Origin of the sequence: Rhodococcus sp. 14C212, from assembly GCF_011058195.1 — a bacterium.
Classification (GTDB): domain Bacteria; phylum Actinomycetota; class Actinomycetes; order Mycobacteriales; family Mycobacteriaceae; genus Rhodococcus; species Rhodococcus aetherivorans.
In genome coordinates this window covers 1-57,671 of sequence record NZ_JAALEH010000015.1, presented here as the reverse complement: position 1 = coordinate 57,671, position 57,671 = coordinate 1, and the positions used below count along the sequence as shown (strand labels likewise).

The 57,671-nt window shown below is 65.4% G+C and carries 46 protein-coding genes and 5 pseudogenes (1 of these 51 running past the window's edge); 19 read left to right on the top strand and 32 right to left on the bottom strand.

Going from position 1 to position 57,671, the window contains the following annotated elements:
* The 4 genes from G6038_RS09845 to G6038_RS09830 form a co-directional block, all read left to right on the top strand.
* Positions 1-803, top strand: the 3' end of a protein-coding gene (locus G6038_RS09845) for an AAA family ATPase (RefSeq protein WP_165037489.1). Its footprint begins 1,009 nt before the window's first position; 803 of the gene's 1,812 nt are visible here — the last part of the coding sequence; its start codon lies off the left edge, out of view; it ends in the stop codon at positions 801-803.
* Between the two features lie 263 nt (positions 804-1,066).
* Positions 1,067-1,690 carry a GHKL domain-containing protein gene (locus G6038_RS09840; RefSeq protein WP_165037488.1) on the top strand — a complete coding sequence of 208 codons (624 nt, stop codon included), beginning with the start codon at positions 1,067-1,069 and terminating at the stop codon, positions 1,688-1,690.
* Positions 1,683-3,092, top strand: coding sequence for a response regulator (locus G6038_RS09835; RefSeq protein WP_165037487.1), 1,410 nt, complete (start codon positions 1,683-1,685; stop codon positions 3,090-3,092). Before G6038_RS09840 ends, G6038_RS09835 begins: the two co-directional genes overlap by 8 nt.
* A 158-nt stretch (positions 3,093-3,250) precedes the next feature.
* Positions 3,251-6,148: a class I SAM-dependent DNA methyltransferase gene (locus G6038_RS09830; RefSeq protein WP_165037486.1), complete on the top strand. Its 2,898-nt coding sequence runs from the start codon at positions 3,251-3,253 to the stop codon at positions 6,146-6,148.
* A 427-nt stretch (positions 6,149-6,575) separates the two neighbouring features.
* Here the strand turns inward: G6038_RS09830 and G6038_RS09825 are convergent, their stop codons facing one another.
* Complete coding sequence (locus G6038_RS09825) at positions 6,576-7,676, bottom strand: ISAs1 family transposase (protein WP_206024519.1); 1,101 nt, start codon at positions 7,674-7,676, stop codon at positions 6,576-6,578.
* 344 nt (positions 7,677-8,020) lie between these two features.
* Here G6038_RS09825 and G6038_RS09820 point away from each other — a divergent pair.
* Positions 8,021-8,233: pseudogene (locus tag G6038_RS09820) on the top strand (IS1634 family transposase); the annotation flags it as partial.
* A 441-nt stretch (positions 8,234-8,674) separates the two neighbouring features.
* Here the strand turns inward: G6038_RS09820 and G6038_RS09815 are convergent.
* Entirely contained in the window at positions 8,675-9,304 is a 630-nt protein-coding gene (locus G6038_RS09815) for a hypothetical protein (protein WP_165037485.1), read from the bottom strand.
* A 564-nt stretch (positions 9,305-9,868) separates the two neighbouring features.
* Here G6038_RS09815 and G6038_RS09810 point away from each other — a divergent pair.
* On the top strand, positions 9,869-10,651 hold the full coding sequence (locus G6038_RS09810; RefSeq protein ID WP_346772788.1) for a transposase family protein: 783 nt from the start codon (positions 9,869-9,871) through the stop codon (positions 10,649-10,651).
* Positions 10,652-12,047: 1,396 nt separating this feature from the next.
* Here G6038_RS09810 and G6038_RS09805 read toward each other — a convergent pair.
* Positions 12,048-12,632: a hypothetical protein gene (locus G6038_RS09805; RefSeq protein WP_165037484.1), complete on the bottom strand. Its 585-nt coding sequence runs from the start codon at positions 12,630-12,632 to the stop codon at positions 12,048-12,050.
* Between the two features lie 427 nt (positions 12,633-13,059).
* Between G6038_RS09805 and G6038_RS09800 the strand changes: the two genes are divergently transcribed.
* Together G6038_RS09800 and G6038_RS09795 are read left to right on the top strand one after the other, a co-directional pair.
* Positions 13,060-13,815, top strand: a complete 756-nt coding sequence (locus tag G6038_RS09800) for a DUF6345 domain-containing protein (protein WP_165037483.1) — start codon at positions 13,060-13,062, stop codon at positions 13,813-13,815.
* 14 nt (positions 13,816-13,829) lie between these two features.
* Positions 13,830-14,699: a hypothetical protein gene (locus tag G6038_RS09795; protein WP_165037482.1), complete on the top strand. Its 870-nt coding sequence runs from the start codon at positions 13,830-13,832 to the stop codon at positions 14,697-14,699.
* Between the two features lie 260 nt (positions 14,700-14,959).
* On the opposite strand, the pseudogene G6038_RS09790 reads toward G6038_RS09795, so the two are convergent.
* From G6038_RS09790 to G6038_RS09765, 6 genes and pseudogenes are all read right to left on the bottom strand, one after another.
* Positions 14,960-15,343: pseudogene (locus G6038_RS09790) on the bottom strand (transposase); the annotation flags it as partial.
* Positions 15,344-15,537: 194 nt separating this feature from the next.
* Positions 15,538-15,663, bottom strand: a pseudogene (locus G6038_RS31250) (transposase); the annotation flags it as partial.
* 284 nt (positions 15,664-15,947) lie between these two features.
* Positions 15,948-16,592 (bottom strand): GntR family transcriptional regulator, encoded by a 645-nt coding sequence (locus G6038_RS09780; RefSeq protein WP_165037481.1) that lies wholly within the window; start codon positions 16,590-16,592, stop codon positions 15,948-15,950.
* A gap of 71 nt (positions 16,593-16,663) precedes the next feature.
* Positions 16,664-17,845 carry a CaiB/BaiF CoA-transferase family protein gene (locus tag G6038_RS09775; RefSeq protein WP_165037480.1) on the bottom strand — a complete coding sequence of 394 codons (1,182 nt, stop codon included), beginning with the start codon at positions 17,843-17,845 and terminating at the stop codon, positions 16,664-16,666.
* Positions 17,842-18,975, bottom strand: coding sequence for an acyl-CoA dehydrogenase family protein (locus G6038_RS09770; protein WP_165037479.1), 1,134 nt, complete (start codon positions 18,973-18,975; stop codon positions 17,842-17,844). The genes G6038_RS09775 and G6038_RS09770 overlap by 4 nt, the downstream gene beginning before the upstream one ends.
* Positions 18,976-19,035: 60 nt before the next feature.
* On the bottom strand, positions 19,036-20,172 hold the full coding sequence (locus tag G6038_RS09765; RefSeq protein ID WP_346772787.1) for a CaiB/BaiF CoA-transferase family protein: 1,137 nt from the start codon (positions 20,170-20,172) through the stop codon (positions 19,036-19,038).
* A gap of 341 nt (positions 20,173-20,513) precedes the next feature.
* Here G6038_RS09765 and G6038_RS09760 point away from each other — a divergent pair, with 341 nt between their 5' ends.
* From G6038_RS09760 to G6038_RS09750, 3 genes are all read left to right on the top strand, one after another.
* Positions 20,514-21,839 carry an MFS transporter gene (locus tag G6038_RS09760; protein WP_165037478.1) on the top strand — a complete coding sequence of 442 codons (1,326 nt, stop codon included), beginning with the start codon at positions 20,514-20,516 and terminating at the stop codon, positions 21,837-21,839.
* Positions 21,840-21,897: 58 nt separating this feature from the next.
* On the top strand, positions 21,898-23,529 hold the full coding sequence (locus G6038_RS09755; RefSeq protein ID WP_165037477.1) for an AMP-binding protein: 1,632 nt from the start codon (positions 21,898-21,900) through the stop codon (positions 23,527-23,529).
* A gap of 71 nt (positions 23,530-23,600) precedes the next feature.
* The gene (locus G6038_RS09750; RefSeq protein WP_165037476.1) at positions 23,601-24,974 is read left to right on the top strand and encodes an FAD-dependent oxidoreductase; all 1,374 of its coding nucleotides are present in this window, start codon (positions 23,601-23,603) and stop codon (positions 24,972-24,974) included.
* 3 nt (positions 24,975-24,977) lie between these two features.
* Here the strand turns inward: G6038_RS09750 and G6038_RS09745 are convergent.
* Both G6038_RS09745 and G6038_RS09740 read right to left on the bottom strand, forming a co-directional pair.
* Positions 24,978-25,316, bottom strand: a pseudogene (locus G6038_RS09745) (hypothetical protein); the annotation flags it as partial.
* Between the two features lie 13 nt (positions 25,317-25,329).
* On the bottom strand, positions 25,330-25,896 hold the full coding sequence (locus G6038_RS09740) for a hypothetical protein (RefSeq protein WP_165037475.1): 567 nt from the start codon (positions 25,894-25,896) through the stop codon (positions 25,330-25,332).
* Positions 25,897-26,144: 248 nt separating this feature from the next.
* Here G6038_RS09740 and mobF point away from each other — a divergent pair, with 248 nt between their 5' ends.
* From mobF to G6038_RS09720, 4 genes are all read left to right on the top strand, one after another.
* Positions 26,145-30,431 carry a MobF family relaxase gene (gene mobF / locus G6038_RS09735; protein ID WP_165037474.1) on the top strand — a complete coding sequence of 1,429 codons (4,287 nt, stop codon included), beginning with the start codon at positions 26,145-26,147 and terminating at the stop codon, positions 30,429-30,431.
* Positions 30,432-30,641: 210 nt separating this feature from the next.
* Positions 30,642-31,496: a hypothetical protein gene (locus G6038_RS09730; protein ID WP_346772786.1), complete on the top strand. Its 855-nt coding sequence runs from the start codon at positions 30,642-30,644 to the stop codon at positions 31,494-31,496.
* A 212-nt stretch (positions 31,497-31,708) separates the two neighbouring features.
* A complete protein-coding gene (locus G6038_RS09725; protein ID WP_346772785.1) occupies positions 31,709-32,155 on the top strand; it encodes a hypothetical protein in 447 nt (148 codons plus the stop codon).
* Positions 32,155-33,036: a zeta toxin family protein gene (locus G6038_RS09720; protein WP_346772784.1), complete on the top strand. Its 882-nt coding sequence runs from the start codon at positions 32,155-32,157 to the stop codon at positions 33,034-33,036. The genes G6038_RS09725 and G6038_RS09720 overlap by 1 nt, the downstream gene beginning before the upstream one ends.
* Positions 33,037-33,198: 162 nt before the next feature.
* Here the strand turns inward: G6038_RS09720 and G6038_RS09715 are convergent, their stop codons facing one another.
* From G6038_RS09715 to G6038_RS09630, 18 genes are all read right to left on the bottom strand, one after another.
* Complete coding sequence (locus G6038_RS09715; protein ID WP_165037472.1) at positions 33,199-34,131, bottom strand: hypothetical protein; 933 nt, start codon at positions 34,129-34,131, stop codon at positions 33,199-33,201.
* A gap of 129 nt (positions 34,132-34,260) precedes the next feature.
* Positions 34,261-34,761, bottom strand: coding sequence for a DUF4913 domain-containing protein (locus G6038_RS09710; RefSeq protein ID WP_165037471.1), 501 nt, complete (start codon positions 34,759-34,761; stop codon positions 34,261-34,263).
* Between the two features lie 2 nt (positions 34,762-34,763).
* Entirely contained in the window at positions 34,764-36,758 is a 1,995-nt protein-coding gene (locus G6038_RS09705) for a TraM recognition domain-containing protein (RefSeq protein ID WP_165037470.1), read from the bottom strand.
* A gap of 15 nt (positions 36,759-36,773) precedes the next feature.
* Complete coding sequence (locus G6038_RS09700; protein WP_165037469.1) at positions 36,774-37,322, bottom strand: hypothetical protein; 549 nt, start codon at positions 37,320-37,322, stop codon at positions 36,774-36,776.
* Between the two features lie 14 nt (positions 37,323-37,336).
* Entirely contained in the window at positions 37,337-38,968 is a 1,632-nt protein-coding gene (locus G6038_RS09695; RefSeq protein WP_165037468.1) for a M23 family metallopeptidase, read from the bottom strand.
* The gene (locus tag G6038_RS09690; RefSeq protein WP_165037467.1) at positions 38,965-39,279 is read right to left on the bottom strand and encodes a hypothetical protein; all 315 of its coding nucleotides are present in this window, start codon (positions 39,277-39,279) and stop codon (positions 38,965-38,967) included. Before G6038_RS09690 ends, G6038_RS09695 begins: the two co-directional genes overlap by 4 nt.
* Positions 39,276-41,030, bottom strand: a complete 1,755-nt coding sequence (locus G6038_RS09685) for an ATP-binding protein (protein WP_165037466.1) — start codon at positions 41,028-41,030, stop codon at positions 39,276-39,278. The genes G6038_RS09690 and G6038_RS09685 overlap by 4 nt, the downstream gene beginning before the upstream one ends.
* 19 nt (positions 41,031-41,049) lie before the next feature.
* Positions 41,050-42,555, bottom strand: coding sequence for an SCO6880 family protein (locus G6038_RS09680; protein WP_165037465.1), 1,506 nt, complete (start codon positions 42,553-42,555; stop codon positions 41,050-41,052).
* Positions 42,552-44,144: a hypothetical protein gene (locus G6038_RS09675; RefSeq protein ID WP_165037464.1), complete on the bottom strand. Its 1,593-nt coding sequence runs from the start codon at positions 44,142-44,144 to the stop codon at positions 42,552-42,554. The genes G6038_RS09680 and G6038_RS09675 overlap by 4 nt, the downstream gene beginning before the upstream one ends.
* Positions 44,135-44,977, bottom strand: coding sequence for a hypothetical protein (locus G6038_RS09670; protein ID WP_165037463.1), 843 nt, complete (start codon positions 44,975-44,977; stop codon positions 44,135-44,137). The genes G6038_RS09675 and G6038_RS09670 overlap by 10 nt, the downstream gene beginning before the upstream one ends.
* Positions 44,974-45,579, bottom strand: a complete 606-nt coding sequence (locus G6038_RS09665; RefSeq protein WP_165037462.1) for a hypothetical protein — start codon at positions 45,577-45,579, stop codon at positions 44,974-44,976. The genes G6038_RS09670 and G6038_RS09665 overlap by 4 nt, the downstream gene beginning before the upstream one ends.
* Positions 45,576-45,959: a hypothetical protein gene (locus tag G6038_RS09660; RefSeq protein ID WP_165037461.1), complete on the bottom strand. Its 384-nt coding sequence runs from the start codon at positions 45,957-45,959 to the stop codon at positions 45,576-45,578. The genes G6038_RS09665 and G6038_RS09660 overlap by 4 nt, the downstream gene beginning before the upstream one ends.
* A gap of 13 nt (positions 45,960-45,972) precedes the next feature.
* Positions 45,973-46,266, bottom strand: a complete 294-nt coding sequence (locus G6038_RS09655; protein ID WP_059175100.1) for a hypothetical protein — start codon at positions 46,264-46,266, stop codon at positions 45,973-45,975.
* 28 nt (positions 46,267-46,294) lie between these two features.
* Positions 46,295-46,867 (bottom strand): DUF6668 family protein, encoded by a 573-nt coding sequence (locus G6038_RS09650; RefSeq protein ID WP_165037460.1) that lies wholly within the window; start codon positions 46,865-46,867, stop codon positions 46,295-46,297.
* Positions 46,864-47,637, bottom strand: coding sequence for a hypothetical protein (locus G6038_RS09645; RefSeq protein WP_165037459.1), 774 nt, complete (start codon positions 47,635-47,637; stop codon positions 46,864-46,866). The genes G6038_RS09650 and G6038_RS09645 overlap by 4 nt, the downstream gene beginning before the upstream one ends.
* Entirely contained in the window at positions 47,634-48,737 is a 1,104-nt protein-coding gene (locus tag G6038_RS09640) for a hypothetical protein (RefSeq protein WP_165037458.1), read from the bottom strand. Before G6038_RS09640 ends, G6038_RS09645 begins: the two co-directional genes overlap by 4 nt.
* Positions 48,738-48,840: 103 nt before the next feature.
* The gene (locus tag G6038_RS09635) at positions 48,841-49,965 is read right to left on the bottom strand and encodes an insoluble domain protein (RefSeq protein ID WP_206024516.1); all 1,125 of its coding nucleotides are present in this window, start codon (positions 49,963-49,965) and stop codon (positions 48,841-48,843) included.
* A gap of 39 nt (positions 49,966-50,004) precedes the next feature.
* Complete coding sequence (locus G6038_RS09630) at positions 50,005-51,669, bottom strand: cutinase family protein (protein WP_165037457.1); 1,665 nt, start codon at positions 51,667-51,669, stop codon at positions 50,005-50,007.
* A gap of 290 nt (positions 51,670-51,959) precedes the next feature.
* On the opposite strand from G6038_RS09630, the gene G6038_RS09625 reads away from it, so the two are divergent.
* Together G6038_RS09625 and G6038_RS09620 are read left to right on the top strand one after the other, a co-directional pair.
* Positions 51,960-52,739, top strand: a complete 780-nt coding sequence (locus tag G6038_RS09625; protein ID WP_165037456.1) for a helix-turn-helix domain-containing protein — start codon at positions 51,960-51,962, stop codon at positions 52,737-52,739.
* Positions 52,736-53,155 (top strand): hypothetical protein, encoded by a 420-nt coding sequence (locus G6038_RS09620; protein ID WP_165037455.1) that lies wholly within the window; start codon positions 52,736-52,738, stop codon positions 53,153-53,155. Before G6038_RS09625 ends, G6038_RS09620 begins: the two co-directional genes overlap by 4 nt.
* Here the strand turns inward: G6038_RS09620 and G6038_RS09615 are convergent.
* From G6038_RS09615 to G6038_RS09605, 3 genes are read right to left on the bottom strand one after another with little or no spacing between them, the layout of a single operon-like run.
* Positions 53,142-54,488, bottom strand: coding sequence for a cytochrome P450 (locus G6038_RS09615; RefSeq protein WP_165037454.1), 1,347 nt, complete (start codon positions 54,486-54,488; stop codon positions 53,142-53,144). The two genes, G6038_RS09620 and G6038_RS09615, sit on opposite strands and share 14 nt — an antisense overlap.
* 19 nt (positions 54,489-54,507) lie before the next feature.
* Positions 54,508-55,635 carry a DUF6545 domain-containing protein gene (locus tag G6038_RS09610; protein ID WP_165037453.1) on the bottom strand — a complete coding sequence of 376 codons (1,128 nt, stop codon included), beginning with the start codon at positions 55,633-55,635 and terminating at the stop codon, positions 54,508-54,510.
* A complete protein-coding gene (locus G6038_RS09605) occupies positions 55,632-56,084 on the bottom strand; it encodes a hypothetical protein (protein ID WP_346772783.1) in 453 nt (150 codons plus the stop codon). Before G6038_RS09605 ends, G6038_RS09610 begins: the two co-directional genes overlap by 4 nt.
* A gap of 316 nt (positions 56,085-56,400) precedes the next feature.
* Between G6038_RS09605 and G6038_RS09600 the strand changes: the two genes are divergently transcribed.
* Entirely contained in the window at positions 56,401-56,607 is a 207-nt protein-coding gene (locus G6038_RS09600; protein WP_165037451.1) for a hypothetical protein, read from the top strand.
* A gap of 286 nt (positions 56,608-56,893) precedes the next feature.
* Positions 56,894-57,671 (top strand): annotated as a pseudogene (locus G6038_RS09595) (hypothetical protein); the annotation flags it as partial.

The window sequence follows — 57,671 nt, the reverse complement described above, 5'->3', positions numbered from 1 at the left end:
CCCAGCGTCGGCGTTTACAGCTTGACCAGGCGGAACAAGCTGAAGAAGACCTCTACAAGATTAGAGCCGAGGTTGCACGCACCACCACCTCACAGATTGCGAATAATGTGGTGGTGGTGGTAGACCACCTCGCCGACGCAAGTGAGTTCCGAAGCTACCTCCGGGAAGCACTCCAAGGAACTGCCACCCGCTCAGCGCTGGTAGAGGCAGTCGCGGATCGCGTGCTGCCGCGGCAGCTGTTGGAAATGGTCGAGGATCGCGATGTCAGTGGTCTCGCGGCGGTCGCAAGCGTCGCCGCGGACCGAGCGCAGAAGTTGGTCGAAAACCTCGACAAAAAGAAGACCCTTGAAGGACTCGCCGAGATCCAGTTGAGCGACAGTGTCGATTTCAGACTCCGAGACGGGTCAGTCGACAAGAGCGTGGACGCACTCTCAACGGGACAAAAGTGTGCCGTCACGCTTCCCATCGTCCTTTCGGAGCGCGAACGGACCCTGATCCTTGACCAACCAGAAGATCATCTGGACAACGCGTTTCTGGTCACGAACGTAGTAAGCGGACTCACCGCGCGACGGCTCTATGGAGCGCAGACGATCGTCGCGACCCACAATGCCAACATTCCGGTTCTGGGCTCCGCTGACAACGTTATCGTCCTAACGAGCGATGGCCGAGTCGGAAGTGTTGACGTTCACGGTCCATTCGACGCGGAAGAAGTCGTTGACAGGATTACCCGCCTCATGGAAGGTGGGCGCGACGCCTTCGCTCGTCGCTCGGCCTTCTACGCGGAGCATGGCGGTCTCCATTGACCGATGAAGCGCCCCACCCACTGGAGGGCTTGAGGTCCTCCTCGCCAAGCGACCGCGCCAGGGCTGCGGTATGGCTTGTCCAGCACCCGCACAACATCACGACACGAGACCTAATGCAATCGCTACAAACAGAGAACGTCCCCCAGTTGCGCAGGATGTTGCTCCAAGTGCTGGAGGCGAGACAGAGGGCATCCACTTCCTCTCGCGACGGGTCGTCAAATCTCAGTCAGGTCAATGTTCGGCCGGCATCCGAAGCTACACCGGTGACTGATCAGGTCGACATCGCAACGCTCATACGTCATGAACTCTCTCCAGCCGTAGGCTGGATCAGACTTGCTGCAGACGGCGAGATCTCGTCGTTCTCAAGCAGTAAGACCAACGAGGCGGTTCGAAAACTACAGCGGCGAATCGACGGACTCGTAGCGATGATCAAGTCCGGTGAAGAATTGAATCTCCGCCGACTCCGCCTACCGCACGTCTTAATCGAAAGCTGGCCCGATGCCCACACCTTCCCGCTCGTCCGACCAACTGCGGATGAACAAACCATCGACATCGAGACGGACGAGGGCCTGTTCCTCATCCTTATGTCCAACATCTACCAAAACGCGATTGACGCTTCTGTTGAAGCAACCGGCGCAGCATCGGCACAAGTCACGTGGGGTTTCACGGCTCGCAACTATTGGGTAAGGATCGCCAACCCGTTCAGAGGCGACCGACTCTCGTTAACAGATGTGGTTAACGTCGGCAACTCATCGAAGACGGCACACCAGGGGCAGGGGCTCGCCCTTATCCAGACCGTTGCTGCACGCCTCGGCATCGCGATCACTCTCGAAGGACATAGTGGCACCGCATCATTCATTCTTAGCGGGAAGCGGCCCAATGATTAATCCAATTGCGGTCCTTGTCGAAGATGATCTTCAACAATCAGAGGTCTCGAAGGGCGTTCTTGAGTCAGCGCGCTTCGATGTCCGAGTCTTTGATTCCATCGCTCCGGCATTGGAGTACCTACGTGCGTCGGACGAGCTGATCGATCTCTTCGTCCTTGACCGACGCCTGCCCGTGAACGCCGGTGAACCGGCTACCGACGAGTTGGGGGACGAACTCCTGAAGGAGATTCGAGCAAGCCACAAAGACGCCAGACTCATCGTCTTCACCGGATACGCAGATGTGAGACACGTACAGGCCGCACTTCAGGGCGGCGGACAGCTGCCGATGCAGAGTGGGCAGCCGATCGACCGAATAACAGTGCTGGAGAAGGATCAATCCATTGAATTCAGACTCATAGTCTCAGAGTTTCGTCAGCTATTGCAGACGCTCGAAGACATAGAAATTTCAACCTCTGAGGGCAGCCATTCGCTGAGCTACCTAGACAAGCGTGTGCTCCGGAGGCTGGCGTTCGAATACCACGCGGTATCGATTTCGGTTGTGTCGCTAGGTGGTGGACTCACTGGAGCTAGTGTATGGAAGTGTGAGCTAGCCCGGCAGGAGGGTCATATCGCCACGATCGTCGCGAAGCGTGTTAAGGAGTTCAACCCCATGGGTGGGCTCCCCGACCTTATGCCCCGAGCCAACACGACCTCCACGATGGCGACGCTCTCGGGGCTCATGGGGGGCAACTACATCAGCGTGCTTCAGATCGCCGGCGACAGCCCCCGTGCGCTCATGACGCTGCTCGTCGAAGATCCGGTCAAGGCCGTCGAACTCGCTTGTCCTGTCTGGACTGCGCTGCACACAGTGGCAAGCCAACGGCAGTCCCTATCAATCGCTGAGATCTGCAAATCCCTGATCAACTGGGACGAAATTGCTGCGCGGCTCGACCCCTATGGCATTGAAGTACCCGCTGGAACCCTTAACGCGACGACTAGGATCGGTATCCGACACGGAGATCTCCATCCCGGCAACCTACTTGTCGACAACGATCAAGCAGTACTGATCGATTTCGACAGCAGCACATTCGCGGCAGGACTCTTAGACCCGGTAACGATGTTGATCTCGACGCTCGTTCATCCTGACTCACCGATAAGAGGATCCTGCTGGCCAGACACTGCCGAGGTCACGGAACGTTTCGGTACGGCTGACTTCGGATTGGGCCACGGCTGTGAGGCATGGTTCCAAGGCGTCTATAAGTGGATTCGAGAGAGCCGAACCAGCGACCGCGAGTTTTGGGCCCTGGTTCTTGCATACTCCGCGCGTCAACTCGGCTACCAGGACGTACTGGCTGATCCGGCGGTGGTCGACCGTGTCGTCGCGATTGCCCGACGTGCGGCGGATGTACTGGCCGCAACATAAGGGACTGCTGCACGATCAGGTGACAGGATCACGCAGCCTTTGCGGCCGGCGTGGTCATATTGGTCTCGAATGCGACGAGCGTCAATCGACTGCCGTGCGAGAGTGTGCGGAGCAGATGAAAAGATGAGCCGTCACGTTATGCACTGAAGCGAGGTCCGATGTCGAAGCCTGCCATGATCACCCGGGGAGAGATCCGGCACAATCTTGATGCCTTCGTCGTGCGTTGGCATGAGAAGATCGCTGGCTGGGACCAGAAGCAACGTGGGCGGTCGGAGATCTCCAACGCGCAGATGTTCTGGGCAGACCTGCTCCGGCAGTTCGGGATCATTCCGGAACGAATCAACCTGTTCGAGCGGGACGCACAACGAGCATCGACGGGCAGAAACGGCTCCATCGACGTCTTCTGGTCTGGCACCTTTCTAGGCGAAGCCAAGTCCATCGTCGACGAGGACTTAGACGGCGCCTACGAGCAAGCACTCGATTACCTCCGTGGCGGCTCAGTTCAGCAACACGAGTGGCCTCGCTACGTGATGGTGACAAACTTCGGAACCTTTCGGATCGTCAAGCAGGGCGAAGATGTATGGACTGCAGAGTTCCCGCTTGAGAAACTTCCGAATCACGTCGACCAGCTTATGTTCCTCGCGGGGCAGGAGACGATCACCAAGCGCGAAGAGGCTGTCGCGTCACGCACTGCTGTCGAGCTGATAGGCCGCCTGTACACCGCAATGGTGGGCGAGGAGTCTGATGAGGCAATCGGGGAAGAGGCCCCGCGTTCACCAGAGGAAGAAGACACTCAGGTTCTGCACGCATCAATGTTTCTGACGCGTGTGCTGTTCCTGCTGTATGGCGATGACGCAGGATTATGGGAGCAAGACTTATTCTATCGGCTTGTGTTATCCGACACGACGGCAGATACCCTCGGACCGCAGCTCTCCGCACTCTTCCGGGTACTGGACACACCAGAAAAGAAACGGCGACGTGTACCGGAGTCGATGGCGAAGTTCCCGTACGTTAACGGCTCCCTCTTCGCCGACCCACTTGACCCCGGGTTCTTTACCCCCCCAATGCGAGATGCGTTGCTCGCGGCGTGCCGCTTCAACTGGAGCACCATCTCGCCAGCCATCTTCGGTTCGATGTTCCAGACTGTGAAGTCTAAGGAAGCTCGACGCGCAGCTGGGGAGCATTACACAACCGAAACGAACATCCATAAAGTACTAGGGCCCCTCTTTCTCGATAGACTCCGCTCTGAGGCAGACCGGCTGATCCGCAACAAAGGGACGACGCAGAAGGAGTTGCGCGCATTCCGCGACAGTCTCGCAACAATTCAAATGTTGGACCCTGCGTGCGGATCAGGCAACTTCCTGACCCTGGCTTATCAGGGGCTGCGGGACATCGAAACTGACATCATTACGCACCTACGTCGCCTCGAAGGCACCGAGGGTGAAGCGTCGCTGGATGTGACGCTCGAATCGAAGGTCACTATCGACCAGGTACACGGGTTTGAAATCGGATGGTGGCCGGCGAAGATCGCGGAGACAGCAATGTTCCTTGCTGATCACCAGGCTAATCGGAAACTTGCGCTGGCGGTGGGCGATGCCCCACGACGCCTGCCGCTGACGGTCACGGCCCACATCCATCACGGCGACTCTTTGTGGATGGACTGGTCCGACCTGGTTAGACCTCGGTATTCCTCTGGATTCCTCACCTCGCCGAACCCCGGCAAGGGATCGCCAGGGCCGACGTACGTCTTCGGGAATCCCCCATTCGTGGGACACAAGAAGAAGAAGGAGGTAGCTGACGACCTGCGGCATGCATGGGGTAATCGGCCGAGTAGCGCGCTTGACTACGTCACCGGTTGGCACGCCAAGACACTTAACTTCTTTGAAGACCGCCCCGGTGGTGGGGAGTGGGGTTTTGTGACGACAAGCTCAATCGTTGCGGGCCAGCAGACCGCCGCGCTATTTGAGGCGGTTTTCGACGCCGGATGGAAGATCAAGTTTGCGCATCAGCAGTTCCTATGGAAGTCCGAAGCTCCCAAGGCGGCCGTGGTGCATTGTGTGATTGTCGGATTTACCCGCGACCAGGCTGCCCGACAAAGGTTGTGGGCCTACCCGAAGGTGAAGGGCGATCCCATCCCGGTCGAGCTTCGGCGAGGTATTAACGCGTACCTAATCGACGGCCCAGACGTGCTTGTTCGGCCTCGGTCCAATCCGCTGTCTCCTCAGCTGCCACCCGTACACTACGGCTCAATGCCCGTCGACAACGGCAACCTCTTGCTCTCGAAAGATGCCTACAAAGTCGCGATGGCCGATCCGATTGCAGCAAAATACGTCCGCCCGTTCATCGGGGCGGACGAGCTTCTCAACGGCACCTCCCGTTGGTGCTTGTGGCTCGTGAACGCTCCTGCTTCGGACATTACTGGCTCACCATTCATCAAGGCGCGGGTCGAGGCGTGCAGGACATGGCGTTCTGAACAGTCGAGGACTGGTGACGCGTACAAGTATCGAGACCTACCGCATTTGTTCCGGCCCAACAAGACCGTCCCCACAGCGCCCTACCTCGCAATCCCCTGTCACGTCTCCGAAAATCGTCGCTACTTCACCGTTGCGCGGTATGACGCAGACGTGATCTGTGGAAACGCGAACTTCCAAGCTCCTGACGCCGACGGACTAATGTTCGCACTTCTATCTTCCTCAATGTTCATGTGTTGGCAGCGCTCTATTGGAGGCAAGATCAAGTCCGATCTGAGGTTTGGTAAGAGCACGTCCTGGAACACTTTCCCATTGCCAAACCTGGACGAAAAGACACGCGCAGCCATTATTGACGGCGGACGAAAGGTGCTGGCAGCTCGGGAAGCTATCCGCGCAGAACGGGGGCCGCAGTCCCTGTCCGACCTGTACGAACCGCTGGCGATGGACCCGCGACTCTTGAAGGCACACGACGCTCTCGACCGCATCGTAGACCGGGTATTCGGCGAGCCGCGAAAGTTGAGTAGCGACTCGAAGCGTCTGGAAATCCTGATCGATGCCTACGTCGAACGTGGCGCTGAACAGTAGATACGCGCAGAGGCGCGGTCCGGGAATCGCGTGAGGGCTGTGGGGTTGACGGGGAGGTGCGCATGCTGCACGCTTCGCGCACGTATGCGCCTGCTTGTCCGGAGGGTGAAGCAGCCATCGACCCGAGTGGGCTCACGTTTTCGGGATGAATGACGGCTCACGTCTGTGACCTGATGGTTGTCGTCCCGACCGGCCTCATTTCACGCACTATCTGTGGCGGGTGATGACGTTGTAGACACCGGGCAAGGCGGGGGTTGAGGGCTTGTATCTCTTGTAGTACCCCTTCTACGGGGAGGTAGGTCACGTACGGTGGCCTCGGGAGGGTCGGAGGACGCGCCGCTTTTCGGCTGAGCGTTCGGGCTCGTGAAAGAGATCGTCTCCTCCGTCCCGTCTCCACAGGGCCCCGGCAAAGTCATGTAATTGCATGTCAGATGGTGTGAAGTAGGTCGATAGGCCTGTCCTGGTTGCGGCTGTGGTGGCGTAGGGCGGCGGCGATGCTGGTCTGGCCGGCCAAGCGGAGGACACTGACGACGGTGTTCCGGATCGTGGCCATGACGTGTGGTCCGGTGCCGGTGCGGATGGTGGAGCGGTCTTCGTCGAAGGTAACGTCACGCACCCAGTGGAGGCGGTTCTCGATGCCCCAGTGCCCGCGGATCCAGTCCGCGACCTGCGACGGAGCAGCACCGGTCATGGGCATGGAGGTGATCAGGTAGACGACCTCGACGGTCTTGCGACCATTTTTCCTGGTGACGGTGCGGCGGACCTGCAGGACCTGGGTGGCGTGCGGGAAGCCGAGACCGGCGGCGACGTCGGTGGCCTTGATCGTGCGCCGCTCACGCCGCCCGTGCCCACGCCCGAGAGTCGAGGTGGAGGCGGGGATCTTGTTCCACGGCAACACTGTCAACCTGTCCTTCAGGAGGGGCTGGTTGTTCTTGACGGTGAACACGTAGTGCCCGCCGCGGCCCACGATGTAGTCGGCGGTGGCCCGCTGACAGTGCAGGGCGTCCGCGGTGACCACGACATCGGTGAGGTCGAGAGGGTCGAGCAAGTCGGTGATCAGCGGGATCTCGTTCGTCTTCGCGCCGACCTCGACCTGCCCGAGCACCACCCCGCTGCCCTGGTCGAGAGCGGCGAGCAGATGTGTCAGATGCCCGGCCGTGTCCTTCGCTCCCCGCAACGTCTTTCCGTCCACCGCGATCACCCGTCGTCCGTCGATCACCCGGGTCCGCAGCCACGCCCAGGCACCGATGACCTGGTCCAACACGGCGACGTCGAGGCGGGCGAGGGTGCGGCGGATCGTCGATTCCGACGGCGGCCGGCCCTCGATCCCCAGCCGGCCCAGTGCTTCAGCCGGCGCATCGTGAACCCATTCGGCGATCGCGGTGAACGAGCGCGCCCCCGCGCACACCGCGGACAGTGCCACCGCCAGAATCGCCGCGAGTCGGTGTCGGACCCCGCGCCGTGCCCGGGGATCGGGCACCTGGTCGAGGACTTCGAGGATCCCGGTGTCCGGCACCGGAACGGGCATGGGAGAAGATGGGGCTGCGGGCACGACTCGTTCCTGGTTGTGGTGCTGGTGTAGGAACTTGAATCATCACCGAGACGGTCGTGCCCGCTCCAATCCACGCTCGCCGTCCAGCATCATCTCACCCTGAAACCGCAGATCAGCGGGCATCACACACGACTTTGCCGGGGCCCTGCGGGTTTGGTGCCGCCGGTCGAGCGGTCGCCCACCGCAGTGCGGCAACTTCTACCCTGACACTGAGATCGAGTGTTTCGGTCATGATCGTGCCTTCTCGCCAAGCAAGCTCGGCGTGTCGGCCAAAACCAGATCAACCTTTATTCCGACAGTCCCCACTAATCTGGTGCAACTCGGGCCTGACCGTGGTGTTCGCGGCGTTGGCCGTGTCGCGGGTGGTGCAGGAACGTAGTGGGTTTGCGATCGGCAAGGTCGTCAAGCTGTTGCGGCCGCTGCGATCGGCGACGATCGCGATCAACGGCACCCGGCACACCTTCCCACCCCAGGTCGACGCCGACATGCAGGCTCTGCTCGACTGGCTTTCAGACCCGGAACTCACGCACTAACGAAATGAGCCAACTCGGGTTCGAGGGTGTCGGTGAGCCGGTGGTTGTCGGCGTCGGCGAGTCAGCCAGCCACCCGGTGACCTGCCGGACGGACGGTGCCGGCGGTGGCGCCGGCCGCGTTCGGTGTGCGGCTCGCCTGACTTGCACAGGCTGAGGGGAATTTCCGGCATCAGCTGACGTTTGCACTGGTAGTGGCGTCGATGGTCGGCGATATGGGGCATTAATCGGCCGGTAGGATCGCAGGTTGTGGCCGCGTATATCCGTAAAGTTCGGACCGCTTCGGGAGCGACAGCGGTGCAGATCGCGGCAAAAGTATTTTACGGCAACCGAACGTTGTGAGACCCCCTCCCATCGCATTCGCTCTGCAGGGTGGAGTCTTGTGCCAGCAGAGATGGGCGTGAGAGTGCTGCATGACGGAGGCAGCATGGAACTCGTTCTTTGTCAGCTCATTTCGAGAGCCGTTTCATGTACCAATACACCGATGGCGTCTACATCGGGCGAGGTTACGGTCAGATTGATGGCGACTTCGAATGATTCGTCGTGTACGTGTATCTCAGGTCGAACCTTGAAGAGCAGGAAAGAAACCACTGCCTTCTTGGCGGAGTCAACTCCGGTGTTTACCTGCAACAAGTCCGACTCGGGCACGTTAAAGAACGCACAGAATTCATCCCCTCTGATGCTTCCGTTTGCCACCACGTGGGCATCGCGTGGGGCAGATGTCCCAGCGTCCCATCTAACTACAAGCGAGTTTTCACTGTCACTGAACTTCCACTCGCAACTCTCCCAGCCACCGGACGGAGCTGGAGAATCTCCGTTATGCTCAAAGGCAAGCACATCTGCGTTCTTGAAAGCGTCGAGGTCTACCTTGTCGCCAGCAAATGCCGAGCCCAACAGACCGGCCAAGCCCTTATAGCTGCACCCGAAGTCCTTCACCGTGATTGACGGAGTCGCATCATGAATTGCGTAGGTGTATGCGTTCGGTTCGCCAAGCACGTTAGTGGGAGGTGACCCATTGAGGTCCTCCCCGGCCGGTGCGGCAAGGGTGCGTGCCCAGCGGATTTCGGTAGTCATTGCGCCCCTCATGCGTCACGATGGGAAGTCACGGATCCTCGTATAGGAAGTAACGAAATACATTGTATCCAATACGTCTCGCGGATATCCGACAAAGGTACGAACGCATTGTCCACGCTCCCCAAATAAGGATTCCCCACCACGCAGGGGAAGTCAATAGTCCACGTTGACTCATCCCGCCGCCGGCTTCGAAACGGGACACTAAACGAAATGTCCTAACTCAGGCCGAACACGCACCGCCGCTACCTGCACAAATGTCCGCGACTACCCCGCAAATCAGCTCAGCTGGTGCAAGTCAGCCACCTATCCCTCCCGGGGACGCCTCGCAGGCGTGAAAATGGGGTCGGGTCGCCTGCCGACGCCGACTTTCCCTTGGGTCTGAGCCAGGGCCCCGGCAAAGTCGTGTGCCCGCTGATCTGCGGTTTCAGGGCTCTTCCGGAAATGGAGTGCAGGAGAGGGCGTGAAGATCCGAGGTTGACGCTGGTGTCGTTGCCGTGAGAAGGGCCCCGGGCGGTCGAAGATGAAGGTTCCTACGCCACACATCGCGACCACACCGGGAGCCCAGTGTCCGAGCCTACTTCCCTGCCCGCGTCGATCGTCGCCGACACGATCATGCGCACCATCGAACTCGGGGTCACGATCACCGACGCCGCCGTCGACGGCGAGGTCACCGTCGTGTTCTGCGATCTGTTGGTCGACGGACCCGACCGGTGCCCGAGCTGCAGCCAGGCAGGGGCGTACCGGGACACGGTCGTGCGCACGGTGACGGATCTGCCGGTGGCCGGCCACCCGCTGCAGCTACGGGTGCGGGTGCCCCGCTACCGGTGCGAGAGCGCATCGTGTGAGCGGGAGGTGTTCCGACACAACACCGATCGTCTGGCGCGTCCCGGCTGGTCGACCACCCGACGCTGCGCCCGGCACATCCTGCGCCAGTTGATGATCGACCGCACCTCGATCGCGGCGATCGCCCGGGAGCTCGGTCCGTCGTGGGACACGGTCAACGCGATCGCGACCTGGGCCACCACGACGCTGATCACCACCGACACCTCCCGCCTGGAGTCGGTGCGGGTGATCGGGGTCGACGAGCATCGCTGGGCTCACACCCGTGGTGCGGCCGGCGACGGGTATGTCACCGTGATCGTGGACCTGACGCCGGTGTTCGACGGCACCGTTGCCCGCTCCATCCTCGTCGTGGTCTGGCATCTGCTGATCGATGCAAACGCCCGGTTCTGCGACCTCGGCGCCGACTACCACACCCGCCACATCGACACCGAACGCAAGCTTCGCAGCCACATCGCCCAGCTCGCCGCCCTCGGCTACCGGGTCACCGTCGCGCCCGCTGCCTAACACCACCGCACACCTTCACACGCTGATCCGGCTCCGCAAGCTACGCCGGATGCTATCGCCTGCCACTCACCTTCGGCATTTTCCGGTCAGGTGAAGGGGCACTTACCCCAGGTCAGTACTCTGTTCCCTCAGAGTCAGTACTGTGTTCCTTCAGACTTGACGCAAAGCGCTGACGTCGCGGAACGTGAGTTTGGCGACCACAGCGTCCTAATCGGTTCGGGGAAGTCCCGGTGCGCGAGCCCTGTCGAGCCTTGGCTCAGTCATGCAGTTGTAGCTCAGCTGCTGGACCAGGGGTCTTCGCGAGGCAATCCTCTATGAGCGAGACCGATCAATCGGTTCAGACCAGTAGCTCGTCGTTGACACCCTCCACAGGGCGGAACACCAACAGCAGAGGCGCCCTTCTTGATCAGGTCACCGAGCCCCATGGGGGACTTCACGAACCGACGGGGTAAGCGAAGAATAATCTTCGGCTGCGGCTGTCGTAAAATCCAATTCATAACCACAGCGCCTTTCCGTGTGAGCCCATCCCTTTAACTAGTTGATAAACAGTCTCAGGTGCGCTGATATAGATATCAGGCGCACATATATTAAAATGGTCTTGGATTTCCAATTACATAACCGGGTGAATTTACGAACCGGCTAGAAAGGGCCGCATTGCCTCGAATCCGCGCACTCTGTGTCACAATCCCGGGAACCCATAGATTTGACATTTCCGCTAGATCTGCGGAGAATTCTACGCCCAACTGATAGGGCGAGTGAAACAACAGACGGGCCGGATCGGTATCATAGCGATCCAGCTGCCCGAACTCAAATGCTCCGACTCGGTGAAAGTAGTAAAAATCACAATCTCGGGATGGCGATCCACACTTGGGATGCTTCGAAACGAAATTGTGCGCGTATTGCCAGTGATGCCAGGACTCGTGCACCAACGTCTGTGCGCGTTGGCTTGGAGAATCTGATGTCGATCCGAAGTCAAACAGACTGCAGAAAAGACGGGTTCTATTCTGCCGGAAAAATCCCATATTCCGGGCTTTAGCGAGAGCGCCTTCGGGATCTGACTGGGCCAACTGCAGGTAGAACGAAGCGTGAAACCGGTTATCTGCTGCGCAAGAACTGTTGCGGTAATCCTCAGTGGAGTGCCATTGTAGGGAGTGATTGTCCGACAAGGCGTAGTTAATCAGGAAAGCGGCATTGACAACCTTTCCAAAGGGGAGAGTGAGATTGCAAGCGTCGTTATATCCCGCAAACTTCCATGTGTAGTGGCTGAGATTGTAAGTCTGCCATACCCATATAAATAGGTCGCGCCAGCATCCGTAAAGGGCTTGTACGGCGGTTTCTTCGATCCCTGCCCCTGTGGCGCAGACGGGAAATTCTCCGACAACCGGAGGGTTTTCGATCATGAGGTCTCGCCTCCCCCGTTGCCGGCATTCCTAGGTTGTGGGTGCTTGGCAGGTGCCTGCCCGCACTCTGGATGAATGATCGGTGACTTGGGAAGTTCTTCCGGATAGTGCTCGTAAAAGGCGCGGACTTTGGCATCGAACTCACGCGGGTCTGAATTCCGTTCAAGACGTGCCAACCCGACGAACTTGACCTCATCCGGTCGGGCGGCCGCCCTCGCAGCTTCAAGTGCCTCGGCGCTGTCGTCATGATTGAAGACAAATGCATCTAGCGCGGCAATCCTTACCCCTTTGGATGGGTGTCTTCCGGCGATCTCTAGAACTTTTCCGAATGCTTTCGCCGTTCTCAAGAACGCCAGCATCTCCACCGCCCGGGCCTGCAGCGCACTCGCGTCGTCCGGATACGTCGTCGCGTCCCCTTGATCCGGTTGACGCGGATTCGACGGGAATATGCTCTCCGGAGGGAGGCTGATGAAGTCAACGAGGCCGTCAAGCACCTCATCCTTTCTGAGTTCACCCAGAACGGAAAGCAGGAGTGAATGACTCCCGAAGTCGCGAGCGGGCAATTCGAACAATCGAGTCATCAGTGCACCCGGGAGCAACGTATCACCGCGAGCTTCAGCGATCGTCTCCCGAATGAGCTGCGCCTCAGAAACAGGCACTGACGCCAGCCAAGTCAGGAATGGTTCGACTGTTCTAAAGGTAAGGGGGACAGGACGCTGGACTCCGACCCTAGGACCATCGAATCGTGGCGGTTCCAAACTCGTCGGCGTGCCTTTCGTTCCACGCCGACCGAAGCGCATTGCGAGAAGGACCGCTACCACGCCTCCGGCGAATGCGACCGGCGTAGTCGTTACAGCAGCAACAGGAATCCTGGAGTGTTTCACTGTCCTTCGCAACCCATCCATGTTGTTAGCATCCGTCCTAGACAGATGCGGAGGTATGGTTGGTTTTGGGATTCAAGAGGTACGCTAGCACTCGTGCACCCATCTGGCCAAGGAGGTCGCGGCTATGGTTCGCATCGGAGTCGAGTGGATAACGAAGTTTCCGCTCACTGTCAGCAGCACCGAGGAGCCTATCTCCCAGTGTCAGAATCCGACACTGCGGTACGTAGATGATATTGCATGGGGCTTCTACCTAGCGATGGGTGCCAACGGACACCAGCAAGTGTTCGCCTGGGGCGAGAACAACGCCTGGGCAGACGATTTTCGTCACAACGATTTCGGTGGTGATGCGCTTAACTGGAGTGACAATGTGCACTTCTGCTATTATGCGTCGCACGGCGGGCAATTTCTCCAAGAAGACTTGATAAACAAGCTATTCATCGCATTTGCTTCCCAGCATACCTACTGCCTGTCGAGCTCCGAGCGATGGCGTCTTGGATCGCGGATGCTGAAATGGTTTGTGATCGATTCTTGCGACATCGTACTGAATACGGAACCTCGTCACATCGTCGACGTTTGGTCACGACCGATGCAGGGCGTTCACCTCGTGTTTGGATTCATCGGACTCCAGCACGTGGGACCTGCGGAGAGGGGACGAGGTATCGCATTTGCCAATGCCGTTTCCGCTGGTCGGCCGCTGGCAAACGCGTGGCTCGAATGCTCCTATGCTTGGCATCACGCCGATGAGGTCAATCGACCAATCGCTATTGCCGCCGGGGTCAGTCGAGAAGATGCGATTAACCGGCGCGAGAACGAAACCCTTGGGTATCGAGACGTCGAGGTCAGGTCGACAAATTGGCTCGCGTGGAAGTGGCGGGGCTAGAGGGAGCACCTCAGATGACAAACTACATGTTGCCGCCGCCGCATCCAGCAGAGATGAGCATCTTTGCTCTGCAGCCAGCAGCGTTCAGCGAAGAAGTTACAATTGAGATAGCCGAGCGTTTCGGGCTGAGTGGCGGAAGGCAGGTGACTGTCCTTCACCGGCATCCGGAATGGCTTGCGATCACACAGGGAAGCCTTGAGGTTCGCGTCTTCCGTGGTTCTGGAGGCTGGTGCTACCGCAATCGCGCGATATGGCAAGTCGACGACGGCGAATCTCATCTTGAGATCACAGATGAAACGGGCGTCGAGCTAGCAATGAAGTATGTCCGCGAGCTTGAACTGGCAGATCAGCGCGAGCTTCGACTTCTTAAAGTGACGCGGCTTCATGTTGGGGTGACGGACCGGGCCGCCGACTACGCTGAGGAAAGGGTCATCGATCTCGGAGTCGCCTTTCAGCGTGTCATAGACGGCGTGCCGGTAGAAGGACCGGGCGGAAAAATTGTTGTTTACATAGATCACCGCGGTGTGCTCACTGGAGTTGACCGGCTCTGGCGCGCGTTGGGTGACAAACAAGCTGTGTCCGAGTTCCAGCCACTGCAGGTTGCTCTCGACGATTTGGAGTCGACGTGGGGACATTCAGAGGATGGCACCATGGTGGTTGAGGAGGCACGGCTAGCTTACTATGAACTCGGGTGGGAACATGCGCAGGAGTATATGCAGCCTGCTTATATCCTCCCCATTCGAATCACATCCCGGGGTGCCAAACCGTTCACTACAAGGTCGGAACATATTTTCCCTGCAGCTCTAAATAGTGTCGGGCCGTTATTTCCGTCGGCTGCTCGGGTCGAGCCACAGAACGTGCGGCAGAGCAGCAGAGAAGTCTGATTGCCCATTTCATGGGCTCAAGCACAATCGGCTAGTCGGACTGCTCGTGCCCTGAACCGGGATCGGGCCCGGTGAGCGGACGCCCTATAGTCGCAAGAGTCGCCGAAGCCAGCTTGATCTAGGCCTGAATCCAGCGACGTGATGCCGAAGCCCGTTCCAGCAGAACGAGTAGATGTATGGGGCAGTTGCGGGCATGCGGTGACCGCTGGTCTGCCCAGCTCTTCCACGGTGGGGTCCCGGTCGCCCGACTTAGGACATTTTTAGTACCCCGCGAAGCCGAGGTCCGCGAGAATTTTTTGCTGCGCGGCCGGGATCTGCGGTGGGAACGACTCGGTGGCCCCGTTGATGACGATCGTGGAGGTCCGCAACGGCCGTAGCTGCTTGACGACATTGCCGATCGCCAACCCGGTGCGGTCCTGAAGTTCACGGGCGACGGCCAGCGCGGCGAACACGATAGTCAGGTGCGCCTCGATCGCATCGCGGGTGCGATGGAACATCGGCCGAGCCCGCAGATCGGTTTTCGACATCCGAAACGACTGCTCCACATGCCACAGATCATGATATTTCGCGATGAGGTCGCGTGAATCCATCACGGACGCAGGTAAGTTCGAGACATAGCCCTTCAGCCCGATGAGTGAGCGGGCTCCCGGTGCGGTCGAGGTGTGTGGCGTAGAAGCCTTCGTCATCGATGTGCCGGGGCCGTCTTTCGGCAACGACACCACCGTCAAGCTCGCACCCTTCACGTACTTCATTCATGGATAACCATTATTATCCATCATGGACGGTCACGAGTTGCAGAAGACGCGAACCCGTGACGTCCGCCATCGGTGGTGCGATGACCCGTCCAGGACGCCAGATGTGCCGGCGTCTCGAACGCGGTCATGTCCACACCGGTCTCGGCCAGGATGTTCTCCGCGCCGGTGGTGCTCAGCCCCGGGACGGTCGCGAGCAGTTCTCGTGCCCAGTCGAGGTCGTAGTCGGTGACCAGGGTGTCGACGTGGCGTGTCGGTGCGGCCGGTTACGACCCGGTTGCACACAGAAACAGAAGTCACCAGTGCAGTGATGGGGTCACAGCCGTGCCGCATAGGGCTCCGCATCGATCATGTTTCAGATCTTGGTGGTTGATGATCGCCAGGTTCGTCTATGAGTGTCGAACAGGGGACTCCACCGCAATCACACACTCTGTAGGTGCGACGAGCAGTGTGCTCATCGCACCTACAGACTTCTGGGTTCTCCAAGTGCGAGTGCTCAGAGGGGGGCGCTCACCGAGGCATAGGCGAATTCGGTGAGATAGTCGATCAGAGATCGGGCTGCCGCTGCAGCTCGCTCGCGGTCTTGCTCTCCGATTGCCGTGAGAAGTTCACTGTGGCGATCGATTGCGATGGCGACGTCGTCGGGATCGGTCCGAAGATGGGCGAACCAGTATCGTCGTGACAGGCCCTGTAGTGGTGCCATGGCGTTTTCCAGAAACTGGTTCTGGGCCGATTCGGCCACCAGTTCGTGTCCTGCTCGCAGGACACGTTCGAATTCGTGCAGGTCCCGACCGGTGAAGGACTCGAACTCTTTCGCGCGCTGCAGCGCGGCGGAGCGCTGCTCCGGTCGTGCACGCGAGGCGGCGAGGGTCGCGGCCATCTCTTCGAGGGGCCGGCGTGTCTCCAGAAGTTTGAGCTGCGATTCGACCGAGATGGGAGGAACCAGGATCCCTCGCCGCGGCACGACCTGCACGAGATTGTCACGTGAGAGGCGCTGGAGCGCTTCCCGCAGGGGTGTGCGGCCGAAACCGGATTTGTCCATCAGTTCTGCTTCGGACACCATCGCGCCGGCCGGGAGCTCTTGGAAGATGACCATTCGTTCCAGCACGTCGTACGCCTGAGCCGACTTGTTGGGCGTCATCGGTCCCTCCCGCGCTCGGCCGGACGAAGTGCGTTTCACCCCTGTCTGGCATACGGCTGATGTATCGTTGATCATCTCACAACGCGTCCTTGGCGAAGTGATGCGACATCCTGCTCGCCGAACCCGAGCTCGCTCAAGATCTCGTCGCTGTGCTGGCCCGGGAGTGGCACGGTGTGCCGACGCTGCGGAGCAGAGCCGGACATGTGAACGGGATGTCCGATGATATCCAGCTCTCCCTGTCCCGGAACCTCCACGGTGACCGTCCGGTTGTTGAGGATGACCTGCTGTTCGGTGAGCGCTTGCTCGAGCGTCAGAAGCGGTGCACACAGCAGGTCCACCGAATCGAAGAGCTCGACAGCTGCAGCCGTGGTCAGGCCTTTGACATGCGGCGCGAGGTACTCGTGCGCGCGGTCTCGGTTGGCAGCTTGTTTGGCAGTGGTATCGAAGTCCTCGTGCTGGGACAGATCCGGAAGATCGAGGGCTTTGCAGGCGAGGCCGATCGCGTTCTCGCGGAAGAATCCGAGCACGGTGACGAAACCGTCGGTGGTTTCGAAGATGCCGCTCCACCACTGTTGCACCCAGTTCAGTTCGCGCCCGTACATCATCAGTGAGGCGGCCTCGAGCATCTGTTGGGCGATCGCGGTGTCGAGCAGGTTGACACTGACGTGCTGACCGTGGCCGGTGCGTCCGCGTTCGATCAAGGCTGCGAGGACTCCTTGGGCGAGGCTCATACCGGAAGCGAAATCCGTGGTGGCCACGGGATTGAACTCGGCCAGCGCTGCGGGGTCGGCCACCGCACGTGCCATGCCGCTGAACGACTGGGCGAGTATGTCCTGACCGGCCTTGTGCGTCAGGGGGCCGGTCTCGCCCCAGCCGGATGCCGATGCGTAGACAAGCCGGGGATACCGTTCCGCGAGATCGTCGTAGGCCACGTTCAACCGCCGGACCGCATCCGGACGGTAGCTGTGGACGAGAACATCGGCGCGTTCGAGCAACCGGTGCAGGATTTCCTGGCCTTCGGGGTGCTTGAGATCGAGCTGGATGCTGCGCTTGTTGCGGTTGACGGCGGTGAAGTACGCGGACATCTCCCCTGCGGCGATGGCATCGCGGTCGAGACCGCGCATGAGGTCTCCGCCGCCACGCTCGATCTTGATCACGTCGGCGCCGTAATCACCGAGGATCTGGGCCGCCAGCGGACCCTGCATGACCTCGGTCATATCGATGACGAGCATGCCGTCGAGGGGCCCGGTCATGAGAGCGCTTCTCCCTTATAGAGGCCCTTGGAGATCACCAGGCGCTGGATCTGGTTGCTGCCTTCGTAGATCTGGGTGACTTTGGCGTCGCGCATCATTCGCTCCACGGGGTATTCACGGGTGAAGCCGTAGCCGCCGAGAAGTTGCACGGCGTCGGTCGTCACGGCCATGGCGTTATCGCTGCACAGCACCTTGGCCATCGAGACCAGGGAGCGAGCGCGGGGATCGCTGTTCTCGATCGCATCGATGGCTTTGTAGAGCAGCGCGCTGGCGGACTCGACGCGGATTGCGGCATCGGCGACCATGGCGCGCACCATCTGGAAAGTGGACAACGAGACCCCGAACTGTTGCCGCTCGGCGGTGTACTCGATCGCCGTGCGCAGTGCGCCCTTGGCCAGACCGAGGGCCTGGGCCGCGATCAAGGCGCGGCTGCCATTGAGTTCGTCGATGATGTACCGGTATCCCTGGGTGGGGTCACCGACGACTCGTTCGGCGGGGATCCGGCAGTCTTCGAGGATGACGTCGGCGGTGGGGCTTCCGCGGAGCCCCATCTTCTTCTCGGCCGGACCGAAGCTCAGGCCGGGGTCGTCCTTGTGGACCATGAAGACGCCGAACTCGTTGTCGTCGCCGCTGCGGGAGAGCACAGCGAACCAGTCGCCCCAACCGGCATTGCTGATGAAGCGCTTCTGGCCGTTGAGCACCCAGTCGGAGCCATCCCGTCGCGCTTTCGTGCGGATTCCGGACAGATCCGAGCCACCGGTGGGCTCGGTCAGACACCATCCGGCTCCGACGGTACCGGTGGACACGTCCGGGACGATCATCTTCTTGAGTTCGTCGGATCCTCGGTGGATGACGGTGCAGGTGCCGGCCCAGTTGACCAGAAGGACCATCGCAGTCGATGCGCACGCAGCCGAGATTTCTTCGACAGCGATCGCTTGCGCAGCGAGATTACCGTCGCTGCCTCCCAATTCGGTGGGGTGGGCGAGTCCCGGCAGGTCCGCGGCGCAGAGCGCCTGCCACGCCTCCCCGGGGAACCGTTCCTGTTCATCGACGTCGCGTGCGAACGGCGCCACCTGGGTGGAGGCGAGTTCTTGCATCATAGCTCTGAAGTCCTGTAGTTCGGTGCTCATGGTTGTTCCCTAACTTGTGGTGTATGGGGTCGGTGCCTGGACGCGCGGAGAGAGAGGGAGTTACATGGGCGGCCAGCTCAGACCCGCCGGCCCTTCGTGTTCGACTGCGGCCACACGGGCGGCGAGATCGGCATCGACGCCGCGACGGACCAACGAGGCCTCGGTGGTGTCCTGCATCGAGATGTCACTGCGGGTGGCCGGGGTGCGGGACAACACCGGAACGGCCGGTACCGCATCGAGGCGGAAATCCGGGTGTCGACCCGCCACCAGGGGGTGGGTGGCGAGTTCGTCGGGGGCGAGTACCGGTGTTACGCAAGCATCGACGCCCGAGAACACCGCGCTCCACTCGTCTCGAGCTCGCGTCGCGAACGCGTCCGTCAGCGCGGCTTCGATCTTCGGCCAGCACTCCCGGTCGAACTGGTTGGGTATCTCACCCAGCTCCAGGGTTGTCCACAGTCGTTCGAAGAAGGCGTCTTCGAGGGCGCCGACCGCGACATAGCGGCCGTCTGCACACTCGTAGCAGCGGTACGCGGGCATCGTTCCTGCCAGAACACCGTCGCCGCGGCTGGGGAACGTCGGGTGCTGCCAGTCCGAGAAGGGCATGGCCATCAAGGACATGACCCCGTCGATCATGGCCGCATCGATGTACTGACCACGGCCGGACCGCTCCCGTTCGTACAGTGCAGTGACGATACCGAAGGCGGCCAGCATGCCTCCGCCGGCGAAGTCGGCCAGCACGTTCAGCGGAGGGATGGGCGGTCTGTCGGGAGGGCCGAAGGCTCCCAAGGCGCCGCTGACGGCAAGGTAGTTGATGTCGTGACCGGCACGGGCGGCGAGTGCGCCGGTCTGTCCGTAGCCGGTGACGCTGCAGTACACGAGCTTGGGGTTGAGTTCGGACAAGGCATCGAATCCGATACCGAGGCGATCGGCCACTCCCGGACGGAAGCCTTCGAGGAAGACATCGGCGTCTCGGACGAGGTCCAGCAGGGCCGTGTACCCGTCCTCGCTCTTGAGGTCGAGGGTGACGAATTCCTTGCCGCGTCCGAAGGCTGGCACGGGAAGCCCGGATCGACCTCCTCCCACGACGACGACGTCGGCGCCGAGGTCGGCCAGCAGCATGCTGCCGTACGGGCCGGGTGAGAGTCGGGACAGGTCGACGACACGGATCCCGGACAGCGCTCCTGCTCCTGTGGTCACGGTCGGTTTCCTTCCGAAACGAGGGGCACGGCTCGCTTCGCGAACATTAGATATATTGTCGGCATATCAGCAATATAGAAGGATCCGGCCTCCAGGGCAACCATTTGCCGATGCGAATCCTTCAGCGTCAGCGCTGGTTTGTTCGGTCCGACACCTCCGCCGAGTCCACGATCGAAACGCCCCCGGCGCGACCTTCGGGATGTGCAACGCTTCCCGCCGAGAACGAAGGTGACTCTTGCCACACACCGTCTGCTGATATATTTTCGGAATATTACAAATATAGAACCGCTGCGTGGCGTGGGGGCGCCCAGCGACATCCAGCCCGAGGAAGGCGCACGGATATGAACCCAGCTCTCGACCAGAAACGCACGCGCAGAGCGTTCGCCGGAGCGATCAGCGGGCATCTCATCGAGTGGTACGACTATGGCGTCTACGGATTCCTTGCCATCTACGTCGGCGCCGCGTTTTTCGCCTCCGACGACCCCCTGACAAATCTGCTCGGCAGTTTCGCGGTCTTCGCCTTGAGTTTCTTCGCACGTCCCATCGGTGGCCTGATCCTCGGGCCGCTCGCCGATCGGGTGGGTAGACGAACCGCCTTGGTCGTCGCGCTGGTCATGATGTCGACCGCAACGTGCATGATCGGCCTGATACCCAGCCACGCCACCATCGGGATCGCCGCACCGATCCTGCTCGTCTTGGCGCGCCTGTTCCAAGGGCTTTCGGCCGGAGGCGAGTACGGGACCGTCGCCGCTTTCTTGTCCGAGTTCGCCCGCCCCAAGAAGCGTGCCTTCGCCACCTGCTGGTCGCAGGTGGTCGCCATCTTCGGTTTGCTACTGGGCGCCGGCATCGCCAACGGCATGACGTTCGCTCTCGGGACCGAGCAGATGTACGACGGCGCCTGGCGAATCCCTTTCCTGCTCTCGGGACCACTCGGCGTGATCGCCCTGATCATCCGGTTGAAGCTGGAAGAAAGCCCGGAGTTCCAGGCCATCACCGAGCGTAACGAGGCATCGCGGACACCCGTACGTGAACTGCGTGGATACGTCCGTCCTGTCTTGCTGGTGCTGGGTGTGTGCACCCTCCACAGCTCGATCTTCTACCTCGTGCTGACCTATATGAGCAGCTTCCTGACGAAGAACCTGAACTTCAGTAGCGGCGATGTGTTCTGGTGGATCCTCGGCGCCGGTCTACTGGTCTCCGCGGTAATGCCGTTCGGCGCGATGATGTCCGACCGGATAGGACGACGACAGTTCCTGTTGCCGGTGGGTATCGCAGCCACCGTGGCGATGGTCGCCATGTTCATCGCGGCAGACCACGGATCACGTCCGGTCTTCCTGGCCTTGCTGATCACTGTGGCGGTGTTCTTCGGACTGTTCAACTCCTCTACGACCGCTCTGATCACCGAACTGCTGCCCACCCGCATCCGCACCACCGGTGTCGCGCTCGGCTATAACCTGGCAACAGCAATCTTCGGAGGCAGCGCCCCGTTCATCGCCACCTACTTGATCTCGCAAACTGACAGCATCACCTCTCCCGCATACTTCTTCGCGCTGACCGGACTCGTATCGGTCGTCGCGCTGGTACTGCTGAGGCCGAGCGATCTGATCGAGGACTTCCCCGTCGAAGAAGCCGCGGCACAGAACACGAACTCGGTGCCCACCCGCTGAGTTGTCCTTGCCGCCGGGACCTCGTCGGCCGGATCACCCAGGCCCAAGGAGTACCCCCATGATCACCGATCCTGCAGCACGCGTGCACGAGCTGTTGAACCACTACGACACATCGACCGCGTGCGCCGCGACACTCTTGTGCGACCGGCATCCGGCCGACGACGTCGCGTTCACCGTCGTCGAACCCGACTTGTCTTCCACCGATCTGACCTATGGACAGCTTCGCGATCAGTCCACGAAGTTCGCAGCGGCACTGTCTGAACTCGGTGTCGGGCCCGGCGACCACGTCGCGACGTTGACGGGTAAATCGGCCGACCTCGTCGTGGCCTTGTTGGGTATCTGGCGTCGGGGCGCGATCCATGTCCCGCTGTTCACTGCCTTCGCCTCTCCGGCGATCGCCGATCGACTCCACGCCAGCGACACGAAGGTCATCATCTGCGACGCCGACCAGCTGCACAAGCTCACCGTCGGTGACGACATTCCTGCCTCACCGCCGTGGCGGGTCGTGGTCTCAGGTGCGTCCGACGACACCGGCGTGCCCGATCTGGCGGGCCTCGTAGCGGCCTACGACGATGTGAACATCCCGCAGACGGCGGCTGTCGTCGGCGGCGGCGGAACGCTGGTGCAGCTGTTCACCAGCGGGACCACCGGTTCCCCGAAAGGCGTTCCGGTTCCGCTGCGAGCGCTTGCCTCGTTTCACGCCTACCTGGAGTTCGGTCTCGATGTCCGCAAGGACGACGTGTTCTGGAATGCAGCCGACCCCGGATGGGCCTACGGGCTGTACTACGCGATTCTCGGCCCGCTTGCCGCCGGAACTCGCAGCATCCTGTTGCACGCCGGATTCTCTGCACCTTTGGTCTGGCAGGTGATGGAACGCTTCGGCGTCACCAACTTCACTGCCGCACCCACCGTCTACCGCAGTTTGCTGGCCGACCCCACCGCGATTCCCGCAACACTACGGCTGCGGTGCGCCTCCTCGGCGGGAGAACCGCTGACTCCCGACGTCATCGCCTGGTCCCGAACCCATCTCAATGTTGTCGTGCGGGATCACTACGGCCAGACCGAACACGGAATGTTCATCGCCAACGCGTGGGCGGACGCTCTTCGTGACGAGGTCCACGAGGGCTCCATGGGAGCGGTGCTGCCGGGCTGGCAGTGCGCCGTCCTCGACACCGACTCCGATACACCGGCACCACCGCGGGCTCCGGGACGAGTAGCGATCGATGTGCGCAACAGCCCGTTGATGTGGTTTACCGGCTACACCGACGCCCCGGAGAAGACCGCACAACGCTTCACTCCCGACGGCCACTGGTATCTCACCGGCGACGCCGGGCACACCGACGAGAACGGTCGATTCTTCTTCTCCGCCCGAGACGACGACGTGATCATCATGGCCGGCTACCGCATCGGCCCCTTCGACGTCGAGAGCGTGCTCGTGATGCACCCGAGTGTCGTCGAAGCCGCCGTCGTCGCCGCACCCGACGACCTGCGCGGCGAGGTGCTCGAGGCATTCGTCGTGCTCCACCAGGGCACCGAGAGCTCCGACGAGCTCGAAAAGGAACTCCAGATCTTGGTGAAGACGAAGTTCGCTGCTCACGCCTATCCACGCAGTGTCCACTTCGTTGCGGAGCTACCGAAAACCTCCAGCGGCAAGGTCCAGCGCTATCTGCTCCGCCAGGGCACGCACTGACAGCCGAGGCCCGACCTCGCTCGCGGATTGTCGCCGAGCGACCACCGAACAGACGAAAGGTGTTGTCCTCCATGAGTACGACCGCTTCCGGTGTGGCGCCCTCTTGGGCCCTCCCCGCGATCTATCCACCACAGAACGATCTTCCCGTGCTCGCCGAGGTCGACGTACTCGTTGTCGGTGCCGGGGCTGCCGGCGTCGCTGCCGCCACCACCGCCGCCGAAGCGGGGAAGAGCGTCATCCTCGTCGAAAAGTACGGTTTCGCGGGGGGAGCCGCCGTCGCCGGGATGTCGGGCACGATCTGCGGCATGTACTACGCCACTGCGCATCCGCAGCAGCCGGAGCAGGTGGTGTACGGATTCACCGAACGATTCCGCGCCGCCCTCGCTGCCCGAGGAGGTCTGACCGATCCTCAGCTGTACGGCAAGACCTTCACCAGTGCACACGATCCGCACATGTGGACCGAGGTGGCCGATGCGTTTCTCGAGGACGCCGGGGTCCGCATCCTGTTTCATACAGCGGTCGCCGGAGTCGTCATGGACGGTGACCGATACGCCGGGGCGGTACTCGAATCCAACGCCGGCCGCAGCGTCGTCCTCGCGCAGCGCACCATCGACGCCTCCGGCGACGCGGCGGTTGTCGCCCGCGCCAACGGCGCCTACTACTTCGGTGCCGACGGACGCATCCAGAACCCGACAATGTTCTTCCGGCTTGCCGACGTCGACATTGACGAGTTCGAGCGCTACTACGGACCGGACACCATCTGTCCCCCGGAGGTAACCGCGCTGATCGAACAGCAGCGCACCGCAGGTGCGAACCTGCCTCGCTCGAAGATCTGGGTCTTCCGCACCCCGCGACCGAACGAACTGATGGTCAACGCAACCCGCATCGACGGCAGGGACGGCCGAGCACTCAATGTCATCGATCCCGAGGACTTCACCGAAGGCGAGGTCGTGGGACGACTGCAGGCACGCGCCTACGCCGACTTCTTCCGCGCACACATTCCCGGTTGCGCATCGAGCTATCTGGAGGACACCGGCATCGAGGTGGGAATCAGACAGACCCGCAGCATCGTCGGGCACGAAACCCTCCGAAACGACGACGTACTACAGGCACGTAAACGCGAGGACGGCATCTGCCGAGTCCCCTGGCCCATCGAACTGCACGACAGCAAAGGCTCGAACCTGCATTGGCTCCTCGACGACTATTACGACGTTCCCTACCTGTCCCTGGTTCCTCTGACTGGTGAGAACATCATCGTCGCCGGCCGATGCCTCAGCGCCGAGCACGAAGCGCTCGCCTCGGCCCGGGTCACGGCCCAGTGCTTCGAATACGGACACGCCGCAGGAGTGGCCGCCGCGCTCTCCATCGACGAGAACCTCCCGTTCGCCAAACTCGATGGACGGGGGGTGAGAGCAGTTATGGCCGCCAACGGTAGCGCCCTATAGACGCGGCTCGTTGCACTGGTGCTCGCACACCACATCCGGGTCGAGAGGCCCGTGCACCAGTTCCACCGCGAAGCGATGCGCGAGCATCGTGCGTTGCCGGTTGGCGCGTTGGAAGTTGAACCGCCCGTACCCGTCGGGCGCGCTGATCGCCCCGACCCAGTACCAACACGTCGGGGACGTGACGCCCTTCGCCCAGAACGCCGCCACGTTCGCCGTCGACGGCCGCAACGCGTTGTCCACCCTCCGGCCCTGCCGCGGATGCTCCGACGCCTCCAGGGCGACGTACTCGACCTCGACATCCGGGAAGCCGAAGTCGAGCGATGGCTCGCTGTCGGCTCTCATAATCGGCGCCGGGTCATGACGCTGCGGTCACCGGCTGCTTGTCGTCGATGGCAGGCGCCGGGGCGGGCGTCGCAGGTGAGGCGACGACACCGGACGCGGCCAGGTCATCCTTGGCCTGGCCGATGATCTTCTTCGCTTCCCGAGTGCTCACGCCCAGCAGCGGCGCCAGTTCGCCCGCCGACGCATTCTCGCTGAACGCCACGATCGCCGACGCGTACTCACGCAGCAGCGACAATTCCTGCTGCTGCTCTTCCGGGGTCAGGTGGGTGCCGGCCGATTTCGCTTCGGCCTGCACGGCCTCGATCTTGGTGGCGTACTCCTGCTGAATCTTCGCGATGCGCCGATCGCGCGCCTTCTCCAGCTGCTCGATCTTGCGCTGCGGCGTGGCCGCCCGGGACTCGAGCACTGCGTCGAGCTTCGCCAGCTTCGCCGCAGCATCGTTGATCGGAGCCGCCAATGATTCGAGTTCGGCCTGGCGTGCGAGGAACCGCTCTTTCTCGCGCCGGAGGTTCTCGCGCACGTTCGGGGTGGTGTGCGGGCGCAGGGAGCGGCGCGCTGCCGCCTTCGAAGACGTGGCCATGGCCCGCGAGTGTATCGGCTCGCCGCGGTTCCGGACGGCTTCCCACTCGGCAGCCGTGTCGTCGTGTCAATTCACAACTCTGGTCTCTCTTCCCGCCGGACCCCTCCCCTATTGCCCCCGTCGGCAGTCCCGTCACGTGCCCAGAACCGTCGAGGTTCTGGGCACGCTGGGGCTGACCTGTGGTCAGCCCCAAAACTTCTACACACCTCATGCACTAAAGCTGCCACGTGGCATGATCACCTCCCGTGATGACCGTCCACAAGCTCCAAGCGGGGGACGGCTATGTCTATCTGACCAAGCATGTGGCGGCCGGCGATGCGACCGAGACCCGCAAGGCCGATGCGGTCGACTACTACGTCGCCAAGGGCACCCCGCCGGGGGTGTGGTGCGGCAAGTTGGCCGAGAAGGTCGGTGTCGAGGTCGGCACGGAAGTCACCGAGGACGCGATGCGATCGGTGTTCGGGGCCGCCCGCACCCCGAACGCCTTCGCGACCCGGCCGGGGACGGGGTCGACGCTTGCGGAGCGCCTCGACTGGTCCGCAAGCACCGCTCTCGGTCGGTCGTTTTCGTGGTTCCAGCAGAGCCAGGAGTACGTCAACGACGTCGAGGAACGCTGCACCGCGTACAAGGCGCAACACGGCGATTATCCCGATACCGAGGCCAAGCGCGCGATCCAACTCTCCACCGCCCGCACCCATCTGCGGCGCGAGCGGGGCGAGAATGCGGACCTGTTCGGCGACGCCGAGGTGCTCGCGTTCGCCGTCGAGCAGTACGGCAAGGTGCGTCAGCCGGTGGCCGGCTACGACCTGGTGTTCACCCCGATGAAGTCGATTTCGCTGCTGTGGGGTCTCGGCGACGAACGGGTGAAGGCCGCCGTGGAGCAGGCGCACAGGCAGGCCGTGGATGAGGCGCTGGCGTGGATCGAGGACGAGGTGATCTACACCCGCCGCGGCGCCGGCGGGGTGCACAAGGTCAAGGCCGAGGGACTGCTGATCGCCCGGTTCGATCACTTCGACAACCGCGCCGGGGATCCGAACCTGCACACCCACAGCGCGATCCTCAATCGGGTGCTCGCCGAGGGAAAGTGGACGACCATCGACGGGTCGGTGCTGTACAAGGCGAATGTCGCGGCGTCGGAGAAGTACAACACCCGCGTCGCCGATCTGGTGGCCCGCACGCTCGGGGTCACCTTCGCTCCCCGACCCGACACCCCGGTCGGAAAACAGCCGGTCTACGAGGTCGAGGGCATCCCGCTGACGCTGATCGATGAGTTCTCCCGCCGCTCCGCGATCGAGGCACGGCAGGAAGAACTCGCCCGCGAGTACAAGGACAGGTACGGCAGGAATCCGCCGAAGACGGTGCAGTACGCCCAGGCGCAACAGGCCACCCTCGATACCCGCAACGCCAAGAACCCGCCGCGTTCGCTTGCCGAATTGCGGACCGAATGGCGTCAGCGCGCCGAGGCCCTGCTCGCCGGCAACGATCCGCACCAGCTCGTGGACTCGGTGCAGAACGAGCGCGACACTCGGCCGGTGTTCGCGCCCGAGAACATCCCGGCTCTCGTGCAGGACGTCACCGACACGCTCTCGCGTAAGGCCGGGTCGTGGACCGTCTTCTCGCTCACCGCCGAGATCGAGCGCCGACTGCGCGAGTACAGTTTCGCCTCCGACGCCGACCTGCGCGCCGCCCACGACGGTGCGTTGGAACTGGCGTTGCGGGACTACTGCCTGCCGACCTTCACCGAGGTCTACCACGCCCCGGAGCGGATCGGTGAGCGGGTCGAACGCGGTCTGATTCGGATGCAGGACGTCGACCGGGCGCACATGCGCTACACCGCGCAAGCGGTCCTCGACGCCGAGGCGTTCATGCGCGACCAGGCCGACCTGGACGACGATCGCACCGTTTCCGACTTCGTGATCCGCAGACAGATGCGGCGCGCCGAGCGCAGGTCCGGGCATTGCCTCGGGGCCGACCAGATCGCGATGATCGAACACTTCCTCACCGCACGGAAGCGGGTCGCCGTCGCGGTCGGTGCGGCCGGCGCCGGCAAGACCACCGCCGCGACCGTGATCGCCCGTGCCTGGGAGACCGTCAACGGAAAGGTCGTCGCCCTGGGTCCGTCGGCCCGGGCCGCGGAGGTGCTCGGGGAGGAGATCGAGGTGCAGGGCCGCACCATCGCCGAGGTGCTCACCCGCCACCGGGCCGGCATCCCGACCGGCATCGAGAGGAACAGTCTGCTGCTGGTGGACGAGGCGGGCATGGCCTCGGCCCGCGACCTCGCGGACCTGACGAAGATCGCCACCGACGCCGGGGCCGTGGTGCGACTGCTCGGCGATCCGCAGCAGCTCGCCTCCGTCGAAGCCGGTGGCGTGCTGCGCGATCTGGCCGAGCGCACGGGCGCACCGTTCCTGGAGAGGGTGCACCGCTTCGCCACCGACGGCGAGGCCGACGCGAGCCTGCTGCTGCGCTCCGGTGATGCGCAGGCCCTGGACTGGTACAGCGAGAACGACCGCATCCGCGAGGGCATGGCGCACGAGCTGGCGGACATGGTGTTCGACGCCTATGTCGCCGACGTCGAAGCCGGCCGGGTCGCGTTGATGGTCGCGCCGACCAACGACCTGGTGCGCGCACTCAACGAGAAGGCCGCCGGCTACTACCGGGCCAACGGCGTCGTGTCCGGTCCCGGCATCGTGCTCGCCGATGGACTCGAAGCAGCGGTCGGGGACGTGGTGGTCACCCGCAAGAACAATTCCAAGTACGTCGTCAAGCACGCCGACGGCACGAGGGCCGGCAGGGTGAAGAACGGTGACCTGTGGACCGTCGCCGCGATCGGCGACGACGGCTCACTGCGGTTGCGTAACAACATCAGCGGCGGCGAGGTCACCGTCGCCGCCGACTACCTCACCGACAACGTGCACCTCGGCTACGCCACCACCGTGCACCGCTCCCAGGGCATGACCGTCGGTAGCTGCCACGTGTTGGCCGCGTCGAACATGGACCGGCAGTCGCTGTATGTGGCGATGACGCGCGGGAAGAACACCAACCTCGTCTACGCCGCCCAGGATGAGCTGCCCGACTGGGACTTCGAGCACCGGCCCGACGAGCACCCCGGTGCGCTCGGCCTGTTGCGCACGATCGTCGCCCGCGACGGCTCGCAGCGCACCGTCCATCAGATGATCGAGGACCAGCAGCGCGAAGCGGCGTCCTGGCAGCGCCTGACCCGCACCTACCACCTCGCGGTGGGCGCCCTGTACGAGGACTACACCGAAAGGGTCCTGGGCGAGATGCTCACCGAGCGGCAGTTCGCGTGGGTGCACGACCTCGGCGGCTGGGACACGATCGTCACTTGCGTCGCGCAATCGGAGACCTTCGGGTGGGACACCACGGGGCTGCTGCGCGACGCGATTGCAGTCATGCGGGAGCAGGGCACGGCCGGAGATCTCGATGACGGGAAGAACGCCCCCGGCCGTGTCCTGGCCACGGCATTGAAGGACCGCATCTCCCCCACCGACGGACCCACTCTGCCGCGCACCCGGAACGATGAGGTGGCGCGCTACAAGGTGCCCGCCCTGTCCGACGCCGCCGCGCAGATGGACCCGATCCTCGCCGTTTACGCCCGCGCCCAGCAGCAGCAGATGCACGCGTTCATCGACTCCTACACCACTACCGCGATCGAACGCAGTGCCCCGTGGCTCGCCGCCGTCGGCACGCCCGGAGACGATCCGCGCCGGGTGCAACTGTGGAACACGACCGTGCGCGAGATCGCCGTCTCGCGGGTGCTCGCCGGGGCTCCCGACGACGAGCACGACCCACTCGCCTACCTGAGCGGTGGTCGCCGCGAGGCGATCGCCTCCCGCCTCGAACGGTTGACCGCACCGCCGTCGACGCGACGGGGATCGGCGCAGCCGGCCTCCCCGTATGCCCGCTACACCGACGCCGAACTCAGTGCTGCGCGCCGATCCAGCGTCCAACGTCTCGGGGAGGATCGACGGTTGCTGGCCCTGGCCAAGCAGGAACTCGCCCGCGTCAGCGGCACCGACTCGGCCGTCTCGGCGGTCGATCAACGGGTCGCCGACGTCGAACTCCAGTCTCGGCAGATCCAGGCCGTGCGCGCTGCCCGCGCCCACCTCGACGCACTGCGCAACTCCCCGGATGCGACCACGCAGCAGCTCACCGCCGCGACCGCTGCGGTGTCGCAGACTGAAGCCGCAGCGCCGCCGGAGCGGGACTGGCCGATCATCGAACGCTCCGCACAGTTCAACCGGGCCGCAGCTGCCCGCCACGACCGTGCCCGCGCCATCGACAACCAGGCGATCGGCCGGGTCACCGACCGCATCACCCGACTCGAAGAAGGACTGCGCGCCGAACAAACGATCCTCGGCCAGATCGACACCGAAATCGCCCGACGCGACCAGGGGGGAACACCGACCGAGTCACACCGGACCCGCCCCGAACCGACACCACCACCGTCGGCGACCCCACACTCCGAGCTGGACCACCCGCAGCGTGAGTCCGGCCCCGACGTGGAGATGTGATGCCGACCCCCGCTCGCTCCGAGTCGAGAACAACGTCGAGAACAACGAGGACACCCGCCGATGGCTGACACCGAACGCACCCGCCGCTTCCGCCGCAGCCGCCCCCGCTCGTCCGAGGGCACCGCCGCACACATCGATCCACCAGCGACCGCATCCGGTACACGGCAACAACCACGACCCAGGCCGGCACCGGTCCGGGCCCGACAGGATGTGGTCGATGTCGCGGCCTTCATCCGCAAGGTCGAAACCGAACGCAGCCACGGCCGGCTCGCTCCCCGACCGCAGCCGATGCAGACCATCCTCGGCGCATTCCGCGGATCGCCGGGAACGCAGACGACCGTGCAGATCCTCGCCGCCGCCGCGACAGCGCGACACTTCGGCGGCGAGAACTCCGCCGCAGCCCGCAGGTGGGAGAAGCTCGCGCAGGACAACGCAGCCCGACTCGACGCGAGGCGTGCCCAGCAGTACCGGCAGGAACAAACCCGGTACGTCCAGGCCCAGATGCCCCCGCAGGAGATCGACCGGCGCATGAGCGAACGTGCCGCCGCCGACCACGACACCGACAAGCGCGCCTTCGACGCAGCCGGCGCCCTGGCACTGAGCTACGTCGCGGTCAGAAGCCTGCCCCCCTTCGACAAGCTCGCCGACCTGTCCCGCGAACACCTCACCGCCGACGAGCCAACCTCGGTCTCCCACGACGTGGCATCCAGCAGCGAGGAACAAACCCCGGGAGCGCAGACCGACAGCGTCAACGAGGAAGCCGCGGTGGATGCCCGGACCGAACTGGACAAACTCGGGTCCGTACTCGAGACGGCCGGCCGAGGCATCGCCTCCGCGATCGGCCCGGTCAACGGCGACGACGAGGTGGCCCCGCCGCTCTCCCCCGTCGATATGAACCAGCTCAACCAAGAGTTGCTGTCGGCAATCGGTGCTGCGATGAGTGGTCATCCCCGGTCGGTGACCGAGATGCTCAACATCGAACGCCGACCCGACCGCACCAACGAGGTCGCGTTCGTCCCCGAGCTGGGGATCGAACGCGGCCCGGATATGGCAGTCGGGTACTGACTGCACCCGACGTTCGCGTCCACGTTCGCTCTGTCGGCCTCGTGGCACGCCGGGGTCTCGGGATGCGCTCTGATGTCCTTGCAACGTGCGGGCTGCTGCAGACGGTGTGCCGCGTGGTCGGGCTGGACAGTGGATGGGTGCCCCTACGGCAGGGACACATAGGAACCAGGCTGATACAATTTCGTATAATACCAGTTGAGGAGGCGGTTTCTGTGTCAGTTGCATTCGAACCGGAGATCGAACGCCGACTGCGAGCGGTACCTGCACGCAACGAACTCGCGAAAATCCTCAAGCTTCGCGCCGTCCACGACGCCGTCAAGGCCGGATGGACGCAGCGTCGCATCGCTGAAGAGATCGGCGTCGAACAACCCGAGGTCAGCCGTCTGGCCAAAACCGCACGGCTCGCCCCGGAAGTGTGCGAGCGCAGCCCACGGGAGGTGCTCCTCGAATACGCCGTGGGGATGATCGACCACGCGGCGATGATGCGCGAACTCGAGAAGTGGGACTACACGTTCGGGAAAACCGATCCCACCGGTGAGGTCTACCTGCCGGGCACCTGGGACCAGATCGAACGCGCCGGTGACCTGCTCTCCGACGAGGACTACCGGCATCTTCTGCGAGTCACCGCCGCCCGGCGAGAAGCCGCGGGACGCGCATAGTGGCGGATCTGCGGGCAGCGACAGCAGCAGTCCTCGAGCGCATGTGCGCGGGCGGTGGCACCCTCGACCGCAACGGCGCCACCGCCTCCCACCGGCTCTACGCCACCGATCCGCACCGACGCCGCACAGTGGACCGGATCATCGACAGCTACCTCGCCGAACAGAACACTGTCGTCCTCGAAGGGCAGTTCTGCGCCCTCGCCACCGCCGGTGTGCCCGGTGCCGGCAAGTCCACCAGCATCAAACGCCACGGCCTCGCCGGGCAGGGCTGGCGAGTCCTCGACGCCGACCGGGTCAAGGACTACCTGATCCGTGACGCCCTCGACACCGGCATCTACCGCAGCATCCTCGAGATGACCCTGCCCGACGGCGGCACCGTCATGCCCCGCGAACTCGCCACCCTCGTGCACACCGAATCGACGAAGATCCTCGACGCCCTGCAGGAGGTGTGCATGCAGCGCGGGGAGAACATCGTCATCGAAGGCACCTTCAGCTGGCCCGGACTCGGTGAACGCCTGCTGCGGCAACTCGGCGCAGCAGGCTACGACCGGTTCACCATCATCGACGTCGAAGTCCCCCGCGAACGCGCCCAGGAGCAAGCCCAGCAACGCTGGTGGGACGGTCGGCAACACTCCGACGACGGCCTCGGTGGTCGGTTCACCCCTGCCGTGGTCATCGCTGCCCTGTACCCGGACGACGGCGGTGGCACGATCTGCGCGGCCAATGCCCGCGCCGCCTTCGACCACCCCCTCACCGCCGAAATCCACTCGGTCGAACTGCTCGTCGACGACTACACCAGCGGCGAACTGATCCAGCGGGTCGCCACCCGCTGCGACGGCGTCCTCAACTACGAGTCCGCGACAGAGCACTCCGACACATAGGGACCGGACGCTCCAGAGAAGTTTGCAGCAGACCCCACCGAGAACTCCGCTGTCCGAGCCGGCGAGCGTTCTTACGTGACCCGGGCGGTCCCGGCAGCGTGGCGGTGTGTGTCAGGGCTCAGGTATGCCAGGCCCCCCTCGTGATCCGCTGCTGACGGTCGATCAGTTCCGGGAGATCGCAATAGGCAGGCTAGCTGCGGTGGACAGCTCTCTTAGTGCCTGTACCTGGCATTGGACGGCGCGGTGCATCTCGGCGACCTTGCTCGCGCTGCTTTGCGTTTGGTCGGCGTGCCAGTCGTTAATGCCCGCATCGCGGTAGAGCTCGTCGAACATGTTGGGATCGAGCGCGTCGATCCTGTGGAGGGTCTTCATTTCCCGTTCCGTGCGTGCCAAGTCCTCGAGCAGGGCAGCGAGGCGATCGGTCTCAGTCCGGTAGTTGTCGAGTGCCATAACCCGACCGATCAGCGCGTCGGTGGCAACGGACATTGCGTGTACGTGCGGTGCGGCCGCCGCTTTAACCTCCGAACTGGCCTGGGTAATGCCCTTGGGTAGCTGCGCCGCCGCGGCGTCGATTCGGGCGGCCCGTTTGACGATATCCCGTTGCGCGGCATCCAGATCGATCCGTGCCCGGTGCTCGTCGAACACCTTTGACGTCCATGCGGAGGAGGCTCGGATCTTGTCCGTTATCACCATCGACAGGGCCATCGCCTGCCGCGCACTCCGCGCCTCGGGATGTAGGTCGCCTCCAGCCCAGCGGCCGTTGCTCTCCGCTTGTACCCAGTCGATGAGCATGATCGGCACGATCGCAGCCACACCGAACGTAACCAGTGCCAGCAGGGCCACTCCCACAAACACCAGGAGCACGGCCAGGCCGTCAACAAGGGGGATGCCTTTTTGCAGTCCATAGCCGAAGACAAAGAACCCTACGAGTACCGCCAGCACACCGTGGAGGCCCGGCATCGGGTGGTCCGGTGCCACGACCGATTTCTCGTGCTTCTCGAGTGCTTGCGGGTCGACGGAACTGCACCTCCTGTCCAACCACTGCCGTCGTGTGCGCGATGAGCTGGGGTCGTTCACTTGGGACACGTCGGGCATTCGGATCCATCCTCTGAGAGCGCTGCTAAGGAATTGATGATGTCAAATCCTGAATCGGCGGCTGGACGGTGCACGATCGGTTCGGATATCGAACCGATGTCAGATGGGCCTCCAAGAAATTCAGCGCTCTCACCTGTCGTTCTGCTTCAAGATTGCGTCGAGGACGGCTGAGGGTACGGGATCGGCCGGCATGGCCGGCCAGCCCATGAAGCTGCGTTCGGACTTGGCGTTGGCCATCGGTCCGGTGTCACCGTCGAGGATGACCCGCAGGTGCGGTTCGAGGTGCTGGATCCACCACGAGGACATCGCCGAGGCGGAGTCGGACACCCGGGCTTCTTCCCATGCCTGGTGCAGAGCGGTCAGCCGGGCGACGACCTCGGGGTAGGCCCACCACCGCGGGTCCCAGGACAGGCCGCCGTCGTTGTCGCTGATCCTGCGCCGGATCACCGGCAGGAAGAAGCCCTGGACGAACTCCACGACGTTCGCGAACTTGGGTTCGCTGCGAGCCTTCTCGGGTGTGTCGTCCTCAAACTCATCCGCGGGTTCGAGGTCGTCCTCGACGTCCTCACCGTCGAGCGCGTCGTTGCCTGCATCCCATGCGCCGGAGCCGGCTGGTGCGAGATCAACCATGGTCAGTCCTTCGCGAGGAATTCGGAGTGGAAGAGAGAATCGGCACGAGATGACTTGTCGGTCGGCGCCCCGGTGGCCGGCTCCGGAACGCAGCTGTCCTGCGACTCCATCCCCAGCGTGTTCGCGGCGGGTGCGGACCGGTCCCGTAGGTCGACGGGAAGTTCCTTCTGCTGCCCAGCGACACGCTGCGTGCTCTCGCGCTGGGACCGGCGAATCTGGTCGGCGAACTCGGAGTTCCCCCAGAACGCCTTGCGGACCAGGATCGGGGTAGTACCGCCGATCGTGATCAGGGCCCGGGTTTTCGGTAGTGCCCGCAGGTCCCGCTTTTCGAAGATGGTTTCCTTCTGCCAGCTGCTCGACACGCTCGCCTGACCGGTGGAGAGGAAGCCGGCGGGGCGGCTGCGGGATTCGGTGTCGACGTAGTGGGTGCCGACGGCATCGACCAGACCGGACAGGAACCCGTCGTCTTCGACGTTCCCGCCGTACCAGATGACGCTGCACGCATCGACCATGGATTTGAACGCTTCGCGGCCCCAGACCTTCTCCCCCTGGGAGGGGGACTGGAAGAAGGTGATGAGGATGATCCCGCGACCACCGAAGTGCGAGTACCAGCGCGGCAGGTCCTCGAGTTTGCAGATGTTGGCGGCCTCGTCGAGCACCGCGGTGAAGGGGAGCGGCATCCGTTCCGAGTCCTGCTGTTCGGAGTATTCCTCGGCGCAGCTCAGGATCTGCCCGACCAGGGCACTCGAGATCGCCGAGGACGAGCCGGGGCCGTCCTTGGACATCGCGTACATCGTGTCGGTGCGGCGGGCGAACTCTTCCGCGATGAACTCCGGCAGGTCGTGGATGTGCTGACCGGGGGTGACGGTGACCCGGCCGTGGGCGTCGGTGCCGATGACCACCCGGCGGTTCGGCAGGACCGCGTCGGCGTAGCGAGGCTCGTCCAGCGGGGCGAGGAAGCGGCGGGCCATGTCGTAGAAGCCGTCGCGCTGCTTGGCGTTGACGGCCTGCTTGCCGCGCATCGTGCGCGCCAGCTCCGGGTAGCCGTGCTGCTCGAGCACCGCCGGCGGGATCTGCGACTGGGTGTGGGTCAGCCACTCGACTACATGCCTAATGTCCCCGCCGGCCAGGGCGGCGGCGAGCAGGTAGGAGGCGAACAGGTCCCGGGCGTTGCCGTCGAAGTAGGCATCGACGCGGGCGCCGGCGTCGGTGGCGGCGGAGATGAAGTAGCCGCACACCGCCGCAGCGGAAGGTAGGTCGGTGACGGTGCGCAGCGGGTCGAACCAGAAGCTCGCCCGCTGCTGCCGGTTGCCGGTGGTCACCCCTTGCAGGTCGAACACCCACACCCGGCCGCAGGTGCGGCGGAGACCGACGGTGTGCGAGAACACGTCACCGCGGTTGGAGGCCACCAGCGCCGCTCCGGGGGCGTGGCAGATCGCCGGGATCGCGAAGCCGGCGGATTTGCCCATCCGGGCGCCGGCGAACGCGATCGCCACGAATTCCCAGGTCATCCGCAGGGTGCGACCCCCGACCACGGTGTGCCCGAGGGGGATGCCGAGGTAGCCGGGATGATCTTTCGGGATCGCCGGGGCGAGCCGGTCGGTGCTGGCCGCGAGGTACGTCGGGTCGGCCTCGTCGACCTCCTTTGGGTCGACCATCGTCTTGGCGAGACGATCGATCTGCTTCTCGAAGCGTGTGCCCTGAAGGTTCTCGAGCACCCCGAACCGGCGCAGCGCCCACCACACGAGTACGGCGAGCACCGCGAGCAGGACCAGTTCGACGCCGAGGACGATGGTTGCGCCTGCCGGCCAGCTCGTCGCCCCGAACCCCAGGGCGAACAGCAGGCCGATCGGATTCCAGGTGGGGTCTTCTCCCCCGCCGGTGTTGTAGGCGATCGTCGGCAGATACGCCGCGACCACCAGGGCGGGGAACGCGGTGAGGATCACCTCGTCGGCGCTGGAGGAGGTGCGGGGCCGGTCGCGTCGCGTCTGTGCCATGGTCGTGCGCCTCTTCTACTGCTGGTATCGGTAGTCGGTCAGGCGCCAGCCGTCGTCGGTGCGGGTGACGGTGGTGCGCCAGAGCTGTGGGGTCAGGCGGGTGCTGCGCCCGCCGGCGTGCAGCACCGTCTGGGTGCAGGTCAGGTCGATGACGAGGGTGCGCATCCCGGCCGGTGCGGCCGGGGTCGAGTCGGCCCGCACACAGGTCGCGGCCACCGCGTCCTTCGACGCCGCCCACTGCTGCCAGTCCGCATCCGGGCGGACCTCGGCGCGGGTGCCGGATTCGGCCACGGCGAGCAGGTCCCCGCCGAGATACGCCGTGGCCCGGATCAGCGCGTCGGCCTTGCTCTCGTCGATCGCCGGCTGCCAGGACAGGATCATCTGCATCGCCGTGAGCGCGGTGTCGTCGGCGTCGATCTGCTGGGGCGAGAGCGGCTCGATCACCTGATGGTCGTCGCTGCCCTCATGAACGTGCTGGTCGCTGGGGGTGTCGCTGCCGCAGCCCGCCAACGCGACGGCGGCCGCGGTGCACATCGCCGCGACGGTGATGCATGTGATCCTCACGGGCTTACCTCTTTTCACTGGTTGCTCATCGCCCGGTACTGCGGTTCGGCGGCGAGGATCGTGTCGGCGTAGGGGCGGGTCTGGACCACGTAGTCGGTGTGCCCGGTCGGGAAGCCCCCGGAGTTCAGGACCGCGCCTTCGCCGGCGTTGTAGCCGGCCAGGTACAGCTCGGTGCGTCCGTTCGGGGCGGCGACCGTGCCTTCTGCGATCGCGCCGTCGATGGTGGCGGCGAGGGTGCACATGTAGTGGCCCTGGGCCAGGACCGCATCGCCGATGCTGTTCACATCGACCTTCCCGTCGCCGTCGTAGTCCTGGCCGTAGCTCGCCCAGGTGCCGGGCATGAACTGCGCCGGTCCCCTCGCTCCCGTGACCGACACCGGGGCGTCGGTGCCGTGGCGGAAGCCGTTCTCGGCGGCGAGCTGCGCGGCGAGCAGCGGCGGTGTGATCTGCGGGCAGATCGACCCGGCCCGCTCGAGCCACACCGCGAACTCGTCCGGCACGGTGCCGTCGGCGAGGCTGTCGCCGACGCCGTCGCCGGAGATGAGGCAGTCGGCGGCCGCGGCGGTGGCGTTGCCGCTGCCGCCGGGCAGCGCTCCCCACGACACCAACCTCTCGTCGGTGCCCTGCCCCCGGACGCTGATGTGCACGTGGTCGTAGTGGTTCTGGGTTTCGCTGCCGCGGTCCTCCATCAGGCTGGGGGCACCGCCGGCGGGGTAGTAGGTCTGCCGCCAGATCACGTATTCGACGCCCAAGAACGCCGCGTTGGCCAGGACGTAGTCGGTGATCTCGTCCCCGAGGGCCACCCCGTCGCCGGAGCGGTAGTTCGGGATCATCACATCCACAGCCCGGCCCTCGGTGTGATCGGTGGCGTAACCACCGCCTGGGCGCCAGCCGCCGAGGCCCGCGATCCGGTCGCCGAAGCGCAGCTGCATCGCCCGAGCGAGTTTCTTCGCATCGACCTGCAGGCCCTGCTCGGAGCCGGCCGACGGCGGCAACGGCTGCGCCAGATTCCCCTGGGACGGGGCCGGCGGCACCGGCGTGGTCGGCCCGGCCGAGGACTGTCCCGGTGCGGGGGCGGAGTCGTAGTACGGCAGCGGGTCCACCGCCGCGGTGCCCCAGCCGCCGGGCCAGAGTTCCCAGTGCAGGTGCGGGCCGGTCGATTCCCCGCGGTTGCCGAGGGTGGCGATCTGCTGCCCGGCGCGGACCTGCTCACCGACTTCGACGCTGTAGGTGTCGATGTGCCCGTACACGGTGGAGACGAGCTGACCGCCGCGGGTGTGGTCGAGGACCACCCACTGCCCGAACCCGCTGGCGGGGCCGGCATGGCGCACCACCGCGTCGGCCGAGGCGTAGATGGGGGTGCCGACGGCGCCGGCCAGGTCGATGCCCTGATGCTGGGTCCCCCACCGCTCACCGAACCCGGAGGTGAAGGTGACGGCGGAGGGATCGACCGGTTTGACGAACGAGCCCCTCGGGGCGAGCCGGTCCCCCGACCCGAGACCACTACCGGGGCCGAGGCAGGTCGTGCCGGCCTGACGGTCTTGCTCGTCTTGGATCCCCATCACCAGCACGAGGAGCAGGAAGAACGGAACGAGGACGAGCGCCAGGATCAGCGCGATCAGCCCGGTGCCCCCCTTGCCTGTCACCGCAGACTCAGACCCTCGGCCACGACCCCGTGCGTGCGCGCCAACGCCCGGTTCAGCTCCTGCGCCAACGCCAGCTCCGCTTCCAATGCGGCGACATCGCGTTCGGTGCGGCGGGGACGCCGGCCGGAGCGGTTGACCCAGCCCCGCACCGTCGTCTCCGCCACCTCGAGCTGCGCAGCGGCGGCTCGCGTAGCGGCGGTGAAGCTGTCCCCGGCCTGCATGCGCTGAAGGACCGCCTCGATCGCGGCCTCACGGGTGCGCTCGTCGACCACGGTGTACCGGCGAGTGCCGGGACGGCCACGCCGGCTCATGCGGCGAACTCCGTGCCCCGGTCTTCGTCGGCGGCCCGCAGCCGGGCATCGGTGTCGTGAATCCCGGCGTCCTTCTCCGCCTGGGGCACCCACACCTTGAACGGGGTGCCCGGTGTCGCGCCTTCACCGAGCTTGAGCAGGAAGTGCCCGACACCGGCCGCGGTGCGCGTACCGGTCACCGGTTCACCGTCGTCTCCCCCCGCCACCCGGCGACGGGCTTGGCGCAGTGCCTTCTTCTCGTCCACCGAGGAGGTGGTGTCGTTGGCCCAGCCGGTGACCATCGCGCGTTCTGCCTGCGAGAACTTCATGAACTTACCGAGGCGGTCGAGTTCGGCTTCGGGGACCGGGCCGATGATCCGGGCGCGGGAGCGTTCGATCATGCCCAGCGCGCCGACCTTCTCGAAGTCCGCCAGTGAGTGCGTGACCAGCGTCATCGCCACGCCCATCGACCGCTGCAACCGCTGCACCGCATCCAGCCGCGCCACCGCCGAGCTGCCGGTCTGGATCACCTGCCACACCTCGTCCAAGATGATGTGCGCCGCGATCGACTTCGCCCCGGGCACCTTGTTGTCGACCAGAATGTGGGCGGCTTCGACGGCGGCGAATGCTTCGTTCCATCCGGCGAGCAGCACCGCGGCCCGCATCAGCTCGTCCCCCGGCGGGACCGAGGACATGTCCAGGTCCACCATCGGCTTGGTGATATCGATGCGCACGGTGCTGTGCCGGTTGAAGGTCTCCCCGAACCGGCCCTTGACCAAGGCGCGCAGCGAGCGCAGCAGCGGTTTGATCTGGCCGCGGTATTCCTCGTCGGTGTCGGCCACCGCGTCGTCCCTCAGCTCGTCCGGGCCGGAGGCGATCAGCGTCAGCAGGTCCTCGATCCGGGCCGCGTGATCGTTGTCGAACTGCGAGCCGGGTGCGTAGAGCAGCCGGATCGCCGAGGCGAGCAGGGTTTCCTCGAAGTCCTCGAGCCGGCCGCGGCGGACGATTTCGAGCAGCGCGCAGATCATGTTGAGCTGGCGGGCGTGCAGCGCGAACTCGGCTTTTTCCCGTTCGAGGGAGCCTGCGGGCAGCCTCACGATCGCGTCGCCGATCGGGCCGCGGCCCAGCGGGTTGATCGCGCCGGTGCCGTAGCCGACCTCGCTGACCTGCCCGCCGACCTGCTCGGCGAGTACCCGCAGGTCCGGTTTGACGTCGCCGGGAACGAGTACGAGCGTGCCGCGGGCAATGTCGCCGAGGGCGATGCGGCGCAGCAGGGTGGATTTGCCGAAGCCGTTGAGGGCGCAGATGAAACACGACGGGGCGGTGATCGCCTTCATCTTCCAGGCGTAGAGCGGATCGAAACCGACTGCGGCTCCGGTGGTCAGGTGCCGGCCGAGCGGGGTGCCCAGCAGCGGGGCCTTCGCGCCGACGATCCACGGGTAGATCCCGGCGACCTGCACACTCGTGCCGCGGTATTCGACCGGGGGCATCACCGTGGACATCCGGCCCCCGCCGGCCCCGTCGAACCCGCGGGCGTCGAGATCGGCGACCTGGCGGTCGAAGCCGTCGGTGTTGATTCGGGTCAACCGCTCCACCGTCGCCCGGCGACTGTACTGGCGGGTGACCAAGCTTTTCTTCCATGCCTTCTTGAGCCCGGTTGCGGTGGCGGCCTGCTCTTCGAGGCGGGAGAGCTCTTCGTCCGACAGCAGAGTCTTGGCGATCTTCTCCGCGGTGAGCAGCCGCGACGATCTCGTGGCGTTGCGTGCACTCATGCCTATAGCCCTTTGCGTGTCAATTGCTGAGGAAGCTGGGAATGGTGGTGTGGTCGGGGGCGATGACCCCGACACCGAGACAGGCCGCGAACGCTGCGGCCTGCCAGCACCAGGAGCGGCGGATCGTCAGCCGGCTCTGGCGCGAGAGGTCCTCGACCAGGGCGTCGATCTTCGGCACATCGGCGCTGCCGGCCGGTTCGGTGACGGTGATGAGCACCCCGAAGCGCACCATGCCCGCGCCGCGGGCCTGCTCCATCCGGGCTTGCGCGGTCGCCGCGACCTCGATCTGGGACTTCGCCGAGGCGATCGAGCCGTTCTTGAGCGAGCCGGCGTGGGCTTCGGCGATCGCGTTGCGGTAGTCGCGGTCGGCGATGTCGGTGGCATCGCCGGCCGAATGCGGCCGGTAGAGCACCGAGACCCGCTTGAGCGGGACCGCGTCGTTCGGCGCCAGCAACCTTTGCAGCACCCGTTCGGTGACCGCGCCCTTGGGGGCTTCGCGCATCTCCCAGGTCACCGACACCGCGCCGTCGTGGACGTATTTGCCGCCGTCCGGGCTTTCGAGTGCGGTGCGCGGGCCGCAGTCCTCCCAGCTCAAGCCGGTGCCGTCGCCAGAGTGCAGGCCGGCTTCGACATCGACGAGCGAGGCCGGATCGTAGGAGCGGCGCACGAACGCCATGACCTCGTCGGCATCCATCGGTGAGCACGGCACACCGGCCCGTGCCGCCGACGCCGTCAGGGCGGGCAGGCGACGGCCGAGCTCGACGGCCTGCTCGGAGGGGTCCTGCCTGCGTTCGGTGGTCTGGGCCTCGAAGGTGATCGCGATCCGCGCAGCCAGGCGGATCCCGCCCGTGGTCAGCCCGGTGGCGAGCTGGTAGGCCGCATCGCGGGCCAGCTGCGGGGCGTCGGCGCGGGTGTTCTGGTGCACCGTCTCGTACAGCTCGATGCCGGTCTCGGGCAGGGTTTCGACGGTGGTGACCACCGCGAGGATGTCCGAGGTCTCCCCCGCCGCGGACAGGAACTGCGCCCAGTTACCGACGTAGTGATCGATCACGTCCTGATCGACGGCCTCCGCACCCTGCGGGTAGGCGTCGAAGACGACCGTGTAGGCACCCCGGCTGGGCATGTGGATCATCCCGAAGGTGCGCCCGTCCGAGTCGATGCCCTCGTACAGCTCGGTGTCGGCGAGCACACCGGGAAGCCGGTACGCCCGCCCGGGAACGCGGGAGAACGTGCCCGAGGCGTAGGTGTGCTCACCGCGACGGCGTGCCCGCCAGAACTGCAGTCGCATCAGTGCCCTTTCGTAACCGGACCGCCCGTCGCGGGAGATGACCAGGGGGATGAAGCAGGCGATCACCGGGATCGCCAGCAGCACGGTGATCTTCAGGCCGAAGAACAGACCCGTGATGATGACCAGGGCCGCAGCGGCGATCGCGGCGATCGAGGTGCCGAAAGTGGCACCGAGAATGCCGGTCTCCCGAGGCCGGCGCCAGTTGCCGTAGGTGTTGTAGGTCTTCTCGTCGCTCACTGCTCGAAGCCCCCTCGGTGGAACTGCTGACCGGCACCGGACGCCACCACAGCCGCGGCCGCCGCATCACCGGAGGATCCGCCGCCGGGAGTGCCGGAGGTGTTGCCGCCGGGCTGACCGTTCCCGCCGCCACCAGGGGTGCCCGAGGAGTTGCCCTGCGGAGCCGCACCGGCACCGCCCGCGGAGGGGGTGCCCTGTTGGTTGCCGGCCGGTCCCCCGCCTGCTGCACCGAAACCGGACGGTGCGCCGCCGGTCTGTGCGCCGCTGGGCGGGGTGCCCATGCTCGTCGAGGTGGACGTCGAGGTCGCTGCTCCGGACGCTGCGCCGCTGGCACCGCCGGTGGCGATCATCCCGCCGACCTTCGCGCCGACCGCCGCCGCACCGGCCGCGGCTGCCATGCCGCTGCCGCCGCCACCGAGTGCGCCGACGTTCGGGACGATCAGCCGCATCAGGGCCGGGAGCACCAGGGCTGCGGCGCACAAGGTGATGACCCCGGACAGGGCCATGAACCCGTCCCCGTTCTCGGGATCGGTGATCGTGGGGGTGGCCTCGAGGAACAGGATCGCCGAGACCCCGATCACGAACGCCCCGACCGGTTTGACCAGCAGGAAAGCGATCGTCCAGGCCAGCATCTTCTCGAACGCCTGGCTGCCGACCTTCGTGCCTCCGGCCGCACCCGCGATCGGCAGTGCCGCGGCCATGAGCACGAGGATGCCGGTGCGCAGCAGCATCAAAAACGCCATCATCAAGCCGCCGAGCATCCCGATGAGGCCGATCAGGAACAGCAAACCGACGCCGGCCGGCCCCGCGTACAGGTAGATCGAGACCATCGCTTCGGCCAGGCGGGACGGATCGGAACCGACCGCGCTGTCCATGAACCACGCCGAAATCTGATCGGCCAGGCGGGTGCCGAGCACGATCATCGTCGTGGCTCCCCCGGCGAGCACCGCAGCGCGGGCCAGTTGTTTCAGGCCCTCTTCCGAGGTGTCGCGGATCGCCCCCGAGCGGGCCAGCGCCAACCGGCCGCCGAGCAGGATCAGCGACAACGACAAGGCCGCGACCTGGATGTAGAAGGTGTAGTCGTTGACCGTCGCGACCGTGTCCTGGAAGGTGCCTCCGTCCATCTCGGTGCCGGTGATCCACCATCCCAGCGCGAACTTCAACACCGCCACACCGGCATTGCCGATCCACAGCGCGGTCTTCTCGACCGCGCCCTCCGCGACACCGCCGGCCACTTCCTCGAGCTTGCCGACACCGGCATCGACGACGTTGCCGGCCGCATCCGCGCAACTGGGGATGTCCACATCGGCAATCTGGGTGGCAAGCCAGCCACCTACCGTGCTGGCCAGCATTCCGCCAGATGTGCAGGTCAATGCTCCGACGCCGGTTTCCAGCGGGTTGAGGCTCGAATCCTCGTCGTCTTGCCCCTCGACCTCAGCACTGTCGATGCTGCCGCCGGACGAGTCCCCTGAGGGCTCCGTGTCCTGTGCGAATGCCACACTTGCCGTGCCGATACCGACTACTACAACAGCGCAGACGACGGCGACCAGCCGAAGAATGCCGGTGAGCAGGCTGCGGTTCACCACCATTGCTGCCACCCGTCGGCCGACAGCGGTTCGTACTCGATACCCAGGGCGGTGGAATCGGCTTGGAGGACCCATCCGGTGCCTTCACGCCACACCATCGGAATCTTCGAGACCGCGATCTGGGTAGACCCGTCGGGACGCTCGACGGTGTAGCCGAACTTCACCAGGGTCAGATCGGGATGGAACGACACGTTGACCATCGGCATCACCGAAGCCGGTGTGTCGTCGGCAATCCCCAGATGCGAAAACTCCCCCTTCGGGTCCGACACCAGGCCAGCCTCGGTGACCATCTCCAACCGGTTCTCGCCTGCATACGCATACCCGAAGTAGTGGGCCGCGGCGAGCGCCGCTCCCTGCGCCGTGCGCGCGAACCCGGTGGCCACACCGCTGTCGGTGAACCCGGTGGGGCCGTCGGAGGTCGAGAACGGAAGATCCATGTTGCCGTGGATGCGCTGGAGCATCACCCCACTCGGTGCCTGCTCGACGGGCCGGTTCGTACTGGCGAGGGTGTCGGAGAGGATCACCCCGTGGGGGTCGAGCGGGACGTAGATGATGCGGTTGGTCTTGTCGAAGACGGGTTCCGGCATGAACTGGAGGTCGTCGAGTCGGGCGGTGGCCCCGTTGTCGGTGGTCGGGTCGAGCGAGACCAGCGGTTCGGCGTCGTCGCCGCGGAAGAGCATCACGATGCTGACCACGAGACCGACGACGACGATGACGGCCACTGCCGCCAATCCGATGGTGAGTTTCGTTGCTGCCGAGGCGTGCTCGTTCTCGGCGCCCTCGAGTGAGGGTGTGTTCTTCTCGCCGGTGGGGCCGGTGGTGTGGGGTTCGGTCACTTGCGGGTCTCCTCGAGATCGACCAGCTCCGACGGCAGCGCGTCGAGGGCGGTGATGGTGGCGGTGTCGTTGCTGGGCAGGTTCAGCCGCCAGTCGTCGTCGATCCACACCACCTGGGTGGTCGCGGAGGCGAGCGAGTCGTCGGAGAACCGCTGGATGACATCGACGGTGGCGGCGGTGTCGCTGTAGTCGGCGAGGGTGTAGCCGACGATGGTCGGCACCATCTCGGGATCGGTGCCCGAAAACTCCACCAGGGCGCGGTGGGCGGCGTACAGGTCGCGGCCTTCGCCGGGGGCGGCCACCCCCGAGAGGATCGTCGGCCAGGTCCGATCGGACGCGGTGGCGAGCTGCACCGACTGGGTGATCGCCGCCAGGGCCGCACCCTGCGGGGTGTGGCTGAACCCGGCGAAGGGCTCCCACTCGCCGCCTCGCGGTCCGTCGGTGGTGCCGATCGGCACCTCGATGCCACCGACGGTGACCCACCGGCTGATCTGCGGCGGGTCGGTGATCGACCCTGCGGTCTCGGTCGTCTCCGATCCCCCGCAGCTCACGGCCACCAGCGCCACCGCGACCACCGCGGCTCGCGCCCACCGACGCATCATCGTTCGTTCTCCTCGCTGTCGGGTTGCTGTTGCTGTTGCTGTTGCTGGAGCTGTTCGAGCTGGTCGATGACGGTCGGGGAATGGCCGCCTCCGAGCTGGTGGGCTTGGGGCCCCTGGGCGGTGGCCAGCAGGATCGTGGCGAGGGTGGCGGCCACGCCGCCGGCGAGGATCGCGCCGATGTTCGCCGCCAGGAACTCCGCGGCGGTGGGGGATTCGAGTCCGGCCCCGTGCTTGTGGTCCCAGGCCAGGCGTGCGCCGACGAAGATCACCTTGGCCACACACAGGAGGAAAACGATCCCGGCCGCGTAGCCCAGGAGCGTCTGGAGACCGTCGAGGACGTCGGGGGGCGGGCTGACCACGCCCTGTGCGGACACCTGCATCGATCGCCCCGCCTTATGCCGCGCTGGTGACGGCGCTGAGGATCTGGTTGGCGGAGATGGCGACGATCGCGCCGATGAGGGCACCGACGAGCATCTTCGGTGAGTCCCCGCTCCCGTGCTGCCACTTCTCCCATGCGAACTTCCCGCCCGAGAAGATCAGGGCCGCCACGCACGCGAGCGTGACGCCCCACAGCAGCCAGTTCAGCAGCTTGAGCAGGCCGTTCGCGCCCGGCGGCACCTCCGGGTTGATGTCGAAATTCACGGCGCCTTGCGCGAGAATCGCGGTGTCCACGACTGTCTGGAACATGCAAATGTCCTTTGCTCGAAGGTGCTGGCTACTGCCCCGACCACACGGTCGGCAGGGCGGATTGGAGTGCCGTGACGATGCCGACGCCGGCAGCGATCACGTCCTCGGGAACGGCGATCACGGCTCCCTTGGTCTGAATCGGCACGCCGTCGAGGGCGCGCCAGGTGGGCAGGCTCGACCGGGCCGCCGAGGCCAGGAAGCGGTGCCAGCCGATCGCCCAGTGCGCAGCCACCGCGCCGGTGACGATCGAGCGCAGCTGACGCACCTCCTTCGGGGGCTGACCGGGCGCGTTCGCGACGGTGACCAGGCCGAGCAGCTCGCACGCCAACCCGCGGTTGCGGTGCTCGAGGATCAGATCGTGGGCGCTGGACAGGCCCTGGATGGTTTCCCGGCAGACCACCACCACATACGGCGATTCGGTCTCCCGGGCGTCACCGCACGGCCACTGGCGCTTCGCGTCGCCGGCGAAGTCCCAGTACCGGGCGAGGGTGGAGACCCCGGCCCCGCCGTGCGCACCGAGCAGCCACACCGCCGGTCCGGGCGCCGTCACCGGGTACGGATCGACCCTCACCTCGACGCTGGTGCGTTCGCGGGTGTTCATGCCGGCTCCCCCGCCCCGGCCTGGTGATCGGTGTCGTGCTGGCCGGCCTCGATGCGGCCGAGGGCGTCGAGCACGTCGGTCCAGGCGTCGATCGAGGCGGCCGACAGGCGGCGGTGATCGACGGTGCCCGGCCGCGCCAAGGTCGCATCGAAGGGCACTTCGACGAATCCGGCGACCCGTGGGGCCAGGTGCTCTCGGATCGGGGCCAGATCCACCAGGCGGTGCGGGAGCTGGTGCGAGATCGACACCACCGTGCGCGCCAGCACACCGCGGCCGTAGGTGCCGATGAGCCATTCGAGGCCGGCACGCATCCGGGCCAGCGGTTCGGCGCGGGGCGGGGCGACGATCACGATCGCGGCCCCGGCCTCGAGCAACGGGGCCAGACGCCGCGAGCGCAACGCTGTTCCGACGTCGTGGATGCGGGCCAGATGCCGGTCGCCGAGCAGGCTGTCCACCAGCGCCGTGTCCGTGGCGTCGCCGTGGCCGACGACGACGGCCCCGGCGCTGCTGACGGCCATGCGCGAGCCGAGCTGCCGGATAGCTCGGGCCGGGTCGATCGGTTCGACACCGACCCGGTCGAGCAGGTTGCCGCCGCCGAAGGTGCCGTCGATCGCGGCGACGTCGGCGCCCAGGCCCAGGCGCAGGGCGGTGGCCAGGCCGAAGCAGGTGGTGGTCGCCGCCGCTGCGCCGGAGCTGGCCACCACGATGGTCGAGAGGTGTTCGGGCTGCTCGAGTTTCGGGCTACGACGCAGTGCGACAACGTTGTTCATCGGTTCTCCACGTTCGCGATCTTCAACCCGCCGTCGGCGGGCAGGGTGGTGATCCACTGCTTGTGGATGCCTTCGTCTCCCACGGGCGGGAATTTGAGCAGCACATCGACCGACCAGCGGTTCGGGTCCTCGGTCGGCAGCACGCTCACGCAGTGCTCGGTCCCGACCGGAACGGCGTCGATGAACGACTGAATATCGGTGCCCGGCAGGACCATCAGCTCCGCGACGGCCGTGCCGTCCCGCTCGACGTAGTAGGCGTACTCGAACGCCTGGATCACCGCAGGGCCGGTGTCGCGGCCACCGGGACCGTTGCCGACGACCCGGCCGGGCTCGGTGACCGGGGCGCACCACGCCGGAGCCGCGACCGTCGACGTCGAGGTGGTGGGGGACGAGGACACCGGCGTCGGCGAGGGCAGCGGCGGCACCTGCGGTTCGTCGGTGGTGCCCGTCATTGCGGTGACCACCGCCGCGGAGACCACCGCCAGCACCGCGACACCGCCGCCGACGAGCATCCAGGTGCGGGATCGATCGGGGCGGGCCGTCGCGGCCGCAGAGGCGCTGTCGGTGACCGGCTGGGCGGTCCTCTCCTCGACGACCTCGACCGGAGCCGCAGCCGGAGCTGCGGCAGGGGTCGGGCGAGCAGGTCGGGCACGGCCGATCGCGGACTTCAATCCCCCACGGGTGCGTTCGGGGATCATCAGCGGGCCACGGGGAAGGTGGGCGCGGACCCACTCCGGGGCGCCTGCATAGGGGTCGACCTCGGTCGCCGTATCGCCGTATCCGGCCCCGCCGTGCTCGTCGTCGGCCGGGTTCTGATCGTCGTATCCGGCAGGGCCGTGGGCTGAGTGATCGGCAGGATAGACCGGGGCCGGGTAGATCTCGGCTGCGGGTTCGGCAGCGACGATCGGTTCGAGGTCGGTCTGGATGACCGACTCGTCGTCGGTAGCAGGCTGTTCGGGGACGCAGGCCGCATCGACCGGGTGGAGGTCCGATGCCGGCACCCCCGCGGCGTCGAGGGTTTCGTCCGGGATCGGGAAGTGCACCGATCCGGTCTCTCGTTCGTCGCTCGCAGTCGGCTCCGGCCCGTACCGCTCGGTCACGTCCGGGAAGAGTTGTCCTCGATTGCCGGTCGACAATGTGTCCTCCGTCGTCGGGTGGTGGGGGCGGGGCTACCCGCCCCCACCGGCGAGATGTTCGGGCAGGTCAGGCCGGGTCGATGCCGTCCGCGGCCGCGGTCGAGATCATCTCGGCGGCCGTGCCGGCCGAACCGTCGAAGAACGTGGTCAGCACGGTGTCCGCTCCCGCGACGACACCTTCGCCACCGGGCTGGACCTTCACCCACTCGCGGACCTGCGAATCGACCTGCGGAGCGGTGGTCACGACGCTGCGCACGGCGTCGGCCGCGGCCTGCCCAACCGGACCGGAGGAGCGCCACTGCTCGACCGTGGCATCGGCCTGCTCGGTGAGCGCCTCCTGGTGCACATCCGGCAGCTGCACCTCGATGGGCTGGCCCTCGTCGTCCCCGGCACCGAACGCGGTTCCGGCCGCCAGACCGGCCGCCCCGCCGACCACCGCGCCGGGGACCGCGCCGACCGCAGCGCCGATCGCTGCGCCCGCCGCGGTCCCGGCCACCCCGGTGGTCACCGCGGGCAGCACCGGAATCGGCAGCGGCACCACACCCCCGGCCGCAGCCCCGGCGAGACCGCCGAGGGTGCCGCCGATCAGCGCGCCGGGCACCGCCCCGGCCGCAGCGCCGGCCGCGGCACCGGCCACCGTCGCACCGATCTGCGCAGCAGCGACCCGATCGGCACGGCTGGCATCGACACCGACCGAGGTGTAGAAGGTGGCGACCTCGGAGCGGATCAGACCGGCGGTGTTGTTGGTGCGCTCCCGGTCGTCGTCGGTGACCCAGTTCGGCTGGTTGACGTGGATATCGCCGATCATGATCTTCTCCGGCGGAGCGAGGTAGATCGGCTCCGGGGTGACCGGCTGCGGCGCCCGCAGCGCCAGTGGGTCGATCGGCGGCGGAGCGCTTTGCCGCTCGTAACGGTTCGTGTCGTAGTTGTAGTCCGGCAGCGGCGCGTACTGACGCTGCTGCGCCGGAGGCGGGGTCCAGTAGATCTGCTTGGCCGGAGGAGCCGGGGCCGGCTTCGGGGCGCTGGTGGTCCCGCCCTGGGTGGACGGGGCCGGGGTGGTCACCCCGCCCTGCGAGGGCAGCTCGACCGGAGCGGCCGAGGCCAGCCCCGACCCTGCTGCCACGATCGCTGCGGCCGTGGCGGGCACGACGCTCGCCTTGGCGAGCCGCGAAGCCCTGCGATGTGTGCTCATGATCGCTTCTCTCTCTCTCGTGTGTGTCGGGGCGTGGAATCAGTTGAGTGCGGCGGCCGAGACGCCGCCCTGCTCGAGCACCGTCGGTCCCGCCTCGACCACATGCGTCGTGGTCACAGCCGGTGCCGAGGTGGTGGAGGCGACCGTCTGCGACGGCGTGGTCGAGACGGTCTCGGAGGTGGTCGTCGGCCGGGTCGGCGTGGTGGTCGGGGCCGGCGAGGTGCTCGGAGCCGTCGACGTGGAGGTCACCGTCTTCGTCGTGGTCGCGGACGTGGACGACGCCGAGGAGGTGGCGGCGTCGAGGTCGGCTGCCGCCGCAGCGAGCCAGGACGCGACGAATCGTGTCGGGGCCTGCCCGCTGGCGGTGGCCGGGACCGACCCGTAGGAGCCGTGCTCGGTGGCGACGTTGCGCAGCGTCGTCATCGCCACCAGATCGAAGGCGTCCCGGTTGGCCTCGACCTCGTTCGCCACGACCTGGAACGCCTGGCGCACGAGGCGTTGCGAGGTCGCAGGCGGAACCAGCTCGGGCAGCACACCGACCGTCTTGGCGGCGAGCACCCCGAATGCCGCGGCCGGGTTGGCCAGCCCGACCGCCGCGACCGCGGCGATCGTCTCCGGGGTGAGCACCTTCTTGGCGACCGTGACAGCGGCGTTGAGGCCGATCAGCCCGACCTTCATCAATGCCGCGGTCACTTCCTGCCCGGTCGGGGGTGTGGCCCGCGGATCGGAGGCTTCGGCCAACCGCTGCGAGATGGTCTTCTTCGGCTGGATCGACACCGCCTCGAGGGCGTTCTTCGGAGCCGCAATGTCCTCGTTGACCACATCGACGGCGGTGGTGAACGCTGTCGAGGCCAGTGCCCGGCCGACCGTGGCGACCGCGACGAACGGATCACCGCCGACCTCGACCTGCCCGGCGACGTTGACCACCGCCCGCACGATCGGCGCGTTCGCCGGGGCATCGCACGCCAGATCACCGGTCTGGCACCAGGACGACACCCGACCCGAGAGGCCGCCGTAGTCCTCGGTCAGATCGGCGACGGGGCCGATGCCGCCGCCGTCCGGGGCGGTGAACGCCACCGACGACAGCGCCTTGACCGTCTCGCCCGTGGTGCCGGGAACCGGCGACGGGGCGCTCTGCGAGGTGCCGGGGAACAGCCCGGAGCCGGCGCTGCGGGTCGGCGCGCCGAACAGCGCACCGGCCGCGACCACGCCGGCCGGCACCGCTCCGGTGCCCTGGCCGACCGACCGCAGGAAGTTCGAGGCCGCGTGAGCGCCCTGGGAGTAGCCGACCACCGCGAGCTTGGCCGACGGACACTGCTCGAGCACCCTCTGCGCCGCCAGGGACAGGTTCTCCTCCCCCTCGGTGACCGACTCGACGTACGAGTCAGAGCCCCCGGGGGTCAGGCCCCCGAACGAACCCGGATACGGCACATAGGCCCGATCGACGCTCGCGCCCAGCTCACGGGCCTGGTCGAGCATCGGACCCATGATGTTCGACAGCATCCCGGTATCGACCTTCACCGGCGCATCCGGTGAGGACTCCGTGGTGCCCTGCATCCCCAGGACGTACAGATCCGGGCACCCATCGACCAGCCCGTCGAGCCAATTCGTCTGCGCGTGCACCGGGACCAGACCACCCACACCAGCCATGACCGCAGCCGTGGTGACGACGGTGGCCACAGTCGGCGTACCCCAACCCTTCATCTCTCTCCGTCCCTCGAGCAGTCGATCCTCAAGACCCGCAGTGATCACCCCGCCGTTCCGGCTCTCGGGTGCAGAGCTTGTGCGGAAGCCCTGCACCCCAGAACCGGTACGCCACAGGGCGCTGCACTGCTGTGAGTCGCACAGCCCTTCATAGGCCCCGGTCCTCCGAGACGGCCGCCCTGGTTCGGGACCGGCACAAAATCCCCCTTCGCAAAACAGAAGCAAAGCATATACTTGAGGAGTTCGAAATAAAAGCAAAAAATGATCCAGCTTTAGCGAAGGAGGTGGCGGTGAAGGTTGACGTGGAGCGTCGCAAAGCCCCAGCTCCTTCGAGGTACCGAAGGCGTCTGATTCGGACATTGGCCGGTAAGGTCGATGCGATGACAAACGAGCGGGCGCGTTTTGCGCGAATAGTTGCCGAGCGGAGGCGCCTGCTTGGCTTGACTCTCGACCAGCTGCAACAAGCCGGCGGGCCGTCCGACGTGACTACGGGCAAGATAGAAAAAGGCGCCATCGCTTCCCCGAGCGCCCGTACGCTGCGACGCCTCGACACCGGTCTGCAGTGGACCGAGGGATCTGCGGCGAGGGCCTTCGCCGGCGGGGAACCCACTCCCTTGGAGGAGATCCCGTCCGTACGGCGCTCGACTCCCAGTGCGGTCAACGCCGCTGCGGACTCGGTGACCCTCTCCCTGACCGTGGTCAACGAGTTGTCCGACATCGCGAAGCGGTACGAACGGTTGGCGGGGACGATCGAGGACCAGGAACTTGTCGCCGAACTGGGTCGGATCAACACCGACTTCGACGTGCTGGTCGATCGCATCCTGCGGGCATGGTTGATCGCCCAGCTCGAACGCAAGTCGGCACCGGACTCACCGGTGCGAGGTGATCCGGTGGTGGAGATGCTGATCGGGGACTACCTCAATCGCACTCCCGAGCCCCCGTCTGTCGAAGACGCCCACGAGCTGCTGTACCTGCGGTGGCTGACGGGTCGGGCCGGTGACATCGACGAAGCGACAGAGCACGCGTTCGTCACACAGTGGAGCAAAGCTCAGAAGGAGGACCGTCCGTGAACTACCTGGCCCCGTCCCTCGGGCAGAAGCTCGAGCGGCTTCTCGCGTTTTACCACCACCGCAACGAACCCGAGCTGACGTTGCAAGCGGTGGCCACCATCGTCGGACAGCGCATCGGCGAGCAGGTCCCGGTGGAACTGCTCGAAGAGGTCCGCTCCGGAGAGCGGACCTCTTTGCCGGTCATCATCACCGACGCGCTGTGCGACGCATTCAAGGTCGACCGCGACTACCTGCGCCTGAGCGGTGGCCGGGACATCGACATCGATCAACGGTTGCGTCTGTGGATCACCATCCGGGACCGCGGGCTGCACCACTTCGCCGCGCGTGCCACCAGCCTGACGCGTGAGGACCTTGAGCGGCTCATCGCGGAAATCGAGCGGATGACGCCGCAGACGGGCGGACTCAGACAGGCGTGAAGCGCAGACGAAGGCCCTTCGGGCGCAACGTCAGGGTTTCTTCCACCTCGAGCGAATAGCCGGGTTCGGGAGTGATGTCGAACCGCAGCACCAGGGTCGCCAGGGCGAGGGTCATCTCGTGCAAGGCGAACTGCCGGCCGATGCACGAGCGGATGCCGGTGCCGAACGGCTTGAACAGCTCCGGTGCCCGACTACGGTTGTGCTCGGGTGCGAAGCGATCCGGGTTGAACCGGTCGGCGTCGGCACCCCAGGCCGGATCGCGTTGTACCGCCAGTAGCAGCACGAATACCCATTCCCCGGCCGCGAACTCGTAGCCGCCCACCTGGGTGTCCTTTTTGGCGGAGCGGAAGAAACCCGGAGCCGTGGGCCATAACCGCAGTGCTTCGTTGATCACCTGGCGCGTGTAGCGCAACCGCGGCACGTCCTCGTACCGGACGGAGCCGTCGCCGAGGACCCCGCGAGCCTCCTCACGCATCCGGGAGGCCACCGCTGGATCTTGGGCGATGAAGTGCAGCGCGAAGCTCAGTGCGTTGACAGAGGTCTCGTGGCCGGCCACGAGGAAGGTCAGCACCTGGTTGCGGATGTTCTCTGGATCGAGTGCGGCGCCGTCGTCCGGATGCAGCATCCGGTCCAGCAGATCACGCCGGCGCTCGCCCGACCGCTGCCGGGCCGCAATCACCTCGTCCACGGTCTCCACCAGCAAGGCATGGTCGAGCTCGTTCTGTTTCTCGTCCTTGCGGTGCAGGAACTTACCGACGAAGGGCACCGGGATCGCACTGTTCTGCGCGAAGGTCAGTGCTCGGCTCATCGCGGCCACGAAGGGATGCTCGCTGCCGCCGAACGAATCGAACGAGTAGCCGAAGCCGCAGCGACCGATCACCTCGAGGGTGAGCTTGCCCATCTCGTCCACGACCGGCACGTGTCCGTCCGCGCTGGCGAGGTCCTTGCCCAGCTCGTCGACGACCTCGACCATCACGTCGTGGTAGGAGACCATCGCCTCCTTGGTGAAGCCGGGCATGAGGACCTCGTGTGCTCGTGCCCAGCTCGATTCCCAGTTGTAGGCGGTGAAGAGCCCGTCCGCCACCAGCGGTCGCAGCCGTTCGAGAGGCCGGCCGACGTACTTCTCCCACACCGTGTCGTCGAAGACCTGCGCAGCGAGCTCCGCGGAGCCGACGAAGGTCAGGTCCGTCCCGAGAATGGAGCGCCGGTAGATCGGCCCCAGCTCCTCGAACCGCTGCAACGTGGTCTGGTTCGGTTTCTCCTTGGACATTCCCAGGACATCGCCGATGAACGGCACCCGCCGCGGCGGATGCGGAATCGTCGTGTTCGGCACTAGCCGTTCCTTCCCCTTGTCACACGCTCACGGCGTCGGCCGGGCGCTTGGTCCATGCTTGCGCGATGCGCAGCAGCTCGTCTTCGTCGGCAAGCCACCGTGGCGTGGCCACGCGGGATTCCGCTGCCCCGGCTCTGCGCCGCTCGAGCGCGTTGACGATCGCGGCGCACCGCTGCGTCGGGGTGGCCTCGTCCCGCCGCTCCTGCTCGGTCATGTACGGCAGAAGGGTGAACACCGCGTCCTCGCACTCGATCCGCATCCGGTGCTCGCGATCCACACTGTTCGGAAGCAGTCCCGTCGATTCGATCGACATGGCTGGCAACGCGGTCGACAGGTCCTGCCACATGGGCGTCAACGTCAGCACGGCCACCGACGACGGATCGTTGCGCAGTTTCGCCCGTACCACCGCAAGCACCGGAGCGGCGACGACAGCCGCCAACACGCACGCGGTCGGCAAGAACAGCACATCGTTGGACTGGCTGCGCCAGTCGGTGAACCCGTTGGTCACCTCCGCAGACATCAACACGGCGTTGGCGAATCGCGTCAGATGATCGAAGGCCGACACGCCGCCGGTGCCCAGGATCAGTCCTGCCCACAGCCGAGTGGACCGGTTCTGCTCACCGTCGCGGAGGATGCGCAGGCACGCGTACGCCACCGCGGCCACCGCCAGCGGCATCTGGGCCGCGTAGATCGCCATGTACGTCACGGTCCGCACCGAGCGCAGCTCCTCGATGGCCACACCCGTCGAGCGCGCCGGCGCACTGAGCCAGGCCATCACCAGCATCCACCCCACGATCAGGGCGTAGCACGCGACGATCGTGCGCCGCGGAATCTTCCGCACCTTGCGGTAGGCCAGGACGATGAGGAAGATCGCGGCCGCCCCGAGCATGGCGAAACCGTGGGTGAGTAGGCGAATATCCGACAAGGTCAGGGGTGTGGCCCCCAGCAGAATGGTCTGTACCGCACCATCTCGGAGCAGCGAGGCACCCAGCCACCACACCAGCAACCAGGTGATCTGCTGGTCGAGCTGACGTTCGGAGACGAACAGAGCCCGGGCCACGATGACCAGGGCGAGGAAGCCCATCATGGGGATGCTTGCCCACTCCGGCAGCGCGGAGGTGGCCTCCTGATGCAGCAGAGCGCTCATCGCAGCGGGGCGAAGACGCCGGCGATTCGATGCAGATCACCGTGACTGTCCAGGTCGATTGGACCGCGACTGAGCACTGCCAGGTGCGTGCCGAGCAATTCCGCTTCCGCTTCGGTCGGAGAGTCGAAGGTCGAACGCCGCATCATGTACTCGATTCCCTCCAAGCTCAGCCCTTCGGTCAGGGCGCTTTCCGTCGGGCGGAACGGCTCTCCCGGGTGCTGACCGAGCACATGGCCGACCTCGTGAAAGATCTGCTGACGCTGATGGCGAATGGAGCGAGCCGGGTCATAGCGGATGACGTACCGCGTCGGGCCACCGAAGAGCAGCCCGCACCGGGTCTGCAAGTCCGTCGACAGGCCCGGCCACGGCTCCAACTCCACCGCCTTCCCGGTGTCCTCTTCCAGCCAGCTGAGGAACTCCGCGACCGTCCACGGCGGCTCGAGGGGCACCCGATCGAGGATCTGCGCGATCCGTTCGCGTCGATCGCCCCCACGTCTCAGCACTCGCTACCTCCCCTTCAGGCCTCCCCTGCCAGATGGCGGAACCTCCGGAGCATAACGCAAGCCATACTCTCGCCAGCCATCACTAAACAAAGGCAAAGAATAAACGAATAGTATGAAAGAATCCGAGTTGGCGGTCGAGGCGTGGGCGTGTCGGACATGCTTTACGCCTCACCTGTCACAAGATGGTCAAGGCATCGCCTCGGCTCGGGCCGACCGGCCATGTTGGCACAGGTTGAACGGTGGAGGGAGAACTGCAGTGGGAATGGCTAGCAAGGGTGCCCGTACCCGCGTGGTCACCCGCGTCCCGGACGAAGTCTACGAAGCCCTCGAGGAGGGTCGCCGAGCTGCTGGGGTCGAATCGATCAGCCAGTACGTCGCGGACCTGCTTGCAGTGACCACCGGCCACCATCTACTCGTCCGCGAGCTTCAGCGCCATCGCGAGGAGGAGGAGGTTCGTATGTCTGCGTAGTTCACAAGTGGCTTCAGCAACTTCATAAGCAACACGCAGACCACATGAGAAAACCCCCAGCCGTGCGGGGCTGAGGGTCCTCAAAGTTGGTGAGAGCTAAGCGGCCAAACTCGGCTCTCGTACTGCTTTCCCCGAAGGGACTGTCTTGCCGGACAGGTCTCAGGGTACATCGCGCCCTGAATCAGAGCCAACGATCGCTGCGCGTGTCGCCATTCTCACCGGTGACACCTCCCCGAATCGTCACCTTTTCGACGTGTGCACGCGCCGCTGGTCGCCGCGTGCCCGGGTGCGGATCGACCCGGATCGCACCCACACGTACGCCACCACGATGGCCATGCCCAGCCAGGCGCCCGGATTTCCGTGGGCGATCTACCTGGCCGGCGCCGACCATCGCTACCGCCTGCTGGCGTTCGACCTCGACAGCGGGCGCCACGGCCCCGAGGTCGCCCGCACCGATGCCGACCGGCTGGCCGCGCAGCTGACGGAGCTGGGTGTTCCGCACCTGCGCACCCGGTCCGGGCCCAGCGGCGGTCAGCACCTCTGGCTGCGCCTCGCCGCCCCCGGCGCCGGCGCCGACGACGTGCGTCGACTCGCCCACGCCCTGTGCCAGCACTACCCCAGCCTCGACACCGCGCCCTTGACGAACCCCGCCACCGGCGCCGTCCGGCCTCCCGGGGCACCGCACCGCCGCGGCGGGCAGTCCCGACCCCACCTGCACGGCGCCGCCCTCGATTCCGCCCTCGCCCGCCTCGACACCGAAACCGCCCCGGAGGTGGTGGACTGGTTGCTGGCCCGGCACCCGCACTCCCCCCCGGCCCCGCGCCGTCCCGCCGGGGCGGTGCGCATCGTCGATCCGGTCTCCAATCCGCGCCTGGACCGGCCGCGCCGCCCGCTCACCGACGCCACCCGCGCTCTGCTGGCCGCGGCGCCGGCACCCGGCGCGGACCGCTCGGCGATCGTGCACAGCATCTTTCTGGGCATGGCCCGCGCCGGCCACACCCTCGCCGACGCCCGGGCGGCCGCGGCGACGGCGCCGGGACTGGTCCGGCTGCGCGAGGACCGCG

Coding starts and splice junctions, on each gene's coding strand:
- G6038_RS09835 (WP_165037487.1), top strand. CDS start 1,683: ATGATTAATCCAATTGCGGTCCTTGTCGAAGATGATCTTCAACAATCA.
- G6038_RS09830 (WP_165037486.1), top strand. CDS start 3,251: ATGTCGAAGCCTGCCATGATCACCCGGGGAGAGATCCGGCACAATCTT.
- G6038_RS09825 (WP_206024519.1), bottom strand. CDS start 7,676: ATGCCCGTTCCGGTGCCGGACACCGGGATCCTCGAAGTCCTCGACCAG.
- G6038_RS09815 (WP_165037485.1), bottom strand. CDS start 9,304: ATGACTACCGAAATCCGCTGGGCACGCACCCTTGCCGCACCGGCCGGG.
- G6038_RS09805 (WP_165037484.1), bottom strand. CDS start 12,632: ATGACTCGATTGTTCGAATTGCCCGCTCGCGACTTCGGGAGTCATTCA.
- G6038_RS09800 (WP_165037483.1), top strand. CDS start 13,060: ATGGTTCGCATCGGAGTCGAGTGGATAACGAAGTTTCCGCTCACTGTC.
- G6038_RS09795 (WP_165037482.1), top strand. CDS start 13,830: ATGACAAACTACATGTTGCCGCCGCCGCATCCAGCAGAGATGAGCATC.
- G6038_RS09780 (WP_165037481.1), bottom strand. CDS start 16,592: ATGACGCCCAACAAGTCGGCTCAGGCGTACGACGTGCTGGAACGAATG.
- G6038_RS09775 (WP_165037480.1), bottom strand. CDS start 17,845: ATGACCGGGCCCCTCGACGGCATGCTCGTCATCGATATGACCGAGGTC.
- G6038_RS09770 (WP_165037479.1), bottom strand. CDS start 18,975: ATGAGCACCGAACTACAGGACTTCAGAGCTATGATGCAAGAACTCGCC.
- G6038_RS09760 (WP_165037478.1), top strand. CDS start 20,514: ATGAACCCAGCTCTCGACCAGAAACGCACGCGCAGAGCGTTCGCCGGA.
- G6038_RS09755 (WP_165037477.1), top strand. CDS start 21,898: ATGATCACCGATCCTGCAGCACGCGTGCACGAGCTGTTGAACCACTAC.
- G6038_RS09750 (WP_165037476.1), top strand. CDS start 23,601: ATGAGTACGACCGCTTCCGGTGTGGCGCCCTCTTGGGCCCTCCCCGCG.
- G6038_RS09740 (WP_165037475.1), bottom strand. CDS start 25,896: ATGGCCACGTCTTCGAAGGCGGCAGCGCGCCGCTCCCTGCGCCCGCAC.
- mobF (WP_165037474.1), top strand. CDS start 26,145: ATGACCGTCCACAAGCTCCAAGCGGGGGACGGCTATGTCTATCTGACC.
- G6038_RS09715 (WP_165037472.1), bottom strand. CDS start 34,131: ATGCCCGACGTGTCCCAAGTGAACGACCCCAGCTCATCGCGCACACGA.
- G6038_RS09710 (WP_165037471.1), bottom strand. CDS start 34,761: ATGGTTGATCTCGCACCAGCCGGCTCCGGCGCATGGGATGCAGGCAAC.
- G6038_RS09705 (WP_165037470.1), bottom strand. CDS start 36,758: ATGGCACAGACGCGACGCGACCGGCCCCGCACCTCCTCCAGCGCCGAC.
- G6038_RS09690 (WP_165037467.1), bottom strand. CDS start 39,279: ATGAGCCGGCGTGGCCGTCCCGGCACTCGCCGGTACACCGTGGTCGAC.
- G6038_RS09685 (WP_165037466.1), bottom strand. CDS start 41,030: ATGAGTGCACGCAACGCCACGAGATCGTCGCGGCTGCTCACCGCGGAG.
- G6038_RS09675 (WP_165037464.1), bottom strand. CDS start 44,144: ATGGTGGTGAACCGCAGCCTGCTCACCGGCATTCTTCGGCTGGTCGCC.
- G6038_RS09665 (WP_165037462.1), bottom strand. CDS start 45,579: ATGATGCGTCGGTGGGCGCGAGCCGCGGTGGTCGCGGTGGCGCTGGTG.
- G6038_RS09660 (WP_165037461.1), bottom strand. CDS start 45,959: ATGCAGGTGTCCGCACAGGGCGTGGTCAGCCCGCCCCCCGACGTCCTC.
- G6038_RS09655 (WP_059175100.1), bottom strand. CDS start 46,266: ATGTTCCAGACAGTCGTGGACACCGCGATTCTCGCGCAAGGCGCCGTG.
- G6038_RS09650 (WP_165037460.1), bottom strand. CDS start 46,867: ATGAACACCCGCGAACGCACCAGCGTCGAGGTGAGGGTCGATCCGTAC.
- G6038_RS09645 (WP_165037459.1), bottom strand. CDS start 47,637: ATGAACAACGTTGTCGCACTGCGTCGTAGCCCGAAACTCGAGCAGCCC.
- G6038_RS09635 (WP_206024516.1), bottom strand. CDS start 49,965: ATGAGCACACATCGCAGGGCTTCGCGGCTCGCCAAGGCGAGCGTCGTG.
- G6038_RS09630 (WP_165037457.1), bottom strand. CDS start 51,669: ATGAAGGGTTGGGGTACGCCGACTGTGGCCACCGTCGTCACCACGGCT.
- G6038_RS09610 (WP_165037453.1), bottom strand. CDS start 55,635: ATGAGCGCTCTGCTGCATCAGGAGGCCACCTCCGCGCTGCCGGAGTGG.
- G6038_RS09600 (WP_165037451.1), top strand. CDS start 56,401: ATGGCTAGCAAGGGTGCCCGTACCCGCGTGGTCACCCGCGTCCCGGAC.